The organism is Pseudomonas sp. Sample_24 (genome assembly GCF_004307605.1).
Classification (GTDB): Bacteria; Pseudomonadota; Gammaproteobacteria; order Pseudomonadales; family Pseudomonadaceae; genus Aquipseudomonas.
The window spans coordinates 1-46,611 of record NZ_RCNW01000347.1 but is presented as its reverse complement, the minus strand read 5'-3'; the positions used below and the strand labels follow the sequence as shown (position 1 = coordinate 46,611).

General features: G+C 60.0%; 47 protein-coding genes. 7 read left to right on the top strand and 40 right to left on the bottom strand.

Annotated elements, in window-relative coordinates:
• Positions 1–1,485 (bottom strand): AAA family ATPase (locus tag D8V06_RS20190; protein WP_153189262.1); only part of this gene is annotated, 1,485 nt, incomplete at its 3' end.
• A gap of 194 nt (positions 1,486–1,679) precedes the next feature.
• Here D8V06_RS20190 and D8V06_RS20185 point away from each other — a divergent pair.
• Positions 1,680–2,687 (top strand): hypothetical protein, encoded by a 1,008-nt coding sequence (locus tag D8V06_RS20185; protein WP_130905571.1) that lies wholly within the window; start codon positions 1,680–1,682, stop codon positions 2,685–2,687.
• A 230-nt stretch (positions 2,688–2,917) separates the two neighbouring features.
• The gene (locus D8V06_RS20180) at positions 2,918–9,346 is read left to right on the top strand and encodes a DUF3320 domain-containing protein (RefSeq protein WP_347238264.1); all 6,429 of its coding nucleotides are present in this window, start codon (positions 2,918–2,920) and stop codon (positions 9,344–9,346) included.
• A gap of 256 nt (positions 9,347–9,602) precedes the next feature.
• On the opposite strand, the gene mobH is transcribed toward D8V06_RS20180, so the two are convergent.
• A complete protein-coding gene (gene mobH, locus D8V06_RS20175; protein WP_130905570.1) occupies positions 9,603–11,321 on the bottom strand; it encodes a MobH family relaxase in 1,719 nt (572 codons plus the stop codon).
• 222 nt (positions 11,322–11,543) lie between these two features.
• Between mobH and D8V06_RS20170 the strand changes: the two genes are divergently transcribed.
• On the top strand, positions 11,544–11,738 hold the full coding sequence (locus D8V06_RS20170) for a hypothetical protein (protein WP_130905569.1): 195 nt from the start codon (positions 11,544–11,546) through the stop codon (positions 11,736–11,738).
• A 125-nt stretch (positions 11,739–11,863) separates the two neighbouring features.
• Positions 11,864–12,229, top strand: a complete 366-nt coding sequence (locus tag D8V06_RS20165) for a histone-like nucleoid-structuring protein, MvaT/MvaU family (RefSeq protein WP_130905568.1) — start codon at positions 11,864–11,866, stop codon at positions 12,227–12,229.
• Between the two features lie 85 nt (positions 12,230–12,314).
• Here the strand turns inward: D8V06_RS20165 and D8V06_RS20160 are convergent, their stop codons facing one another.
• From D8V06_RS20160 to D8V06_RS20150, 3 genes are all read right to left on the bottom strand, one after another.
• Positions 12,315–13,253 carry a zincin-like metallopeptidase domain-containing protein gene (locus D8V06_RS20160; RefSeq protein ID WP_130905567.1) on the bottom strand — a complete coding sequence of 313 codons (939 nt, stop codon included), beginning with the start codon at positions 13,251–13,253 and terminating at the stop codon, positions 12,315–12,317.
• Positions 13,254–13,339: 86 nt separating this feature from the next.
• Positions 13,340–13,660 (bottom strand): hypothetical protein, encoded by a 321-nt coding sequence (locus D8V06_RS20155; protein ID WP_241667853.1) that lies wholly within the window; start codon positions 13,658–13,660, stop codon positions 13,340–13,342.
• 295 nt (positions 13,661–13,955) lie between these two features.
• Complete coding sequence (locus D8V06_RS20150) at positions 13,956–14,321, bottom strand: DUF3085 domain-containing protein (protein ID WP_130905566.1); 366 nt, start codon at positions 14,319–14,321, stop codon at positions 13,956–13,958.
• 465 nt (positions 14,322–14,786) lie between these two features.
• Here D8V06_RS20150 and D8V06_RS20145 point away from each other — a divergent pair, with 465 nt between their 5' ends.
• On the top strand, positions 14,787–15,146 hold the full coding sequence (locus tag D8V06_RS20145; RefSeq protein ID WP_130905565.1) for a hypothetical protein: 360 nt from the start codon (positions 14,787–14,789) through the stop codon (positions 15,144–15,146).
• Between the two features lie 3 nt (positions 15,147–15,149).
• Here the strand turns inward: D8V06_RS20145 and D8V06_RS20140 are convergent, their stop codons facing one another.
• From D8V06_RS20140 to D8V06_RS20015, 26 genes are all read right to left on the bottom strand, one after another.
• On the bottom strand, positions 15,150–16,688 hold the full coding sequence (locus tag D8V06_RS20140; protein WP_130905564.1) for a conjugal transfer protein TraG N-terminal domain-containing protein: 1,539 nt from the start codon (positions 16,686–16,688) through the stop codon (positions 15,150–15,152).
• Between the two features lie 9 nt (positions 16,689–16,697).
• The gene (locus D8V06_RS20135; RefSeq protein ID WP_130905563.1) at positions 16,698–17,003 is read right to left on the bottom strand and encodes a hypothetical protein; all 306 of its coding nucleotides are present in this window, start codon (positions 17,001–17,003) and stop codon (positions 16,698–16,700) included.
• Complete coding sequence (locus D8V06_RS20130; RefSeq protein WP_130905562.1) at positions 17,000–18,355, bottom strand: integrating conjugative element protein; 1,356 nt, start codon at positions 18,353–18,355, stop codon at positions 17,000–17,002. The genes D8V06_RS20135 and D8V06_RS20130 overlap by 4 nt, the downstream gene beginning before the upstream one ends.
• Entirely contained in the window at positions 18,355–19,332 is a 978-nt protein-coding gene (locus D8V06_RS20125) for a TIGR03756 family integrating conjugative element protein (protein WP_130905561.1), read from the bottom strand. Before D8V06_RS20125 ends, D8V06_RS20130 begins: the two co-directional genes overlap by 1 nt.
• 223 nt (positions 19,333–19,555) lie before the next feature.
• Positions 19,556–22,297, bottom strand: coding sequence for a conjugative transfer ATPase (locus D8V06_RS20120; protein ID WP_130905560.1), 2,742 nt, complete (start codon positions 22,295–22,297; stop codon positions 19,556–19,558).
• Positions 22,297–22,716, bottom strand: coding sequence for a TIGR03751 family conjugal transfer lipoprotein (locus tag D8V06_RS20115; protein WP_130905559.1), 420 nt, complete (start codon positions 22,714–22,716; stop codon positions 22,297–22,299). Before D8V06_RS20115 ends, D8V06_RS20120 begins: the two co-directional genes overlap by 1 nt.
• A complete protein-coding gene (locus D8V06_RS20110; protein WP_130905558.1) occupies positions 22,679–24,187 on the bottom strand; it encodes a TIGR03752 family integrating conjugative element protein in 1,509 nt (502 codons plus the stop codon). Before D8V06_RS20110 ends, D8V06_RS20115 begins: the two co-directional genes overlap by 38 nt.
• The gene (locus D8V06_RS20105; RefSeq protein ID WP_130905557.1) at positions 24,177–24,983 is read right to left on the bottom strand and encodes a TIGR03749 family integrating conjugative element protein; all 807 of its coding nucleotides are present in this window, start codon (positions 24,981–24,983) and stop codon (positions 24,177–24,179) included. The genes D8V06_RS20110 and D8V06_RS20105 overlap by 11 nt, the downstream gene beginning before the upstream one ends.
• Positions 24,983–25,621: a PFL_4703 family integrating conjugative element protein gene (locus tag D8V06_RS20100; protein ID WP_130905556.1), complete on the bottom strand. Its 639-nt coding sequence runs from the start codon at positions 25,619–25,621 to the stop codon at positions 24,983–24,985. The genes D8V06_RS20105 and D8V06_RS20100 overlap by 1 nt, the downstream gene beginning before the upstream one ends.
• Positions 25,618–26,019 (bottom strand): TIGR03750 family conjugal transfer protein, encoded by a 402-nt coding sequence (locus D8V06_RS20095; protein WP_130905555.1) that lies wholly within the window; start codon positions 26,017–26,019, stop codon positions 25,618–25,620. The genes D8V06_RS20100 and D8V06_RS20095 overlap by 4 nt, the downstream gene beginning before the upstream one ends.
• Before the next feature lie 7 nt (positions 26,020–26,026).
• Positions 26,027–26,404: a TIGR03745 family integrating conjugative element membrane protein gene (locus tag D8V06_RS20090; RefSeq protein ID WP_130905554.1), complete on the bottom strand. Its 378-nt coding sequence runs from the start codon at positions 26,402–26,404 to the stop codon at positions 26,027–26,029.
• Between the two features lie 15 nt (positions 26,405–26,419).
• The gene (locus tag D8V06_RS20085; protein WP_130905553.1) at positions 26,420–26,659 is read right to left on the bottom strand and encodes a TIGR03758 family integrating conjugative element protein; all 240 of its coding nucleotides are present in this window, start codon (positions 26,657–26,659) and stop codon (positions 26,420–26,422) included.
• Positions 26,646–26,981, bottom strand: a complete 336-nt coding sequence (locus tag D8V06_RS20080) for an RAQPRD family integrative conjugative element protein (protein WP_130905552.1) — start codon at positions 26,979–26,981, stop codon at positions 26,646–26,648. The genes D8V06_RS20085 and D8V06_RS20080 overlap by 14 nt, the downstream gene beginning before the upstream one ends.
• 187 nt (positions 26,982–27,168) lie before the next feature.
• On the bottom strand, positions 27,169–27,897 hold the full coding sequence (locus D8V06_RS20075) for a TIGR03747 family integrating conjugative element membrane protein (RefSeq protein WP_130905551.1): 729 nt from the start codon (positions 27,895–27,897) through the stop codon (positions 27,169–27,171).
• Positions 27,898–27,932: 35 nt separating this feature from the next.
• Positions 27,933–30,059 (bottom strand): type IV conjugative transfer system coupling protein TraD, encoded by a 2,127-nt coding sequence (gene traD / locus D8V06_RS20070; RefSeq protein WP_130905550.1) that lies wholly within the window; start codon positions 30,057–30,059, stop codon positions 27,933–27,935.
• Between the two features lie 9 nt (positions 30,060–30,068).
• Positions 30,069–30,530, bottom strand: a complete 462-nt coding sequence (locus D8V06_RS20065) for an integrating conjugative element protein (RefSeq protein WP_130905549.1) — start codon at positions 30,528–30,530, stop codon at positions 30,069–30,071.
• A complete protein-coding gene (locus D8V06_RS20060; protein ID WP_130905548.1) occupies positions 30,527–31,081 on the bottom strand; it encodes a transglycosylase in 555 nt (184 codons plus the stop codon). The genes D8V06_RS20065 and D8V06_RS20060 overlap by 4 nt, the downstream gene beginning before the upstream one ends.
• Positions 31,063–31,782, bottom strand: coding sequence for a TIGR03759 family integrating conjugative element protein (locus tag D8V06_RS20055; protein ID WP_130905547.1), 720 nt, complete (start codon positions 31,780–31,782; stop codon positions 31,063–31,065). Before D8V06_RS20055 ends, D8V06_RS20060 begins: the two co-directional genes overlap by 19 nt.
• 10 nt (positions 31,783–31,792) lie before the next feature.
• Entirely contained in the window at positions 31,793–32,464 is a 672-nt protein-coding gene (locus tag D8V06_RS20050; RefSeq protein WP_130905546.1) for a hypothetical protein, read from the bottom strand.
• Positions 32,461–32,970, bottom strand: coding sequence for a PilL N-terminal domain-containing protein (locus D8V06_RS20045; protein ID WP_130905545.1), 510 nt, complete (start codon positions 32,968–32,970; stop codon positions 32,461–32,463). The genes D8V06_RS20050 and D8V06_RS20045 overlap by 4 nt, the downstream gene beginning before the upstream one ends.
• Before the next feature lie 130 nt (positions 32,971–33,100).
• Entirely contained in the window at positions 33,101–33,814 is a 714-nt protein-coding gene (locus tag D8V06_RS20040; protein WP_130905544.1) for a hypothetical protein, read from the bottom strand.
• A gap of 67 nt (positions 33,815–33,881) precedes the next feature.
• Positions 33,882–34,376 carry a JAB domain-containing protein gene (locus D8V06_RS20035; protein ID WP_130905543.1) on the bottom strand — a complete coding sequence of 165 codons (495 nt, stop codon included), beginning with the start codon at positions 34,374–34,376 and terminating at the stop codon, positions 33,882–33,884.
• A gap of 65 nt (positions 34,377–34,441) precedes the next feature.
• Complete coding sequence (locus D8V06_RS20030; protein WP_130905542.1) at positions 34,442–34,699, bottom strand: hypothetical protein; 258 nt, start codon at positions 34,697–34,699, stop codon at positions 34,442–34,444.
• A gap of 67 nt (positions 34,700–34,766) precedes the next feature.
• Positions 34,767–35,294, bottom strand: coding sequence for an STY4534 family ICE replication protein (locus D8V06_RS20025; RefSeq protein ID WP_130905541.1), 528 nt, complete (start codon positions 35,292–35,294; stop codon positions 34,767–34,769).
• Between the two features lie 757 nt (positions 35,295–36,051).
• Positions 36,052–38,028, bottom strand: coding sequence for a DNA topoisomerase III (locus D8V06_RS20020; RefSeq protein WP_130905540.1), 1,977 nt, complete (start codon positions 38,026–38,028; stop codon positions 36,052–36,054).
• Positions 38,029–38,132: 104 nt separating this feature from the next.
• Entirely contained in the window at positions 38,133–38,477 is a 345-nt protein-coding gene (locus tag D8V06_RS20015) for a helix-turn-helix transcriptional regulator (protein ID WP_130905539.1), read from the bottom strand.
• Between the two features lie 141 nt (positions 38,478–38,618).
• Here D8V06_RS20015 and D8V06_RS20010 point away from each other — a divergent pair, with 141 nt between their 5' ends.
• Positions 38,619–38,846, top strand: coding sequence for a hypothetical protein (locus tag D8V06_RS20010; RefSeq protein WP_130905538.1), 228 nt, complete (start codon positions 38,619–38,621; stop codon positions 38,844–38,846).
• 92 nt (positions 38,847–38,938) lie between these two features.
• On the opposite strand, the gene D8V06_RS20005 is transcribed toward D8V06_RS20010, so the two are convergent.
• The 9 genes from D8V06_RS20005 to D8V06_RS19965 all read right to left on the bottom strand — a co-directional run bounded on the left by D8V06_RS20005 (position 38,939) and on the right by D8V06_RS19965 (position 46,029).
• On the bottom strand, positions 38,939–39,367 hold the full coding sequence (locus tag D8V06_RS20005) for a single-stranded DNA-binding protein (RefSeq protein WP_130905537.1): 429 nt from the start codon (positions 39,365–39,367) through the stop codon (positions 38,939–38,941).
• Between the two features lie 5 nt (positions 39,368–39,372).
• The gene (locus D8V06_RS20000; RefSeq protein ID WP_130905536.1) at positions 39,373–39,873 is read right to left on the bottom strand and encodes a DUF3158 family protein; all 501 of its coding nucleotides are present in this window, start codon (positions 39,871–39,873) and stop codon (positions 39,373–39,375) included.
• Entirely contained in the window at positions 39,870–40,625 is a 756-nt protein-coding gene (locus D8V06_RS19995) for a PFL_4669 family integrating conjugative element protein (protein WP_130905535.1), read from the bottom strand. Before D8V06_RS19995 ends, D8V06_RS20000 begins: the two co-directional genes overlap by 4 nt.
• A 150-nt stretch (positions 40,626–40,775) precedes the next feature.
• Positions 40,776–41,981, bottom strand: coding sequence for an STY4528 family pathogenicity island replication protein (locus tag D8V06_RS19990; RefSeq protein WP_130905534.1), 1,206 nt, complete (start codon positions 41,979–41,981; stop codon positions 40,776–40,778).
• On the bottom strand, positions 41,975–42,526 hold the full coding sequence (locus D8V06_RS19985) for a DUF2857 domain-containing protein (RefSeq protein WP_130905533.1): 552 nt from the start codon (positions 42,524–42,526) through the stop codon (positions 41,975–41,977). Before D8V06_RS19985 ends, D8V06_RS19990 begins: the two co-directional genes overlap by 7 nt.
• A 16-nt stretch (positions 42,527–42,542) precedes the next feature.
• Positions 42,543–44,081, bottom strand: coding sequence for a ParB family protein (locus D8V06_RS19980; protein WP_130907297.1), 1,539 nt, complete (start codon positions 44,079–44,081; stop codon positions 42,543–42,545).
• Positions 44,059–44,973 carry a ParA family protein gene (locus tag D8V06_RS19975; protein WP_130905531.1) on the bottom strand — a complete coding sequence of 305 codons (915 nt, stop codon included), beginning with the start codon at positions 44,971–44,973 and terminating at the stop codon, positions 44,059–44,061. The genes D8V06_RS19980 and D8V06_RS19975 overlap by 23 nt, the downstream gene beginning before the upstream one ends.
• Positions 44,974–44,977: 4 nt before the next feature.
• Positions 44,978–45,181 (bottom strand): AlpA family transcriptional regulator, encoded by a 204-nt coding sequence (locus tag D8V06_RS19970; RefSeq protein WP_130905530.1) that lies wholly within the window; start codon positions 45,179–45,181, stop codon positions 44,978–44,980.
• A 113-nt stretch (positions 45,182–45,294) separates the two neighbouring features.
• Positions 45,295–46,029 (bottom strand): hypothetical protein, encoded by a 735-nt coding sequence (locus D8V06_RS19965; RefSeq protein ID WP_130931661.1) that lies wholly within the window; start codon positions 46,027–46,029, stop codon positions 45,295–45,297.
• Positions 46,030–46,319: 290 nt separating this feature from the next.
• On the opposite strand from D8V06_RS19965, the gene D8V06_RS19960 reads away from it, so the two are divergent.
• On the top strand, positions 46,320–46,611 hold a 292-nt coding region (locus D8V06_RS19960; RefSeq protein ID WP_130931660.1), incomplete at its 3' end, for a hypothetical protein.

The following is a 46,611-nucleotide window of genomic DNA, read 5'->3' as shown; positions in this document are numbered from 1 at the left end:
CAGGGTCGCGGACTTCGTTTTCACAGCCTCATTGATCTTCGACCAGTCAAAAAGTTGCTGACCATCGAGGGGTACACCCTTGGCAATTTGCTCGATCCGCGTCCTCAGTAAGCTGAACCAAGATTCAGCTTCCGCCTTTTCGAAGCCCACGGTGGATATTTGCACGAGCCAATCAGCCTGGGAGGGAAGGGCGGGGACACGACGCCTGCGTTCGTTTAAAGCTGTTTCGGCTGTCTTTGCCGCGGTCTCTAGGCCGTCGGTGACAAATTTTTCAAATCCGGCCAGTCGTGCCTTCGCTGCATCGTCTAGAGCTTGATGGCAAAGAACGCATCGTGAGTCATCTGACACGTTCGGGAATGCGGACTCAGGATACGCCGCGGCAGCGGAATAAGCGCGAGCGTGCTCCCACATCTGCTGCCACGTTGCCGAGCCGACACCCTCCAGTTCTGCTTTCCCGAATATAGCGGCCGCAGCCTCTTCACTTGCTTTACGTGACTTCACGGCTTTTTCATTCAGGCCGACTAGCTCAAGCGCGGCAGCATCATTTGAACCTAATTGCAGCGTGGACATCGATGTTTCGATGCTCTTCAGAGCTGTTTTCTCTTTGCCAATCGCCTGGATTCGACCAGAAATATTTTTCTCGGCAAGGAGTGCTTCCTTCTCGATCCTTTCACGGGCAAGCTCCTCGGTATATGAGCATTCTTTATCAATGCTTGACGACGGGGTCGTGCTTTTGAGGGCCTGCAACCATTTCGCTTCGGCCGTGACCGAAAGGGCACTTGGCAGGGTTGGGAGGGCCCCTTTGAGTTTTTCTCTTTCTCTGGTCAGCTCTGCGTTGACTGCATCGGCAGTGGCGATGAGCGCCGACACAAATTTCATGCGACTCGGTTCATAGCAAGCTTCAGTTCGCCCCATGTATTGTTGTGCGGCCTTGCTGTCGAACACCTGCGCTTGACGCAACGCTTTGTGGGGGCCGCTTGGAATGTCCCACTGGACGTCAACGGATTTCCCGTCAATTGATACTTTGAATTGAGCACGGCAATCCGTAGGGTTGGGATCGAAGACGTTGCCCCGTATTTCATCCTTGGATCGTGAGCCGCAAATCTGCTTTAGCAGCCGGGCAAAGCCGCTTTTACCAGTGCCATTCTGGCCGTAGATGACAGTCAGGTTCGAGCTACCAAACGGGAGATTGGCCCCGGCTTTGATGGCGTTGAGACCATGCACCTCCAGGATTTCATCAATCCTCACTGGCGGTCGGGTTGCGGCCTGGGAAAGTGTGCCAGGCACTACGCTTAGAAAACCTGGGTCAGGCTGGCCCTTAGCTTCCAGCTGGCAGAGTCTTGACAGCTCCTTAATTTTCCCTTCATTCAGCTGGCGCTTCGTGTCGATCATCATACGCGCAGCAGTCTGCAGCCACTTCGGACGACCATTTAGCCAAGACTCAAAATCGTCCATCACTACCGGTTCTTGCTCAAGCGTCGACATGCTTCCTATCCCACGGCTAAATCTGTGAGATTAGGCGTAAGGTGGCTTTTGGCCAGTATTTGGCTGCTGGTTTGGCGACTAAAATGTAACTTGGAAAGACTCGCGTTCAGAAATAGCTTCCTAGGGACGCTTTCGCCGTTTGCACCCGCCATATGTTAATGTGCCATCATCAGACTATTTCAAGGAAAGATCTTATGGGATGGAAAGGCACGCTCAGGTCAATGCAGGCTTCAGCATGTCGTGCGGAGCGCAATTCACATCGCCGGCAGCGCGAATTGGAGCGCCAACACAAAGAGTACGCGCGCATGGAGGCCCTTGAGCAGGCAGCCTATGAGGTGGAGGTTTACGAGAACCACGTCGAGGTCTTGCTTTCGGTGCACAAAGATTGCGGTGATGTCATTAACTGGAAGTCCCTGCTGAACAGTGTTGAGCCTAGGGAGCCATCTCTGGACGTTACCGCTGAAGCAGCAGCATCTGATGCACTAGCAACCTATGCGCCTAATTTTTTGGCCCGCCTACTCAGACTCGAAGCCCGACAGCGCAGAGCCCTGAGTCGCAAAGTGGAAGAGGGGAAAGCTGAAGATCTGCGGCGTTTTCAAACGGCACATTCCGATTGGCGCCAGGCTCATGCCAACTGGGCTGATGAACGGGAGCTGGCGCACCGCATTATTAACGGTGACAAACAAGCCAAACTGGATGCGATCGAAGCGTTCGAGCCATTCACCGAAATCGCTCATCTGGGCTCGGGTATTGAGTTGATTGTCCATGAGTCCGGCTTAGTGGAGGCCCGGCTGGCTATTCATGGCACGCACGTTATCCCGAGCGAGATTAAGTCACTCCTGAAAAGCGGAAAGCTGTCCACTAAGGCCATGCCGATCGGCCGTTTCAATGAGCTGCATCAAGACTACGTATGTAGCTGCGCGCTGCGTGTAGGTCGAGAGCTGCTGGCGATCCTGCCTGATGATTTGGTGATGGTGACGGCACTCGATAACGTGCTCAACAGCTCCACAGGCCATTTGGAAGAGCTACCGATCTTGAGCGTAGCTTTCTCCCGAAACACGCTGGATTCGCTCAACCTTGATGCCATTGATCCGTCTGAAGCAATGAAGAACTTTGTTCACAGCATGGCCTTCAAGAAGACCCAGGGTTTCTCAGCCGTCGTTGCACTGGATGCCAGGAGTTTCAATCTGCAACGCGCTTGAATGCAAGCCCGGTGCAGCTAATGTCACAGCTAGCTGCGTCGGTACCCTCAGGAGGCCTTACCTCGTTCACCCATTGCCTGGATCGGCATCTCGTAAAATGCACGGGAGACCAAAGGCTCATTACTACTCCTGCTAGAAGCGCTATCATCCCGCCACCAGCTCAAGTGGGGGCCCTCTTGATCGGGCATTCGCCTGCACCCCCTGAGCATCTGAGACAAGGAAGGTTGCGCATGGACGAGCTCGTTCAACACGTCACCCCACAAGAAGAACCAAAGCCGAAAGAGTTCAAGATCCTCGCTACCTTGGTATCAAAGCTCAACCTTGCAGACTTCCAGAATGCGATTCCGGTTATCCATGAGCTACGCCTCTCGAACGAAACGAGTGAGCGTTACCTCAACGCTACGCTGACGCTGACCTCTTCACCGGAAGTGTTCAAACCGAAAACCTGGCGTATCGAAGAGGTAGCGCCCGAGTCGTTTCGATCCATTCCTGGCCTAGACCTCATTCTGGATGGGCCTCTGCTGAGTAGGCTCACAGAAGCCGAAATGTCTACGTTCTCCTTCACATTGGAGGCGGATTGCAACGAGGCGGAAAACGGTCGCAAAGTGATTGCTCAGCTCGAGCAGGTCGTTGAGCTACTGCCCCGCAATCAGTGGGGTGGGTTAAGGCATATCCCAGATATGACAGCTGCGTTTGTTCAACCGAACGATCCGGCTGTGGAGCGGCTGCTTAAGCAGGCTGCTGAATTGATGCGCTTGAGTGAAAAGTCGCCCGCTTTGGATGGTTACAGCGGTGGGCCCAAGCGGGCTTGGCAACTGGCGTCAGCCGCATGGGGCGCAGTTGCACGCATGAAACTGGATTACTCCTTGCCGCCGGCCAGTTTTGAGCAATCCGGTCAGAAAGTGCGTAGCCCGAGCCAGATCGCAGATTCCGGCCTGGCCACTTGCATGGATCTGACCCTCTTCCTATGTGCAGCATTGGAGCAGATCGGCCTTAACCCGGTAATCGTTTTTACTCGCGGTCATGCTTTCGCGGGGGTTTGGCTGAAACCAGAAGAGTTCACCACCACCTTAATCGACGACGTTTCGACTGTGAGGAAGAGGGTGAAGCTCAAAGAGCTTGCTCTGTTTGAGACTACGTTGCTCACTCAACCATCGATCCCTCCCTTCGCCTATGCAGTTGAACGTGGAGCCAAGCAGATCGATGAGGAGGCTGAGTCCGAATTTGAAATGCTGCTTGATGTACGGCGTGCCCGCCTGCAGCGCATCAAACCGTTGGCCAGCTCCGAAGCGCAGATTGCCCGAGTCGTTACGACTGATTTGGACGATGGGCCAGGCCTTCTCATTGAAGATGGCGATGATATCCCCGATGAGATCGTCAACGTTGAAGTCGAAGACATTGCCAAGCTTAGCCCCAAAGACAGGCTAGAACGTTGGCAGCGAAAACTGCTTGATCTCTCGTTGCGTAACAATTTGCTCAACTTCAAGTACGGGAAGAAGGCGCTCAAGCTTGAGGCCCCGGATCCTGGCGCTCTCGAAGACATTCTTGCCAGCGGACAGTCGCTGAAGCTTCTGACGCGGCCTGACCTCATGGATGGAGCTGATCCACGTGAGAAAGAGCTGTATGAACAGCGTGAGCGTGAGGATGTTCGCCGGCGTCATGCAGAGGACGCCCTGAAGCGTCGAGAGGTGTTTGTAGCTCTCACCAGCCGTGAGATGGACGTGCGCTTGACCGAGCTCTATCGCGGCGCTCGTACAGCACTGCAAGAGGGTGGCGCCAACACGCTGTTCTTGGCTGTCGGTTTCCTGAAGTGGACGCGAGAAGATAAGGCCGGTCAAAAGTACACTGCGCCCCTGGTGCTGATACCAGTCAGCCTTGAGCGTAAGAGTGCGCGTTCTGGTTTTTCGATCGTGCTCCATGACGATGAGCCTTGCTTCAACCCTACGCTGATCGAGATGCTTCGACAGGACTTCGAACTGGGCCTGGGGTCGCTCGAGACCGAGCTACCTCGTGATGACTCGGGGTTGGACATCGTCGGCATCTGGAGGCGAGTAGGTCACGCTATCAAGGACATTCCTGGATGGGAGCTGTCCGAAGATGTGACCTTGGCCATGTTCTCTTTTGCCAAGTACCTTATGTGGAAGGACTTGTCAGAGAACGCCCATCACCTACGGCAGAATTCTGTCGTTCAGCACCTTCTTGATACACCTCGGGACTCGTTTGCATCGGGTACACCATTCCCGGATGCAAAATTCCTGGATCGTGATTACGGCCCTGCAGATGTGTTCTGCCCACTGCCATCTGATTCGTCCCAGCTTGCCGCGGTCATGGCTGCATCCAAAGGAAAGGACTTTGTGCTGATCGGGCCACCTGGTACCGGTAAAAGCCAGACGATTTCAAACATGATTGCTCAGTCGATCGCTCAGGGTCGGCGTGTGCTGTTTGTCTCCGAGAAGATTGCCGCTTTGGACGTCGTCTATAGGCGTCTTCGTGAAATCGGCCTCGGAGAGTTCTGCCTCGAGCTACATTCCAGTAAAGCCCGCAAGGCTGATGTATTGGCTCAGCTGCAGTCAGCCTGGGAAGCTAAAGGGGAGGTGGATGTGGATGCGTGGGAGGTCGAGGCTCAGCGGCTGGCCTCTATTCGCGACAGCTTGAACATCTATGTAGAGCGTCTCCATAACCGATACCGGAACGGTTACTCCGTATACGATGCGATCGGTACCGTTACCTCCGGTACTGACGAGCCAATAGCGAGCTTGAATTGGCTGTCGCCTGAAACTCATGACCAGAAAGCAATGCTGGACATTCGTGAGCTCGGCGACCGTCTTGAGGTTAACGCTCAAGAGGTGGGTTACGAAAATCTCGGCGGCCACGCTCTTTCCGGGATCGGTCAAACAGAGTGGTCTCCGCATTGGAGGCAAGAGTTTGTTCAAGCAGCTCGTGATGTGCTGCCTTCGGTTCTAGAGGCACAAAAAGCGATTCATCGCTTCATCGAATTGGCAGGGCTGCCGACAGTTCCCCACACACCTTCGCCTCTTGAAGGTCTGTCGACTCTTTCTTCGGTGCTGCCCACCGCAGCTGGTCATGACTGGCGCTTCGCTTTGTTGCCGAACGCTCGATCAATTGCACAGCGCTTAACGGATGGCTGTAACTGGATTGAGGAGCACCGGGATCTTACTTCCAAGCTGTCTGCTATCTGGCCTGCCAGAGTCGCGGGTGATGCCAGGCGTGCGATGGATTTGCTGAGTCAGCGCAGGTCGACTATGGGCTCCCTGGGTGCTGCTTGGGCTCCAGCCGTAGTGGAAACGCTTCAAGATGCGCTTTCAAAATTCTCAACAATCAAAGAGCTCTCTGATCAGCTCTCCGTAAGCTATAGCGAGTCGGTAGAAGGGCTCGAGGTCGAAAACCTGCACCAAGACTGGCTAAAGGCTGACGATGCCATCTGGCCTAAATCCTGGTTAGGCAAACGACGCGTTACGGCCTCACTTGCTGCTGTGCAGGCCGCTCCTGGAGAAGCGGACGTAGCGAAGGATCTTTCGACTTGGATCGAAATCCGTGCCGTCAGAAAGTCGATTGACGAACTCCAACCGGGAGCCCAGTGCGCCGATGTTTGGAGTGGGGCAAAGACCAACCCTGGCCACCTATCGCGTGCCATTGCCTTCCAGATCGCTTTGTCTAATCAGTTGAGCAATTCCGGGTGGCACGACGAGGGGTTCGAAGCCATCGAGCAAGGGCAGCTTGGCGAAGCGCTGAAGGCTCAACTATCCCGCATGCGCGCTATTGTTCGCCTCGACGGTGAGTTGGCGGAGTTCACAGAGCTTGCGAGTCAGACTGCGGAGCTTTGGAAGGGCCTCGCTACTGAGACCGAAATACTTACGGCAGGGTTGCAGTTCCAGTCTGAGCGACGCGAGATTGAAGAGCGTGGGCGTCTAACCGATGACCATCCTCTTGTGGAGGAGGGACGTTGCGGGAACGTTTTGAAGAATGACGTTGTTCTGCTCAAGAAGCGGGGCATCCTGGAGCGAGATTTGGCAGACCTTTCTGACCTGCGAGAGGTTGTTCCACTTTGGAATGATTTGAAGACAAAGGTGGACGACGCACGTCAGGCTGTGCTGTTCCAGGGCCAGATTGCGGTAGCTTTGGCCAAGCTAGCCGAGAGCCCGGAGCAAATTGCAGGGTTCAAAGGGCCACTCAATGCGTTGCTTGGCGACGGGAATGCTTTGCTCGAGCCTGAAGGCTCCATCATTCAGTCGGGGATTTCCCTTCGTGACAAGCTGAAGAATGTGGAGGCGCGGTCGGCTCACTTGACGGCCGTTGGCCAATTCACCGAGATAACGGTAGCAGCGAACTCAGAGCTTTCGCTCGAAGAGCTCAAGCAGAACTGTGAGCTGATGGTGGCTTCCGAGCCTCGCCTGAGAGCCTGGTGCGCCTGGCGCAAAGTCCGCGATGAGGCGTATGCAGTTGGCTTAGCTCCGATCGTGGAAGCTATGGAGAGCGGCGCCATCACCGCGGGCAAGGTGCGTCGTGTGCTTGAAGTGAACTACGCTCGCTGGTGGCTTAACGCGACCGTCGACAACGAGGCCGTCATCCGCACCTTTGTCAGCGCTGAGCACGAACAACGCATTCGCGATTTCCGAGCGTTGGATGATAAGTTCATCGCCTTAACTCGTGACTGGCTGCGCGCGCGTCTGTGCTCTGAGCTGCCTAGCCAGGAGAGCGTAACGCGTTCATCGGAGTGGGGGTTGTTGCGCCATGAGATGAACAAGAAGACTAGGCACATGCCACTGCGCGAGTTGATGAGCCAAGCGCCAGGTGCACTAACCAAGCTCACACCGTGTCTGCTTATGAGCCCGCTGTCGATCGCCCAGTATCTGCCATCTGATACGACACCGTTCGACTTGGTCATCTTCGATGAGGCATCCCAGATTCCTGTGTGGGATGCGATTGGGGCGATGGCTCGCGGTCGCCAAGTCGTGATGGTGGGTGACCCGAAACAGCTGCCGCCGACATCGTTCTTCGGGCGTGCTGAGTCTTCATCGGAAGACGAAGACACTGAGGCAGATCTGGAAAGCATCCTGGACGAATGCATCAGTGCAAACCTCCCGACTCGCAACCTTAACTGGCACTACCGTAGCCGTCACGAGAGCCTCATCGCATTCTCGAACCAGCGCTACTACAAGTCGGAGTTGGTTACATTCCCGTCGCCATTTACAACCGACAAAGCAGTCAAGCTGCATCCCGTTGCCGGTATCTATGACCGAGGCGGTTCGCGCACAAACCGCATCGAGGCACAGGCGCTGGTAACCCACCTTGTCGCTCGGTTGAAATCGCCAGCCTTCCGCGAGTCTGGCCACACCGTAGGTGTTGTGACCTTCAACGGCGAGCAGCAAAAGTTAATTGAGGATCTGCTCGACGAAGCCTGCCGTAAGGATCCGTCCCTGGATAGCTACTTCTCTGAGTCGCTGCTTGAGCCGGTGTTCGTGAAGAACCTCGAGAGCGTACAAGGCGATGAGCGAGACATCATTTACTTCTCGATCACCTTCGGTAAGGACGCAGCCGGGCACACCTCGATGAGCTTTGGCCCGATGAACGAGAAAGGTGGAGAACGTCGACTCAACGTAGCCATCACTCGAGCACGTCAGGAGCTTGTCGTGTTCTCGACCACTCGCCCCGAACACATGGATCTGTCTCGTACCAAGAATGAAGGTGTACGCGATCTGAAGCACTTCCTGGAGTTTGCTGAGCGAGGGCCGCAGGCCCTGGTTGAAGCTGATCGAGGAAGCGTTGGTGGCTTCGATAGCCCATTCGAGAAAGCAGTTGCGGCTGAGCTTTCCAAGAAAGGCTGGCAGGTCGTTACCCAGATCGGCGTGTCGTCATTCCGCATTGACCTCGGCATCGTGCACCCTGATTCGCCAGGTCGATTCCTTGCCGGCGTTGAGTGCGACGGTGCTACCTACCATCGCAGCGCGACCGCTCGTGATCGAGATAAGCTTCGAGAATTCGTTCTGCGTGGGCTGGGTTGGGAGATCGTGAGGATCTGGTCGACGGACTGGTGGATTGACGCTGCGGGCACTGCAGAGAAGGTTCATCATAAACTCATGGCTTTGCTGGAGTCATCGCGTGCCAAGCAGGCTGCAATCGATGCTGCCGAGGAAGCAGAGCGACTCAAAACCGACGCTGCCGTTGCCGAGGTGATTGAGGTGGTGGAGCAAGTGAGCCAAGTGATCACGGGCGAGGAGGGTATTCCTGTGGCCAATGACCCGACTGGCGCCTTCCAGGAGCTCAAATACGCGAAGGTGGCCACCGTTGAGGCCGCTGCTGAATACGTAGCCTATGTACCGGCAGACTACCCAGTCTATCGTGAGACAGATCCTACTCAGGCCGTGGATGGCGTGAGCCCTGACCATTTCTTCAATGCCGCCTACACGCCGATTCTGCAGAGCATGATCGCCCACGTTGTAAACGAAGAAGGCCCCGTACTCGACAGCGTGCTGTCCCGACGCATCGCCCGGGCACACGGATGGGTTCGTACAGGAGCGCGTATTCGTGATCGCGTTGATCAGATCGCGCGTGCTCACTTCAGGTCTCATGAGGAAGAGCAACTGGGGACCTTCTTCTGGCCAACCAACCTCGATTCAGCTATTCCGCCGTCCTGGTGACGATGACTCCGTGCGCAGCCTGGCGGAAATCTGCCTGCAGGAGTTGTCTGCGCTTGTGGGTGAGATGGAAGCAAAGGGGCATGCGGCTGAGGCCTTGATCCACGCCGTCGCCAAGGAGGCGGGTGTTATGAAGCTCGCACATGCTGGCCGCTCGCGAATCGAGAAGGCCATTCGTCATCACAGGAATGATTAGATTAAGGTGCCCATGGTTTGATTGTTCAAGCCATGGGCTACTTAAGGGAATTGCGTTGGAGGTTTACCTGACTAATGTAAGAAACGGATTGTCCGCCGGTGACTCTTGGGATATCGCTGCCTTACCGCGCAGGAGGTAGCCATTGAGTGAGCTCGTTTTGCGAGGACCTTTAACCTTGCAGGTCCAAATGTTCTGGCCATTAGGCTTTTTAAGATGGACATCCAGTTTCTCAAATTGATGTTGTAGAACACGCCAGGAATCGCTCTTAGGGGACGCTTCGGCCGAGTCTGGATGCTCAGCTACGTAGCGTTGGAAAATGCCCGGCGTTACTAGGAAAAATGTGCCGTCCACGGTATGGACCATGGCCTTGCTGTCGTTGACCACTAAGCGATGACTGTGAACTCCTTCGCGCAGCCACTCGATGAAGGCTAATCCCACGTCGTCTTGACACGGCGAAGCGGAAGACCGCAGGCTTTCCGCAGTTGGTCGAGCTTGGAGTTCGGCCGGCTCCTGCAGCATGTCCATCAGATCGTCGAGATAGGCGAAGTCCTCAGTTAGCGCCACAGCGGTGTGCTGTTGTTCTGCAGCTGCGATCTTTGGCCGAGCTATGGCTGACTCCCTCGCTTCATCGGTCGGCAGGGACGGTGCCACGGTCAACTCAATAGTGCCACTGAAAACTTCGGGTCGGAGTTCATCGGCCCAGACCAGGCTCGGCTGCAGGCAGAGGAAGGTGAAGCGATGCTGCCAGTCACCGTCCGTGACAGTGGCGTTCCAAACAGCTTTGCTTTCCGGTGTCGCTTCCACCAATCCATGTGACTGCAGCTCATCGAACAAGGCGATGTTGGAGGTGGGGATACCGTCCACAGCCTGGGCCAGTAGATGTGCGCGCAGTTTGTCGGTCGTGGTCTTGCTGACCAGCCATAGGTGGTCTTCAGTTAGCCAGCCGGCTGCGCCGGGCTGGTTGAGCTTGAACTCGTTCTTGACCAGATGGCGCAGTCCCGTGAGCAAGTGGTGCTGCAGGGAGTGCTTGGGCGCCTGCAAGGCCTTCGCGGGATTAGCACCGATGTTCTGTGCGGTGGACACCCGGTCAGCTTGCAGCACCAGTTCCCCGAGAATCCCTGCGTGCTCGTAGTGGTCGGCGAGCAGGAACAGCAATTGACTCCATAATTCGGAATAATCGCTTAGCCAGTCGAGCAGGGCGGGCGATAGGATCTGCGTATAGAGCAACCCCGCCGCGGCACCGTGCAGCTTGTATTCGCGGCCTGGGTGGTAGCGGAAACGGTAGGGCTGGCACAGCGGTCCGTGCCAGGGGTGCCAGCGCGCTGCGTTCTGGTACTCCACCTGCAAATCGACGGCGATTTTGCCGATGTCATGGAGCAGGGCACCGTAGGCAATCGCGGCGCTCCAGGCATCGGCTTGTGCCGCGTGGTCTTCTGGCGCCGCACCGCTGGGGAGGAGGTAGGATTGGCGTAGCTTCAAGCAGCAGGCCACGAGTTCCAACCCGTGATCGAGCATGCCCCCGGGATAGGCGTGATGATGGCTTTCGCTCGCCGGGAGTTGCTGTACGAAGCTGGCGTAGCGGCGGATGGGCTCTAGGTAGAGCCGATCAAACTGCGCTTCGGAGAGGGCCGTGTACTGCCAGATGCGTTCGAGCAGCTTTCTCCGGTGGTCGGCGGCGAGTAGCGATTCGGCCGACCGGGGAAGCATGAAGCCCTCGACGAAGGGAGTGGGAGTGAGTTCTGCCGCCTCACCTTTTCGAAATCTAAACCACGAGCGTTTCATCGCATGACCTGCTGTTCGTTCGGGAGGTCCTTTTGCCTTTTCGGATAAGCCTCTTACCCTTGCGCCCCCTTCCATTGCCGCCGTTACCCTTTACCGCCTTGGCCTTTTTTACGGGAGTGATAATTCGAAGCCAGGTCCATCGGAATCGGTGGCCGATCGGAATAGCGACCCCTTTGTCCAGGGCGTAGACTGGCCGGCATCATTGCTAGAGTAGGGGCGCGGATGACGTTAAGTGATGCAGTGTTGATCGTGTTACTGGCCGATCGGATTCATGGCACGGATACGGCCATCCGATCTGCAGCCAAGCGCTGTGCGAAAAAGCTGCCCCGCAGCCAGCGCGATATCGTGTTCAAGATTGGAAACAGCGCAAATCCGCGGCAACTTGTGGCGCACCTTTGTCAGCACTTGTCTGATTGAGTGACCAAGCGAGGTCGTTTTAACCGAAACCTTGCAAGAGCGCGTGCGCTTTAAGTAAACCTTCGGCTAAAACCGCAGTCTCAGTTATTATCCCTGCACTTGTCCCACGCTTAGGAAAATTATTCATGTCCAAACTTGCCGAGTTCAAAGCACTGGAAGCGCAATTGGCCGCGCAGCTGCAACAGCTGGATGCCATGAAAAACGACTCTGGTTTGAAGCAGGAAATCGAGTTTGAGCAGAAACTCAAAGCGTTGCTGGAAGAGTACAGCATGGGCCTGCGCCAGGTGATCAGCATTCTGGATCCGTCCAAGGGTCTGAGCGTACCGACCGCGAGTGCGTCCAGCAGCAGCCAGCGTAAGCCGCGCGAGGTGAAACGCTACAAGCATCCGCAGAGCGGTGAGGTTGTGGAAACCAAGGGCGGCAACCACAAGATCCTCAAACAGTGGAAGCAGGAGCACGGCTCGGACACCGTTGAGAGCTGGGTGCAGTAATCGCTGACTTATTGACAGCGGTACAAGTCACGCAGCAGACAAAATAAAGGCCCCGGATAGGGGCCTTTTTGCTGGGTGAGAGCAATCATGCGGTGAGTCGAGCGGACGTATCCGTGGCTTGATCAGACTGCAAGGCCAACAGGTACTCAGAGGCTTCCCGGGCCTGACCACTGGCGCGGAAAATGGCTCGTTTGTCTTCCTTGAGTATCTTCAACCAGGACGCCAGGTATTCCTCGTGACGCAACTCGCCCGTGGTACCGGTGAGTGCGCAGAGAAACGCGGCGCCCATTTCTGCGACCAGTTCCTCGAAGGCATACGCCGTGGAGCCGAATGCATGCCCGCCGGTGATACCTTCACGGTTCAGACGCGACCGGTGGCCCGACCAGTGTGTCAGCTCATGCAGAGCCGTTGCGTAGTAGCTGCCGACGTCTTCGAACTGCGCCTTCGTAGGTAGTTGGATCAGATCCCGAATCGGCTGATAGCACGCATCATCGCTGTAGCGATGCTCGATGCGCGCACCGCTGGCGACCAGCAGTTGCTCTGCTGGTTCATGATCGATGAAGGTCGCGGGGTCAGTGTGCTCGGTGGAGGCTGGCTCCTCGTCAGGCAAGCCTTCGGTCTGCTCAATGTTGAACAGGCAGTGTGTGCGCAGAATCGCGAACTGCACCAATTTGATGTTGCCCTGCTCATCGCGAACGACTTGGCCGTCCTCGTCATGCGCCTCCTTGCTCATCGGTTTGTACAGCACCGCGAGGGTGGATTGCTCGCCCTTGCGCACATGGCCGCCAGCCTTGCGTGCTTGATTGAAGGTCAGCCAGCGATCCTTGGTGAACCCTCGCAGGCGGGCCTCGGCCCACAAGAGTGGAACGTTGATGCCGGCGTAAGGCCGCCGGGTAATGGCGTTGATGGGGAATGGGGAGTCAGCGCTCGAACCTGCGGTAGTCCAGGGTTTGATCCAAGGGATCACGCCTTGGCTCAGGGCACTGACGATCTTGTTGGTGACGTCCAGGTAGATATCGGACATGGCGTTCTCCGGTTGTGAAGGGGGAACACCTCCCCACCGGGAAGGGTTCCCGGTGGGGTAGAGGGGCAGTGACGGTGCTGAGTGGGTCAGAGGGCAGCGATGTCTACCGCGCTCTCATCAGGCAGTCGGACGAGCAAAAAAGCTGGGCCGCTGTGTGGGGTGACGCGAGCCAGCTGAAGCTGCGGCAAATGAGCAACTACTGAAGTGCCGTTGCTCTGCAGCTCGAGCTGCAGTGCTATGGGATGGTGCAGGGCAAGCGGTGCAGACGTTAGCGCGCTATTGAGCAGTTCTGCCAAGCGCAGTGTGGACTGACCAACCGGCTCCTCGCCTGTGGCAGGTTCAATGAACTGTCGCCAGACACCTGGGCTCAGCACAATGGCAGTGGAGAGGTGGTTCATCCTGGACATGGTGGCCTCCGGTTAGCAGATTCCGCGTCACCTTTCTGAGGTTTGGTGTGGATTTGCCGGATCCGATCAACCCGCCGAGCAGAGAGCGTCCGTCCATTAAAACGCGCCTGAACGTGGGGTCAATCTCCGATCCTGACCTCCTTTGAACGGCTCTATCCAAGGCGTTCAAAGGAAGACTATCGGCCTTGAATTCCTGACCAGTGGCGATCTCCAGTCAGTCTGAACGTAGTGTGTAATGCCTCCCGAAAGGCCCGCTAGGTGCCTCTCGGGAAGCGCGAGGTGCTCGCTTTTAGGTTCAAGGTTTTCCCGCAGGATCAACCTCGGCGGCCAGGTACAGGTGGGTGGAGGTAGCCTCCACCCCCAGCGAACCTGCAGTGCCGCGAAGGCTGGCGAGAACGGGATCGTCAATGTCAAAGTACTCGGCAAAATCATCGCCACCGAATTCATCGCGGGCATGATTCCACCAGGTGTCGAAGTCGTCGACGGCAGGGTTGCAACCGGTGGCATAAGCCACGCGTTTGCGCCCACCGCCATCCGGCTTGCATTCGCCAACCTCTGACATGAGGTAGACGCCGTGGTCTTTGACCAATATGACTCTGCAACCGTTGATACCGGCCTCTGCTAATACGGCGTGAAGTTCAGTGCCTGTAAAACTCAGCATGATGAGATCCTCCAAAATGTGCGGAGGAATGCCACCCATGCGGGAGAATTCCCAGCACTGGTATGGATTGGGTTTGGGGGGCGTCAAAGACGCGGGCTCAATGAGCTATGGGGGATTGGAAGGCGTTCATCACCGGGGAACGGTGACCATGCGAGCTGCCGAACGCGAATCGCATTTGGGGATAACCATCACGTGTGTGACGTAGCCTCAAAGGTTATGGCTACCTGGGATGCTGGAAAACCAGCGATTGCACAATTGGTTTAACAAGCGAACCGACATAGCGTCAATGGTGTTTTTCGCATGGGTCGAGCGAACCAGTGCACTGAGCGCCACCGGTGATAATCGGCGACTGGCAGGTGATCAACGGTCATGAAAATCAGCAGCAGAAGAGTAAGCTAAAGCTTGGATCCAAGTTGGCGGTAACCAAATGGCCCCGAGCGAAATGACGGGAGAGGAGCCAATCAAATGTTGACTACAGCTTCTTCAACCTCCAGTCGGACAAGCATCGGCAAGCATTGCATACACGCTGCGGTTGGTGCTGGCCGGATGGTCAAGCGACTCGAAACGACGCTGCTGCATTCCAGTGCATTAGCTTCAGTGCCCTTCAAGTATCGGCAATTTGGCTTGCAGATTTTCAAGTTGCTCATCTTGCTTGCGGTTGCGTCAGTTGCACTTTTCTTAGCGCTTGGAATGCTTGCGCTTTGGACAATCGCAGCATTGCCAATAACTGCACCTGACAATGAGCCTGATATTTTCGAAGTGAGTCACCCTCGCCATCGTTTCAAGTATCCTGAGATGTATGACGATCACGGATCACTACGCTGATTTTTACTTGAGCTTTTGAATACCTTCGACAACTTGAGATGATCCTTTCCCGGCTTGAAGTTTGGCGCTTTCCGCGCCCTGAGTAAGCAAGCTTTGAACGTTGCTGCCAACGTTGTAACCAGCCCAGCTCATCGCGCCGAGGAAAAACATTGGCAGCACCACGAACATTGTGCCCATAACGTACTCGATCACCTGCGCGGTAACCGTCCCGTCCATGAATCCTGCCGTCGGTAATGACAAAAGCAGCTGGTCGGTGGCGGAGACTTGGTTGTACAGCGTTTCCAGCATGCTCGAATCGATCCAGCGCGCAAGCTCCCACCAGAACGTCAGCATGTGCAGGGTGAACAGCGCGAACGTGATCGTCATGAGCGCCTTGAGCTGGTAAGTGCTGATCAGCAGTACCAGCGGCAAACTGATGATCGTGCCCATGATCAGGAAGGCCTGAACCATCGGCAAGGCCGTTCGCAGCGCATTCATCGCCGGGAAGTTGCTGAACGAGCCCAGGGCCAGGCCGGTGTTTGTCGCCAGATTGTTGAGGCCTTGCGTCAGTGAGCCGCCCCGGGCACTGCTGCCATAGTCCTGGAACACCTGTCCGGGCGCCATACTCAATGACTGCTGCCGCGGGCTCACCAGCTCCCGTAGAGTAGCGTTTTCGATCTCGCTGGCACTCCGCCCGGTCAGCCAGCCCCGCAACTGCGAAATCAGCGACGGATCGACCTCGGCGACCAGGCGATCACGCAGCCCGACCGTGGCATCGCTCCACCACTGTTTGCAGGTGGGGTAACCCGCGTCGTTGTCGAGCCGAGGCAGGGAGGTATCCCGGGTCTCGTCGTATGGCCAGTCGACCCTAGGCGTTCGCGAGCGATCGGTGTCGTAGTAACCCGGTCTGTTGAGCAAGTAGGTCGAGCCGATCCAGGACGCATCGTAGCTCTGCGATTCGTCCAGCTCGGGACGATTGGTGAACAGCCGCGAGCGCGAAAAGCCGTAGCAGTCCCGGGTGAAGTCGGCGACCTCCTGCAGCAGCACCTGGTCGTTGATGCGCGAGCTGTCGATCTCCATGCGCATCGCGCGGATGTCAGGCGCGCACGGAATCGACGCGGTGGCAGCGGCGGTGATGCCTTTGCTCATGGCATGCACCAGGAACCACCACACCGGCACGTTTGCTGACTTCTCACCGATGGTGTTGAAGGTCGTGCCCCAGGCCGTGTCCGCGGGCTTGGCCATGGACACCCCACAGCGCTGGTTCGCCGCATCATCGAAGGTCACCGAGGACAGGTTCAGCGGGAAGAACGGCATGCAGCCAAACAGGATGACCACGTAGCTCATCCACAGCCGGTTTTCGACCCGAGGGATCGTCAGCAGGCCCTTGTTGCCTTCGTCAGCGCCCTGTTGGCGGGCCGACAGCCATTCCTGCAGGATGATCGCGCCGAAGGGCGCGGCGAACAGCCCCGTGTCGGCCAGCGTGTTCCAGATGCCGTTGTTGATGATCCAGGCCAGCAGCGACAGGTAGTACTCGAGGTAGCTGTTGGTGCTCATGTTCATGGCTACCCCTCACACGCGAGACAGTTCGACTAGGATGATCGAGCTGAAGCCGATTAATCCCAGACGCTTGACGCGTTGCTGGTCCACAAGCGCGGGCCGCAAGCGCAACGCCGCGGTCCAGTCGGCGAGGATCAGGGTGTACTGCAGGACGCGCCAACAGGCGAAGTAGGGCGTAGTCCCCCGCGCCTGCGTAAACCAATCAAGCTGGGAGCCCGGCAGTTGCAGTGCCATCAAGGCAATCACCAGAATGACCACTATGGCGCCGAGGATCAGCAGTGCATGACAGATCGTTGACCTCACCGAGAGCGGCATCATGGTGTGCTCCTCCCTTGGTCCGCCCGGTGCAGTCGATCCGGCTCAGGATCGCGCTGATCGATACTGCGCGAGGCGTCGGCGCCGCCGACATGTCGATCGAGCACCAGGCTGGCGGTGTTGGTGGCCAGCGACTGGCGTACCTGCAGCTCGGTTTGCAGCAGGCGGATCTCGCGCTCCAGCGTTTCGACATTACCGTTGAGGGCGGTGGTGGCAGGCTGCGCCGACGCGACATTGGGCTCATGGCTGCCGGCCAGCAGCGTGCGCTGCAGCAGCATCGCTTTGTAGATCACGCTCGATAACGCGGTCTCGCTGGCCAGGCGTCGGGCCAGCAGGTTCTGGTCGGGATCGTCGCGCAACCCCTCGATGACCCCGCGGGAGACCTGCAGCAAGGGGCTGGAAACTTTGCCGAGGTTTTCCGGCGTGGGCTGTTCCGAGCCCGACAACATGCGCTGCAGTCCCTCGAGGTGCTCCGTATAGGTTTCCTGGATCAGTGGTGACAAACCTGTGCCGGCGGTCACACGCAGCGTTTCGCAGTCGTCACAGGTCTCCACCTCGGTTTCACCGAGCACGCGGGTGGCCCATTCGGAGGCCTCCTCGGGGCTCGACCAAGCTTGGCAGATTGCGCCATTCTGGCACCCAGACCCGACGGCCGACGTTTCCCCAACGGCTCGGTTGTGTAGCAGGTTATAGCCCGCCTTGACCACGTCTGAGGTCAACCGGATAGGTTGCTGACCGTTGCCCCCGGCTTTCTGTCCACCGACCCAACTGACACCGTTGTTGCCGTTGTTCGATTCGGTGTCCTTCACCGCCATCACGGCATCACCGTCGGACCGCTCGAGGTTTTGCTGCATCTCCTGGTTCTGCGCCAGCGCGCCCCAGCCGGCCTGGTCGACTTTGTCGGCCATTTTCGCGGCCATTGCCTGGCAGGTGAGCTTGGAGCGGTCGAAGTCGATGCGCCCTTGCAGCACACCATTGCTCAGCAACTCGTACAGCCCGGGGTTGGCGCGCTGAATGATCATCGCCGGTAGCGACATCACCGCCTGCGTGGCGTTCTGTATGACATTGCCCATGATCTGCTGGAAGCCCTGGGTGGCACCGTTGAGCTGGTTCTGCAGGGTGTTCGAGAGGTTCATGTTTCCGCACATCATGTTCGCCCGCCAGGACATGCCGACGCCGAGGCCATTGGGGCGGTAGAGCGAGGAGGGCGCTCCCGCCGCTGATCCGCCGCCGATGGTGTACATCACTCGGTCATCCAACACTTCGGCCTGTTGGCCAAGGTGGTAGCCGCTTTCGGCGGCGTAACCCGCGGTACACACGAGGAAACACAGCAACCCGATTGAGAGGGTGTTCATCATTGGCCTCCATCAAAGTCGATGCTGAACAGGAAGGTCTGACCCATGCGCTGGCAGCAGCGGTAGGGGCGCCAAAGCGACCAGGCATAGGCGCCGTCGTTGTTCTGGACTGTCGAGCTGGGGAAGATCGCGCAGGTGTTCTGGACCGTCGGGACCAGCAACTGCCAGCGGTGGTTATTGACGTTGTTCTCCATGACCTGCTGCGGCGGCCAGTAGCCGGGAGCGGGCAGCGGCTGCAGCGGCCGGTAAACATGCGGCTGGCCAGCGCGCGTGATGAAGTCGCTGGCGCGCTGAGCCATGACGGCAGCCGCCTTGAAGTCGTCGGGCTGCACCAGAAAACCGTGGCGTGGATAGACGCTGCCCCACATGTCCCCAAGCGCTTGGCTGCCAATCTCGCGCATGCCCGGTACGAGCGCCTGCGGGTAGACGGATTCAGGGATGGTCTGGCGCCAAGCCAAGGGGTCGAGCGTGCTGAGGTAGTAGGGTGAAAAAGACACGGCCCCACTCGGGCACGCATAGCCGAAACTTTTCGCCAGGGCAGTCAGCGCCGCGCCGCCGGGATGCCCGATGCCGTCGACGTTCTTGAAGCGCGGAAGGTTATCGCGCTGCAGTGAGGGCGTGATCAGGTTGCCGCCGCCCTGCGACGCCGGCGTCGGCGCCGCCAGTGCGGACATCTCGCTCCAAGGATTACCACCGGTGTTGGAATAACTCGACACCACCAGTTCGGGAATGAAATGGCGGACCTTGGGTGAGGTCCGCACGGTGCAGCCAAAGGGCGTGCAGAGTAGCCAATAGCAGATTCCGACGACTCGGTACTCCAGGCACTGCAGCGAAGTGACGGAGGCGATGATGGCGGGAGTGGTCAGTGCCAGGCACTGCTCAGCCACGACGAGCAGAGCGGCCACAGTGAAGGTTCGGCCGCGCTCTGTCCTCCTGGCCTTTCGGTATCTGCGTTGGGTGGCGGCGGTCACATTCATGGGCAGCGCTCGGCAGGTGGCAGCGGTGGGCATCCGTGCGCCAAGTGTCAGCATCCCGGATCTAACTCAGGAGGAGGACGGGCAAACCGAGTCCGGGGTGATCGGTTTCGTCCGTCGCCGGGTTGAGGGGGCGAATGAGGCGAAACGACCGATGGAGTGAAAATGTAATCCTGTCGAATTTTGCTAAGGGAAAGGGCTTTGACTATGGCTGGCTCTGGGCTGTTCAGGACATACCGCGCAGGCGATCGATCTCTGCGGCGACCTGCAGGGCGGCCTCCAGCTCGGACTGTTGGTACTCTTCCATCAACCGCCAGCGCTGAGCTTTCTCCTCGGGCTCGGTCATGGCCAGGGCGAGGTACAGGCTCGGCGGCACCGCGCGAAACAGTGTCTCCAGGTTCTTCGACAGGACCACGCCCTCGGTGTACTTGCCCGAGGCCTTGCTCGCGGACAGCAGCAGCGCTTTCTGCGCCGGCGTGAGCTTCTTGAAGCGGGCGATCTCCTCGATTTCCGCCGGCGGCATGTTCAAGCAGATCCACCACTCGATCATGTTGAGCATGGTCTGCGCCGCGTCGGGGAAGTCGGCCAGGTTCTGCGTCGCCAGCCAGAACCATGCGCCGAGCTTGCGCCACATCTTGGTGCCCTTGACCACAAAGGGCGCCAGCAGTGGATTTTTGGTGATGATGTGGCCTTCGTCGGTGACCATGATGATCGGGCGCCCCAGGTACTGGTCGCGTTCGGCGAGGTTGTTCACCGTGTTCATCAGACTGATGTAGCTGATCGACATCTGCGCCTCATAGCCCTCACGGGCATAGGTGGCGAGGTCGACGATCGTCACATCGCTCTCCGGCCAGGGCGTGCCGGGTCGGTCGAAGAGGGCGCCCTCGAAGCCTTGGCAGAACAGGTCGATGGACTCGGCCATCTCCTGCGCTCGCTCACGGCGCTTGTCGGGCAGGTGGACATCGCCGGCGACCTGGCGCAGCGCATCACGGACGTGGCGGGTCATGACCTGCTGCTTGGTGGCTGCGCAGTGCCGGGCGGCATCGAGGATGCACTCGCGGATCAGGCTGCGGTCTGCTCGGGTCAGGCGTGCCTCTTCCTTGGCTTCGCCACCGGTGATCATCAGCCGCGCGGTGATCTCCAGCTCGCCCAGCACGTCGCGCTGCTCATCACTATCCGGTGCGACTTCATCCAAGTCTTCGGTCGACAGGCTGGCCACCTGGTCAGGGTGCTCGATCAGCCGCCGGGCATCGGCAAAGGGCGCCAGGCTCAGACCACTGCCGGGTTTGAGCTGGACCTTGTTCACGGACAGCCCGAGGGTGGCGAAGTAATCGCCCTGCAGGCCGAAGGAGTTGCCGGCTTCGACGATGAACAGCCGCGGCCGGTACACGGCCATGACCTGCATCAGGATTGAGACCAGGGTGGCCGATTTGCCGGCGCCGGTCGGGCCGAACAACAGCAGGTGGCCATTCATGGAGCGGTCGAAGCGCGACAGCGGATCGAAAGACAACGGCGCACCGCCGCGGTTGAAGAAGGTAATGCCGGGGTTGCCGGTGCCGATGCTGCGCCCCCAGAGGGGCAGCAAGTTGGCGGCATGCTGGGCAAACAGCAGTCGGGTGTACCAGTTGCGCGTGTCTCGTGCAGGGTTATAGACCATCGGCAGCCAACGCAGGTAGCTGTTGCACGCGGCCACTTCATCACCCTCGCGCACCGGTTGCAGGCCGGCCCCGAGCAGCACATTGGCGGCCTGGATTGAACGCTGGCGCAGTTGCTGTTCGTCGGCGCCACGCAGGTACAGCGCCAAGGTGCCGCGGTACAGCTTGTGCTGGCGGCCGATCAGCGCGCGGGCCTCTTCGACGTCCTGGCGGGTCTGGGTCGAGGCGAGGTTCTCGCCGATGGCTTTGCGCGCTAGGCGGTTGAGCTGCTCCTCGAGTACATCCTGGGGCGTGATCACCAAGGTCAGGCTCATGACCGCCTGCTCGGGCAACTGATCGAACAGGGCGTTCAAGGCTTCGCCCTTGCGCGTTTCACCGGTCAACTGACCGATATGCGGCGGTCTGCGCAGCTTGTCGACCACTATCACGGTGTGGGGTTGTTGATCGAAGTACCAAAGGCCCTGGTCGTTATCGGAACGCGGTTCGTGGAAGAACAGCCGCTCGGCGAAATCGTGGTCGAACGGCAGCGATAGGTCCTCGCCGTCGTCCGTCTCCGGATAGGGCACGCGTCGATAGAACGCTGCGGGGGATTCGCCGGTGAGGGCAGGAGCCGGGTTGAACCAGGGTAGCAACCAGGCGTAAAAGTCGCGCCCGGTCAACCGCCGAGGGCTGACCCCGCAGGCCTGCAACGAGGCCACCAGGCGATCGCAGGTGCGACTCAGCAGTTGAACCGGGCTTTGCCCTTCATCGTCAGCCTGGTCCCCGAGCCGGCGATAGACCACCAGCCGAATTCGCCGGTTGCTGCCACGCCAGGGCAGGTGAGACACGACATGGTCGTCAAACAGCCCGCCCGGTTTGGCGATGGCGTGGAGGTGACACTGCATCGACGCGAGGAAGGCTCCGGTAAACGGCGTGCCTTGTGCCCGAAGGGCGATGTAGCGCTCCAGGCGTTCGAGGTACGGGTAAAAGTCACTGTCGTCCTGGCAGAAGAACTGCACCACCCAAGGCGCCTGGTCGAGTTCGTCGAAGCTGTCCTGCAGCGCATCTTCCAGGGCGTCGCGCGCCGCCATCAGCCACTCGGGTTCACGGCCTTCGGTCCCGATCGGCTGCAGCTCGAACACGGCGCCTACGGAGCGATTGTCGTCGAGCAGAAAGCACTGTTCCTCCTCGAGGTATTCGACCCAGGGCAAGTGGTCGGCGAAGCTGGGATTGTGCGCGTACTGCGCCGCTTCATCGGCGCAGGTTGCCCGCCGACGCTGCGCCGCACGCCAAGGCTTCCAGCGCGGCGGGTCGCGATTCGCGTCATCGGCCATCACAGATCATCCAGGCGTTCGCCCGGCAGCGCGTACTGGACCTTCTCGTACAACGGAAACACCGTCGAGTAGCCTGGCACCGGTGTCTGCTGGGTACCGGTCAGGTGCGGGTAGATGTACATGACCAGGTCGGGATTGGGCAGGCGCGGAAACTGAGCGCGGATCTCGTTGGCGGCGGTGCGGGTGTAGGCGTTCTGGTCGTTGATCAGGTGCTCGGGATCCAGCACCGGACGGCGTAGTTCGCTGCGGGCCTCCTGCAGCTGTTGCTGGGCGCCGACCGAGCCGCTGCCGTTCCAGATATCCAGCATGGTTTGCTCGCCGTGGGGCAGCATTTCATCCTTGCTGGTGGAACAGCCAGCCAGATGCAGGCCAAGCAGCAGGCTAATCCAGATCCAGTACCGAAACGGATGGGCTTTCATGATTCACTCTCCGACCTTTGGGTTCGTAGTCGATGCTGATTTCGTGATCCAGGTGCAGAGCCACCTTGGCCCCAGGCGGGACATAGATGGCGGCGAAGGCTTCGCCGTAGAGCTTGTTGATCCAGTCACGGATGTCGCCGATGCCACCGCTGATGACCGAGTTCAGAGCGCTGGTGCCGCTGTTCTGGCTCAAAGCCAGGCTGCCGCTGGCCGAGTTGATGAACGAGGTGTTGGTCTGCTCGCTGCCCAGCGCCGCGGCAAAGCCGGCGCCAGCCGCGGTGATCAGGCTCTGGCTGCCCAGGTACTGCTGGGCGTTGGAGCGGCGCTCGCCGGAGATGCAGGGAATACCGTAGGGATCGGAGATATAGCCCAAGCCGCCGCGGATGTTCTCGGTGTCCGAGGTCTGGGTGCTGCTGCGATTGCGGCTCACGACTTTTTGCGGTTGCGGCACCGTGCGGACGGTGCCGTCGCTGAAGACAAAGGTGATCGACTCGACCTGGCCGCGCACACAGGACAAGGTCCAGTCGCCTGAGGCGGTGCCGCTCATGACCGCGCCGACCACGTCCGGCAGGTCGATGCCGTTGGCGGTGAGGTTGTCGGGTCCCACCAGTACCTTGAAGGGGTAGGGATCGTTCACCGTGCCGTCCACCGGTACGCGGCCAATCAGGGCTGTCATGGCGATCGAGCCCATCAGCGTCGAGTTCTCGGGAATGGTGTAGATGGGCTTGGCCCCTTCAGTGCGATCCTTGGCGTTTTCCAGGTCGCGCTCGCCTTTGGCGACGGCGCGCAAGTGGTCCTGGCTGCGGTCGATGGCGCTGTTGTCCAGGCCGTGCAGGTCCTTGAATTTCGACGTCAGTGTCGACAGTGGACCGTCGGTTTTGGTGGCGTCCTCCTGGCCGGTGCGCGCATTCGACGGTTCGACCCACTGCACCGCATCAATTGATGTCTGTGCGTTTGAAAACTGTTGCTCGTCACCTGGCTCAAGACCAAAGCCCGCAGGTACATCCGACTTCTCACCCGGCTTGCCGGTGAGCTGGTCCTTGAGCCTGGACAGCAGCCCCTGGGTCTCGCGGTGCTGCTGCTCGGCCTTCTGCCGAGCATCATTGGCCTGCTGGCGCTGTTCGGTGACCTGCTGGGTGACGCTGCTCAACGTGCTCTGGATGCGGCTGTCAATGTTGCCTTCGCGCGTGCGCAGTCGGTTGTTCTCGGTCTGCAGCGTATCGTTACCTTTCTTCAGTGACAACATCTCGCTGCGCATCGCCTTGACCTGACCGATCAGGGTGGCCACCGTGTCGCGTGGCGTGTCGCCAGCGATGCCCAAAGCTTTTGCCTGTTCCGCAGTGAGCGCTGTCTTATCTGGATCATGGGCCGGCTGGCCGTCTGGAGCGACCACCCAGGATTTGCCGATGATCAGCACAATGCCCAGCAGCACGCCGGGTACCAGCCACTTCAGCAGGCTGTTAGCTTTCATGATCGGCAGCCTCCGGCGTTGGCGGGGGCAACAGCAGGGCATGCTTCAGGTCGCCGCCGCGGGTGACTAGGTACGCCACAGTGGTGTCCTCCGGCGTGCGGGCATGACCGAGGTACGCGTGCTGAAACGTTGCGGCGTACAGCGTGGCTTGCAGATGACGCGGGTCCAGCGAGACCTTGCCTGGTCCGCGGTTCACGATCTTCACTGCAGTCACCCAGTAGTCACCCAACCGCCAGGCCGCGAGTGCCTTGATCGAAACCCGTTCGGTAGGCAGCAGCGTACTGAGCCCAACAGAATCGCCCAGCGGTACCCTACGAACACCGGGCAGCGGCGCCACCGTGCGCAGAGGCGCATACAGGTTCTGCGCCGCAAAACGGGTGAGCACGACCGGCACCGGAGTCGCTGCCGGTGCTGACCCCTGTGTTGTTTCCAAGTCCGGTTCCTGAGCCTGGGCGACGATCTTGATCGGCTCAAGCGACTCGCTGCCCTCGAGCGCTTCGATGTCGATCAGGATGATATCCCCCGACTTCACCGACTGCAGCTGCAGACGGGTCGGGGGAATAGCTTCCGCTGCACGCAGGTACACCGTTCCCCCAACGGACTGCACCCGCAGCTTGTTGGCGATCGCACTCGGCAGTCCGATACGGACATCTTCATCCAGCATCAGGATGCGCTCCTGGCCCACCGTGAGCGGGATGGCCAACGGCAGGCGATCCCAGTATTTGACCTCGACGGCGCCAGCGGTTGAACACCAGCCGGCGACCGACACCAGGATCAGGATCAAGACACGCATCATTACGCACCTCCAGGCAGCGTCAGCTTCTGCGGTGTGCCTTCGTAGCAGTCCAGGGCCAGGCCCCACTTGTTGTGCTCAGGGTCGACGTCGAAGCGCACCACGCGCAACGGATAGCGCACGACCACGCGCTTCACCGGCTCGGCGGCGTAGTACTCGTCGGCGTTGAGGTCGAGCTTGACCAGCCAGCTGTGCTTATCCAGCTGTTTCACGCGCAGGTCGGGGTCGTCGCTGTAGCCGCGGCCCAGCACCTCGTATACCCCACGCACCCGGCCGCGGAGCTCGCCGGCGGCCTTGCGGTATTCAAAGTCGCCATCGAAGAAGGTCTTGCACGCCGGGGTGAGGTAGGGCTGCAGGGCGAAGATGGCGCGGTGATAATCGGTCTCGCCGTCAGTGGGCCAGCGGTTGAGCTGGCCAAAGATGTACAGGGCAAAGGCGTAGATGTTCTCGGGGGGCACGTCCCACCATTTGCGCGTACTGCCGGAACGCAGGTCGGGTGGCACGTGAATGGTCAGCTCAGAAGGCGCGGATTGCCAGCCGTACCAAGTCCCGGTGCATAGCAGCGCGAGGATCGCCACGGCTATGCGCAGGCTAAAGATATGCGCTTGCTGCGCATCGACCTTGTTGCGAAAGCGGCTCATGCGGCGGTCCTCACATGCCGGTGTGTACGGCGGACGGTCCAGGGACCGGAATGCAGGATCAACTGGTGAATGCCGATGCCCCAGTGCACCGCCAGATGCCACTGCAGGCGCCGGTACAGCCAGGTTTCGGGGCGGGCACGCTTGGCCCGACGCAGCAGCTTGCCGCCACCGAGCAACACCAGTGCCATGCACAGGAACATGCAGGTAGGCAGGGTGGCGATGGAGGCGCTGGACACCGCCAGCGGCGCGCCGAGGATCACACCCAGCACGGCACCGACCATCAGCGCGACCCACATCTCGTCGTTGGTGAGACCACGCAGGACGGCCGGGTCGCGGTTGAGGCGCTCCGGGAGGAAGGTCAACGTGCCGTCAGGCAGGGTGGCAGGGGCGTCGGACATGGTGACCTCACAGAATCGTGGCGGCTTTGGTCAGGAACCACAGGATCACCACCACCAGCAGCGCGCCGACCCCGACCACCGCGCCGAGGTCCTTCCAGGTCTTGCGCTGGTTCTGTACGTCGGCGTAGACGGTGAGCGAATGCCAGGCCACGCCCAGGAAGGCAAGGGTGGCGATCAACAGGCCGAGCAGGATGCCGCCGTCATAGGCGTAGTTTTTGATGGTGTCAATCAACCCCGAACCTTCGCCGCGAGAGGGCGCTTCCATGGTCGGCAGGTCGGCCCAGGCGAGTGTCGAGCTCAGCAGTATTAGACCGCCGAGCAGGGCTTTCGAACAGCTATCCTGCAGCAGAGTGAGCGGGTGGTGGCAACGACGGGAAAGGTTCATGGCAAGCTCTCCTGGTTACGACAGCATGAAAAACATCAGCACGATCAGGGTAAGGGCAAGGCGCAGTGTGCTGCCGCCGAGCGTGCCGAAATTGATGTTGCCGGCCGCCCAGCCGCGGTAGCCGGTCCACAGGGCCCAGGCACACCAGAGCAACGCGAGTACCAACACCGATGAGCGCCACAGGACCGAGCTGAGCTGCGGGGTAAACCCCGCCACTGCGGAAAACGCGGTGAGTTGGGCGTCAGTCATGCTCATCGGACGGACTCGAGTGAGGCACCTCAGCGCGATAATCACCGGTCAACTCGGCCAGGTCGGCAGGCTGCGCTCGGGTGGGCGAAAGGTACTTGTAGATGCCTTGGCGCACGCGCTGCAGATCCGCTGCGAAACGTGGGTAGTCGAATTGATACCGAGCCGTATCGACACCGATCTGGCTACTGCGCGCTCTATCAGCCAACTGTTCGATGGCAATGATCTGCCGCTGCACTAGGCCCAGGTCCGAGCGTTCGCGAACGTCTTGAGCTGTGGCCGTGAGTGCAACCATGCAGGCAAACAATAAGGGGTAGGGAGAAAGCATCATGGCGAAATCCAGCCGGGAATCTGACCTTCACCTTGATCATTCAGGCTGGTATCGGCATGAGCTAAAGGGAATTTCGAGGGCTCGGTTTTAAGAGGAGAAGTGACGAACAAAAGTCGGTTGCTTGGATGACTCCAAACCGGAGTTTCAGCACTGGGTCACGAATGTTGTAAAAACAGTCGTGACACACTCAAAGATACTTTTTGAATGTAGCCATCGTGATGGCAACCATGCATCCCAGCAGAGCCGCACATGGGAGCAGCACCCAAGTGGGATTGAGTGACCAAGGCAAGGAGAGGTAGATCACCCAGGGGCTGACCATCAGCGGCAGTAATGTCCGCTTTGCTCGGTGGTAAACAAAGCTGCTCTCGTGGTCCGCCCCAAATTTGCGCAGGTCACGGCGCATCAAACCATCGACAGCGCCGGTGATCACGGCGAGCAGGAACAGGGGCATGGCCAGGGTGAGGACGGCCAGGCGAACGACAAAAGTGAAGACCGTGAACAGCGCTGCCATCAGGTAGTCCTGTATCACGACGTAGACCTGGGCAAACTGACCCTGGAGCGACGCCTCGCGACTAAGCAACTTCAACTGTGCGTCGGATTGTGCCCATCCGGAGTGGACCACAACCCATTCATACAGGTATTCAAGTATTTTGGCGGTCGCTTGCGCCGGTTCTTGTACTAGCAGTGAACTCTTGAAATGGCCGCTGAGCCAGCCCAGCTCACTCAGCCACATGGCATGGCTGTGGTGCCAGCCCTGGTCTGGCCAGAACCACAACATGCCCACGAACTCCAGTACGATGGAGAACAGCAGCGAAGCGAACAGCAGGCCGAGCAGCCGTAGGCACAATTCGACCGTGCCGAATACGAGCCCCGGACGTCGCGGTGCAGAAGGCGGACTGGCTGGGATGATGGGCATACAGGTTCCACAGGATTCGGTTGCTTGCGAGGTATTTACGAGGCGCGTCTACGCCCAGGCGGTGGCATCTCTGGATCGAAGTCGACGGTCGGTGCTCCTCCCGCGCTGGACCACCAGTTACCCGCATTGGCGTTGTATGAGTCGCGCATGCGTGCGGCCAGGGTCTGCAGATCCGCCGGCATCGCATCGTCGCTGGCCGGCATCGGCAGTGGCATACGCACTTTCCACAGCTGCCCGCCTTCTTGGAACGAGAACATCTGGCCTTTCGGCAGGGCGATGATGTGCGCCGGTTCGATCAGCGGCACGGCGGTGGTGGTGACGCGGTCCTGGGAGGAGGAGGTGAAGTCCGTACGGGCATCGGGATCCGCGGTGTCCGTCGCCCCTGAGACCAGAGTGCGGGTCTGCACGTTGACCTTGGGCAATTGATTGGTCAGCAGTTCCGCCGTCGCGGTTTCCCGAACACGGAGCATCTGCAGGGTGTTGAAGTTGCCGATGACCTGGCCGGCTTTGGCCCGGCTGCCAATGCGCGCCTCGATGTCACTCAAAGTCTGGGTGTAGGCAGTCACCTGGATACCCGCACCGCCGCCCTTGTTGATCAGTGGGATGAACTCATCGCCCATCAGTTCGTTGAACTCGTCGGCGTGCAGGTTGACCGGCACCTTGTCCACCGCGCTGGAGGAGCCCGGCAGGCCATGGTCGATGCCGTGCTTGTAGATATGCCCGGCGACGGAGACCAAGTCGGCAAACATCGAGTTACCGACGGCGGCGGCGACTTCGGCATCGGACAGGGCATCTAGGCCGACGTAGACGATGCCGCGCTTGCGGATGATTTGTAGCCAGTCGAAGATCGGCCGGGGATCGTCCAGGTCAGTATAGTTGGGGGCCAACAGTTGGGCCGTCTTGCCGCTGGTGAGCTTTTCCAGCAATGGCAGCAGCGAGGCCACGATTTTATCGAAATAGGTGCGGTCATAGCGCACGGCCGAACGCAGGCCGTCCATCACCGGGTCGAAGATGCGTTTGGCCGCCAGGTACTGCTCGATGGCGACCACTCGCTTTTCACGGCCGATCATGTGTCGTGGCACATTCTTCTCATTGAGACGGCCCTCGATCTGCACGATCGCTTCCCAAGCCTGCGCGTCGTGGTGGGCGAAAAAGTGTTGGGCGTACTCGATGAACAGCGCATCAATGTTCACTACGTGCCGCTGGATCTGCAGGTAGTCCGGGCGTCGGCCCAGTTCGATCAGCGCCCGGGCAATGATGTTCACGAAGCGCCAGGCGAACTCACGAAACGCCGCGGAGTTGCCTTCGCCGCTCAGTTGCCCGGCGATCCGGGTGGCGACTTCGGAGATGCGGCCGAACCGGCCAATTGCGTTGTAGCGTGCGGAGATCTCCGGCCAACCCAGGTGAAAAACGTAGAATTCGTGCTCGCGACCGGCACGCCGTGCCTCCACGTACATGCGCTTGAGCAGGTCGGCGTCGCCCTTGGGGTCGAAGACAATCACCACTTCCTGAGTTGGACGGTGGATGTCCTGGGTGATGTAGACCTCGGCCAGGCGCGTTTTGCCGACGCGCGTAGTGCCCAGCACCAGGGTGTGCCCTACGCGTTCGCCCAGCGGCAAGGTGGCTTCCTGCTCACTCGGCTCGACGCCGTGCAGCAGCGGTGATCCCCCCATCGGAGGTAGCGGGCGTACCGGGTTGAGCGGACTGTTCCAAGCGGTCAGGCGGGGCAACAGCGAAAACGCAGATGGGGCCTTCTCCAGCCGATGCTCCATCCTGCGCGCCCATTGGTAGGCGGCCGATTGGTTGACATAGCGGGCCAGCGCCGGGTCCTGAGCCTCGAGCAGACGTTGGGTATGCAGGCGGGTCCAGCGAAAGCCACGGCCCATGAACAGGTGCTTTCGGCTTACCGGAATCTGGCGGCTGGTCAGCGTGTAGCGCGGCAGGCGACGAATGTTGCGCCGATAGCGCAGGACAATCCGGGCCTCGTTGAGCCGCTTGATGCCGAATGCGATGTAGGCCAGGGCCATGCCCGTACCGACCTCAGGCGACAGTGCCACCGCCCAGGGTGAGTGCAAGCACAGGGCACCAGCACCCGCGCAGAGGCCCACGGTGTACAGTTCCACCGCGGGGCGTAGCAGTGACTCCATCGTATGGTCGCCCATGATGATCCCTCACTGTTCCAGGCCGGTGGGCGTGATGAGCACCGGGTAGTGCTCCAGCTCCAGGCGTTCGGCGATGTCGTCGCCACTTACCGGCCAGATGTTCAACTTGGGGGCTGCCGCCTGGATGCGACGCAAGGCCTGGGCGTTTACGACCTCGACCGCCAGACCGCTGGCGTTTAGAGCCTTCAGGGCTTGCGCATGCTTGGACAACCACTCCAGGGAAACGGAGTCCTGCCCGATCAGGAACAGCGGGAGCAGGCCTGGCAGGTTCAACGCTCTACGCACCACGGTGCCTGGAGTGAGGCGCGCGCTGTGCACCGGCAGCACCCAGTTCAGTGCGTGTGGGTCTGGGGCCTGATCGAGGGCGGGCGACTCGAAGGCTGCATGGGGCTGGGGATTGGCGGGGGCATCGAACGCGGCGACGGACAGCCACTGACAGATGGCCAGCGCCGCTAGGCGCGAAAGACTCATGGCTGTGCCCCTCGACGAAGGGGCGTGATCGCTTGGATGCGTTGCCAGTGTCGACTGAATTGTATGCGGTAGCGCGCCGCGTGCGCGCCGCCGGCCGGCCGGTGGTAACGGCCGGCCGCCACGATCCAGTCACCTGTGTCGGCATAATGTTCGCGCAGCAGTTCGGCGGTGACGGCCAGATTCGCCCGCGGATCAAGGGCATCGCACGCGCTGGGGTAGCGGTCAGGGTGATATCCAAGATTGGTCTGTCCTAGCCCGACATCGATGCGTTTGGGATCTTGACGGGTGAGCTCTAGCTGGAGCGCGGCACAGGCCTCCTTGCGACTGGCAAAACGGCGCGATGTGCCAGCTACATTCAAGGTCCAGGGCCAGGGTATGAGGTGGCCGCGTAGCGGGATGCCGCTCTCCTGTAAGGCGATAGCGAAGAGCACCGAGACGGGGATGTCGGCCCGCGCGGCGGCCAATTGGTACGCGGGCGGAGGCAGAGATTCCGCCTGGACGATGGTCACGCCGGTCAAGGCCAGCGCAAGGATCAGTCGATGCGCTGCCATTTTCCGTCCACCTGCTGAAAGCGCGCCGGCAAGGGGCGGGTGGCACCCAAGGCAAACCACCGGCCGCGGTCGTGGTTGAGGGTGACCTGGCCGCTGCTGACCTGGGCTGGGGTAATGCCGGCGCCACGCGCCCAGTGCCGCAGACTCGCATCGTCACCCTGGCTGCCCACCAAATACACGTCCAGGCGGACGCCGGCAAGGAGCCACTGCTGGGTACTGGTTATGCAGGCCGGACAGGGTTCTTCCACGAACAGGGTATAGCGGGTGGTGGTTGGCGTTGCTGACTCGTCGGTGAGACCCTGCACTGGCAGCATCCCCGGAAACAGTCGTGCCCAAGCGGCGGTGTAGGCTTTCTGGTAAGCCAGCTCGCGCTCTGCACGTTTGGCTTCGAGGCGAACCTGCAGTTCGGCATAGCGCTGTCGCTCGTGTTCAGATTCGGCCTCGACGCCCAGGGTGGTGAGGGGGTCGAGCTGCGGCGACCAGTAGTGGCGGGGTCCGGTCTGCAGGCGTTCGAATGTGGCCCATTCGCCATCGGTTAGCCCCCAAACTTTTGCCGGGGTCGCGCCCGAAGGCTGCCGATCTAGCGGTGCCTGCTCGCTGTACTGCTGGTCTGAGCCAACCATGTTTGGTGCGATCCATCTCGGACCTGCCAGCAGGCAGGTGGGGACTAGTAACAGAGAGAGGGCGGAGAGCCGAACCATAAACACCTCTTTACGGCAGGGGCAATGTGCGATCACCATGGCCAGGGATATGGAACACGACCTGATCCTTGCGGATCGCACGCAGCTGCCAACCATTGAGGCTGTCGCCGGGCTGCAGCAGGTGCACGGTCGACAACGAGTGGCTACCGGCGGGCAGGGCTGCAACGAATCTGGCCTCTCCTCGGGTCTGGATGCCCAGTAGGGTCAACGGCGGTGCCGGGGCGTTGGCCTGGGCTTTCTGGTCGGTGGAGGCCGCCGGCTGCGCGTTGCCAGCCGCTGGCAACGCGGGTCGGGACGAGAGCTTCTCGACCGCAGCCTCTGCCTTGCCCAACCGTTGCTCCAGTGCGGTGAAGTCGGCGCGGTTCGGACCACTCGGTGCCGCTTGAACGGCCTGGAGCGACACCGCCATCGCATCTAACTGCTGGCTGAGCGTCGTCTGCGCCGACGCGTGCTGACGTTGCGCGTCGCCCAGCGCCGCCACCTGCGGTTGCAGTGTCGCGAGGGTGTTGCCGAGCGCATCGACGTCTCGCCGCAAGGCGGGCGCCGGGTCGGCGGGGGCATTGCGGGCTGCGGCTTGGAGTTCGGCCAAATGCTGGTGTTGGTTGTACGTTTCGGCAGCAAGCACGGCGATGCCCAGGCATAGGCCGCCGATCACTAGGGCCTGAAAGCGGTGGACCTTCATGGCGCGATCTCCAGTGTCGAGAGTGGCGGTTTGGGCCGTGGCGAGCGGAGGGTGTAGCAGACGGTCCGGTCGACCGGATCAATGTTGAGCCTCCAGGCCGGGCCGCCGATGATGGTCAAAGCGTCCAGCAGCCAAATCGGTCCGAGTTGTTGGTGCACGGCGGGCAGGGGGCGGCTGAACAACCGATCCACCGCTGCACTGTTGGGGCAGAGTGAGTAGCCCGAGCGTTGCAGCACGTGACGCAGTGCTTCACCCACATTCGCGTGCAGAGCCGGGGCAATCTGCACGTTGATCAGTTGATACAGCGGCTGGCGCTGGTCCAGGGGGGGCTGAATACTGGTCAGGGTGTAGCGATCCTGACGGACCCAGGCGGGTAGCGTGGGTTTCTGCTTCTGCACTGAAGCCGGCGCTGCTGCGGGAACTGCCGTTGTCGGCACCGGTGGCGGCGTGCTGCAGCCGGCCAGCGTGATCATCAGTCCGAGGGTGGAGAGTGTGGGAGCGTGCATGACCGGGTCTCGACAGAAGTTGCCGACACCTTGGCGAAAATGCGGGACGCGCCCTACTGAAAAAACGAATCTGGTCGCCCGGATTACCGCGAAGCATCCATGATAAAGGCGCCCAGTGGGGCGCCTTGGGTCAGTCTTCAGTGAATAGAGACAGCTCCGGGAGTGGCGCTGCGTCGGGGTCAAAGATCAGCAAACGGGTGTCGGCGAAACCTGCCAGCAGCAACAGCTGCAACAACACGGGTGGGACATGGTCGTCGCGCATGCATGCACTGACTTCGCCGGCGCTACAGCTGCTGCATCCTTCGGTCTCCATGCGCCAGGGTGTCGAATACAGCTTACATCCCACAGCATGGCTGTTGCGCAGTTCGAAGCACTCGAAGAAGCCCGCCGGTGACTGCTGCCAAGCGCGCTTTTGCAGGTACTCGAATTCTGTCGTTGGCAGGTGGGCAGAGCTGATCTCCCAGCTGCGGCTGTCGTGCCCCGTGGAAAAGGACAACAACTCGATCAGGGTGCGGGCTGCCTCCTCGCTGGGGAGGTCGCCGAGGTGCAGCGGGCTTCCACGGTGATGGCCGATGATCTGGTAGACCACACTGCACACCAGGCCGTCGGCCGGGCAGCGCATCCGGACAAAATTGGGCACGCTTTGGCCGTCGGTGATGAGCGCGTAATTGTCATCGAACAGGCATGGCCGGAAATTGATGGCCTCAATGGGCAGTTGGAGTTGCGCCGGGTGCAGAGGGCGGTAGCAGGGTGGACTATCACCGGCATTATTGATCTGGACAACGTGTTCATAGCTCAGATCGTGGAAGCCGCGAAGGAAAGGGTTGCGAAATGAAGAGTGCATGATCGTTCTCCAGAGGCGCAGAGGCCACCTCAAACTGACGGTGGCCTTTTGGACAGGGAAGGGACTGTTAGATCCAGCCATGTTCGGCGAGCGAAAGCGGGGTGCCTTCGCCGACGATGATGTGGTCCAGGACGCGTACCTCAACCAGTGCCAGGGCCTCGGTCAGGCGCCGGGTGAGCACCCGGTCGGCGGAGCTCGGTTCCGGGCAACCGGAAGGGTGGTTGTGACTGAAGATCACGGCGGCAGCGTTGTGCTCCAGCGCCTTGATGACGACCTCGCGTGGATACACGGAGGCGCCGTCGATGCTGCCGGTGAACAGTTCGTCAAAGCTCAACACGCGATGGCGTGAGTCCAGGCAAAGCAGTGCGAACACCTCATGTTGGTAAGGGGCGAGCCGCAGTTTCAGGTAGGCAGCGGCGTCGGAGGGAGTCAACAGCACTTCGCCGCGCTGGAAGTAGCGTTGATCCAGCAACTGCAGAGCTTGGGTGATCAGCGCATCCTCATGGGCGCGTTGGGTCAATGCCGGCTCGAGCGTGCCGACCAGGTTCAGGGCAGTGTTCATGGGCAATTCCTCGTGGGAGATGGAGCGCCCCCTGGGGAGTGCCCCAGGCAGGTGAAGTGTTGGATTCACAGACGTGTGAAGCGATGACGCGCACCGTGTAGCGGGCTGTGGCAGCTCTCGCACGCTCGGGTGGAAAAGGACTCAATACCGGCGCCGGTCTGCGGATCGAAATCGGCGCTCAGTGGCATCAGGGCCTGCAGTTCAGTGCGCAGGTGTGCGATGCGTTGCTCGACTTCAGCCTCGTTGTAATACAGTGACAGCGCGCTGAAATCGTCGTACGCAACAGCCTGCAGGCAGTCCTCGCAGAGCCAGAAGCTTTCCATGACGGCCTCCGACGTGAGTGGACAACAGGCGCTCGTGAGAGCGCCTGTTGATGGCGGGCAATTTGCCTCAGGCAGATTGACGTGCGGCGGTGGATTTACGCGAGGGGGCAGGGTCGGGTAGGCGCTGTTCGGCGACAGTGTCTGCGTCGTCCGATTCCGCTGCAGAGTCGGTAGCAGCGCTGGAGTCGGTACGAACGGGTGCTCTGTAGCTGAACTGGCCGTCGACCTTGATCCACTCGATGAAGATCAACCGGCCTTTCAGGCTGGCACCGGGTTGGCCCTGGCGCTCGCCTTTTTCGTACAGGAAGGGGTCGACCCAAAGGTCGCCAATGCGAAACGCGATGAGGACCTTGCGTTCAGCACGGACGTCATCCAAGTGTTCACGGATCAGCCGTTCGGCTTCACCGCCGGCGACCTTGCAATCAAAGCGGGTGTACTCGACGTCGTCCGAGGCACCGTGCAAGGCGGCAATATCACAGGCCATGAATGGTTGCCCGCGACGTACAGGGACTTCGCGAACGCGGTTCAGGTAACCAATGCCTTGGGTGTGCAGGTTGAAGTAGGTGGTGGGAGCATTGTTGCTTGCAGTCGTCATGGTGGATCTCCTTTTCAGCAGAAACGCGGACATCCACCGGCCCTGGCGGCTGGTGAGTTCCGCAAGGGGAGGTGCAAAGAAAGCGTGATCGGTAGAAGGGCGCTCATCACCGACAGGTCGGTGACCGTGCGAGCTGCCGAGCGCTGATCGCACTGGGGGAGAACCACCCGAAACGGGCGTAGCCTTAAAGGTTCCGGCTACCTGGGTGCTGTCAGCGACAGCGGTGTGCAGGTCATCTATAAAACGGCGCCAACGGCCCGTCAACAGTGGATTGGGGATGGTTTGGGCAGGTGGAAGTGGGTGGCACTCAGTGGATTTAGGGTGACGAAAAAATAGCCCGACGGTCATCAGGCTAGGAAAAACTAGACCACCCTCGACCCGGTAACGTGACACCGAAGTCCATCGCAAAACCTCCGCTGTCGATCCACCTGGATCAACCGACCCTTGTCGTGGCCTGGGTCGGAATCAACTGGCACGCATCCGCGCACAAAAGGTGCCCAGTGTTACGCCGGCGGGCACCGGTGCTGAGCATCGTCGCCGAAGCGGATGACCCCTGAGACCTGACACAAGCCGCACGGGTCATCCACCTTGGGGACCAGGAACGCTGGGGAGAAATCCGAAGAAGAAGTGAAATGCGGCTCCGAACTCTACGAGTCTGACCGAGCTGCCCGGAGCGAATCGGTCTGGGGTCGCCACACGGCGAGAGCCAGCTCACTACACCAGCGCGGTGGCGCGCCGTCAAGTCACGTATGCCCGCTCACGAAGGACCTGGCGGCTTGGTGCGCTTGGGTTTGGCGACCGGCTTGGTGCCCTTGCACTCCGGGTAGCGAGTGCACGACCAGAAGCTGCCGGTGCGGCCTTTGCGCTGGCGCATGGCGCTGCGGCACACGGGGCACAGCGGGCCTTTGGTCGTTGGTGGTTGAAAGGTGAGCGAGACGTGGCCACGCACCAGCCAGATCAGCCATTGCGCCTGTTTGGCGAGAAAGGTTTCGACGCTCAGCTGACCCGTCTCTATACGCTCCAGCGCCTGCTCCCAGAGTGCGGTCAGCACCGGGTCGGCGACCTCTGGGGGCACGGCCTCGATCAAGGTGTGCGCTGCCGCTGAGGCGACCAGGCTGCGTTTTTTCTTGGTCAGGTACCCGTGATCGATCAGGCCCTGGATGATCGCCGCTCGCGTGGCCTCGGTCCCGAGACCGCAGCGGTCCTTGAGATTCTGTTTGAGTCGTGAGTCATCCACCTGGTTGGCGATGTTTTTCATGGCTTTGACCAGTGTGCCTTCCGTGTAGGGCTTGGGGGGCTGCGTGCGCTGCGCATTGACCGTGGTGTCGGTCAATGCCACCGCAGCCGACTCGCACAGTGTGGGCAAACGTTGGGTTGGCTCGATGGGTTCGGTACCGTCGGCCTCGTCGATCACCGCTTTCCAGCCGCGGGTTAGGATTTGCTTGCCGCGCGCCAGCAACTGATCGTCGTAACTGTGCAATACCGCCAGGGTTTTCAGGTACTCATGGTCGGGTAGAAATTGGGCGAGATAACGGGCGCGAATCAGCGCGTAGACTGCTCGCTCGCGCTCAGAGAGCTGCGCTAGGTCAAACGTCACAGCGGTGGGGATGATGCCGTGGTGGGCGGTGATCTTGCTGTTGTTCCAGGCTCGGGAGCGTCGGCGGGGGTCAGCCACTTTCAGCCATTGTCCGAGTGAAGGAGCGGCCGCTGCCAAGGCGTGAAGTACACGCGGTACCTCATCCAGCATGCTTTCCGGCAGGTAGCCGCAGTCGGTGCGTGGGTAGGTCGTTGCCTTGTGGGTCTCATACAGAGCTTGGGCCACCGCCAAGGTCTCCTGGGCACCAAGGCCAAGCTTAGCAGAGCCGATCTCCTGCAGCGTGCCCAGGTCCAACGGCAGCGGCGGACCTTCGCACACCCGCTCGACCTCGATGCTGCGGATCTGGGCAGTCCCGTGCTGGCTCAAGCGCCGCGCTGCGCTCTGTGCGATTGCTTCGTGAACGCAGCGACCGGCTTCGTCGCATGCGGCGGTCGGTGGCTGCCAGCGCGCCTGAAAGACTACTCCATCGGCCTCCAACTGAGCATCGACGGTCCAGAACGGTTGCGGCACAAAACTCGCTATCGCCCGATCACGCTGGACCACCAGACGCAGTGTCGGCGTCTGCACGCGCCCCACCGGCAGCAGGCCGTCGAAGCCGGCGCGGCGCCCGAGCAGAGTAAACAGCCGGCTCAGGTTGATGCCCACCAGCCAGTCCGCACGTGAGCGGGCCAGCGCGCAATGGTACAGCGGCAAGGTCTGCTCACCTGGACGCAGCGTGGCCAATGCCCGGCGAATCGAGGCATCGTCGAGCGCGGAGAGCCATAGGCGCAGGATTGGTCCTTGGTACTGACAGCGCTCAAGGATCTCTCGGGCGATCATCTCGCCTTCACGGTCGGCGTCCGTGGCGATGACCACCTCGGAGCAGGAGCGCAGCAGCTGCTCGATCACCTTCAGTTGGCTGGCGACCTTGGGTTTGACCACCGACTGCCAGCGGGTGGGGATGATCGGCAGGTCCTCCAGCGACCATCGTTTGTAATTACCATAAGCCTCCGGGGGCGCTGTTTCCAGCAGATGGCCCACGCACCAGGTGACGGTGACCACCGGGCCCTGCAAGTAGCCGTCGCCTCGCCGGTTGGCCTGCAGCACGCGGGCGATGTCGCGGGCTTGAGATGGTTTTTCGCAAATAAACAGGCGCATATGTGGGCCCTCTCGGTGGGGTACCGACAGGGTGGGGGTGTGGCGTGAGAGCACCAGCGAAAACCCGAATACGCCGAGATCATTTCGGTCGTGGCGGTGGAAAGTTATTTCCTTTGCGCGAGGTGAGTGGCCAGCATTTGCAGAAACTCCAAAGCAAACTTTTTATCAGCTTCGCCCAGTTCCTTGATCAGCGATGCAATCCGCTGACCCTGGTCCTGGGGGCGAGGACTGATGGCGAGCAGCAGCTCATCGGCGGGGCAACCGTACATGTCGGCCAGTTGCAGCAGCTTGTTGACGGTCAGTTCGACCACGCCACGTTCGAAGCGCGATACTGCTTCGGCGCCGATCTCCAGGCGCTCACCAACTTGCTCCTGGGTCAAACCACGGGCGCGGCGATACTTCGCCAACTGGCGACCAATGTGTTGTGGGCTAGGCTCTTTAACTGGCAACGGGGGCGCTCTCCAATTCGACCCATATGGTTGACCAGCAACCCAAATATATGAACGCCCCATAAGGTTGACTAGCAACCCTATGGGGCGTATCACCTAAACTGAGTGCAATAACCCGCCCGTCAATACGGAGGTTACGACTTGGACGGATCTAACGAGCGTGAGGCAGACGCGTTAGCGATCAAGGCCTACGAGTTGTTCATTGCAACTCACCTGGAGCCGGACAATTTGAAGGCGCGCGCCAGGTTGATCGCATGGGTTCAGGAGAGCCAGGCGCACTGGCGGGCATTCCTTGCACTGGACCAGTACCTGTCTGAGGTCACGCAGCTGCTGGATGCTGATCAGCCGGGAGAGACTTGGCGGAATTGAACGACCTGCAGTATCCAGCGTTGCGCGCCGAACGGGCAGCGAGTCCTAAGGGGTATCGCGCTGCAGGCCGTGATTTCTCTGAGACCACCCGCTCAGTTGGTCTTGCGTGGGTTCTTCTTGCTAGCCCCCTTGCGCACGGAGCCGTTGCTTTCATTGGCCTTTTCGCGCATGGACACCGAGGCCAACCGGTGGGGCAAGATGCCGATGCGCCGCGCCTCCACCTTGAACGTCACTCGCGCGTTGTCCTCGCTGTCCTCCCATTCATCCTTGACCGTCCGGCCCTCGACCAGGATGCGCATGCCTTTCTGGTACAGGGTGCTCCAGTGCTCGGCGTCGCGGTGCCAGAGCTCGACAGGGGCCCAGTAGCCGCCGCGGTCCTCATAGCCGCCTTCGCGCGGTACCGGATTGTCGAAATAGACATTCAGCCGCAACAGGCGCCGCGGTTCATCCGGGGGGCTGTTGAACTCCTGAAACTCCGGGGTGCTGCCGATGTTGCCTTCGCCAACAAAGAACGTGCTCATGCTTGCTACTCCTCGGTGGGGGAACGGGAAAGATCGAAGAGGGTCTCGGCGGCCTGCAGCTTGGCGACGCCGGTTTCGGCCTGGCGATACAGCGACTGCAGGCTACTCATCTGCAGGTTTAGAATGACGCGGTTGATCTCTAACTGGTACAGCGCCTCCCGTAGCGAAGGGGCCAGATGCGGAAGTGCCATCGCGTGTTGCCACACCTGTACCCCCATGCGCTGGAAGTCCGGACTGCGCCAGCGCAGGAAGTCAGTTCCGGAGGCGCTGCGCTGGACGACCAGTCGCAGGTCCAGCAACGAGAAGGGAGGTTGCGCCATGATGGTCAGCATCCCCCCCATCAGTCCCGCGACCCGAGTTCGCAGGCGCAGGTTCGTCTCGGCGAACTGCTGCAGTTCCCCCTTACCCTTAAAAGGCTTTAAAAGGCCTTTTAGGGAGGCACCTTGTTCGAACTCGCGATAGGCATCCGCTGACAAACGCCGGGCGATCGCTTCGGCCAAGGTCATGCTACACCGCCTTCGGACGGAACGTTCTGCGCGGGCTGAACCTCTGCCTCTACCTGATCCGGTTCCTCGCGAATCGACGCCGTGGATCCGCGCGTGATCGGTGGAGCGAACTGGGAGCGGTGGCTGCCCTCGAGAATGTTTTGCGGCGGCGTGCCGAACTTGTCGATGGCTTCGCGGGCGCGGGCGTTGTTGGCGGCCATGTCATCCCGGCTGACCCCGGCCAGGCGGTATCGCTGCGCCAGACCGAACAGGCTGCGCAGCAGATGCGCGCCACGATCGATCCAGATCTCCATGTCGCTGCGGCCGATCAAGGCGGTGTGATGGGCGAGCAGTACGCGGCGCACCAAGGTGTCGTAGTCGGTCAGCAGGTAGACCGCGAGAAAGCCGAGCTGGCTGCCGATGAACAGCGGCAAAGTTACGGGATGGATGTTGAGGTTGTCGCCGACATCGACCTGGGTGGGCAGGTCGCGCTCCACCCGGCTCAGCTGGCTGGTCAATGTGAGCATTTCCGCCTTGGCCTGCAGCAGCTTGTCTTCCAGCTGGAGCATGAACCAGTCGGCGTATGGGTCGTCCTGGCTACTCGCATGCTTGAGCAAGTTGGTGACGCTGATGTAGCCGGCCATGCCCATGATGGGATGCACCCCTTCGCGGGCCATGCGGCCCTGCCACAGCCGCGCGGCATGATGGGTATGCAAGGTGAGGGTGATGCTGCTGCGCAGAGAGCCCAGGTTGAGCTGGTAGTGATCGACCATCGCAGGTACCTCGCCGTCGGAATGACGCAGACGATGGGCTGTTCTGTGAGGTCCGGCGCGGATCAACGCGAAGGTGGAGTGCTCGCATTTTCAGGTAGTGGAACACCCTGGATTTGATGGCACCGGCATTGATTCCACTGGCGACCAAACCTAAGACGCGGCGCCTATGCCGCGACAGCGTTGCTTCAACTCTTCCAGGCACGCCAAGGTCAGTGGCGAGGCTTTGCGCTCGCCGTTGCGCCGCGGTCGCTCGCAGGGCGATTCCGCCTTTGGCTCGCGTGGGGATGTGGTCACAGGCGTCGTTGTCTCGGACCGAGCCGCCCACAAGATAAATTCGCCTTGGCGTGCACGCTTGATCAAACCCATCAGGTAGGCGACCGGTTTGCGGATCTCGCCGCGAGCGCAGCGCACCGCCGCTTCGTTGATCACGGCTTGTTGCTGTTCGGGTTCGAGCGGGCGCATCGCCTGGGTGGCCATACGCCGCTCGGTTGGGCTCAGCGGTAGGTCCTCTGGCCATTGAGCGCGGCCGAACGCCACCTGCGGCAGTACCGTACTTTTTTTGCTTTGGTCTTTCCGTACTGTACGGCCGGCGTCGGCATTCCGAATCACAGTCGAAATCGGTGTGTTGTCGCAGGATTCGGAATCAGCTGCCGAGGAAACTATGTTCCGAACGTGGTGGCTTTTTCCGCGTTCGGAATTATCCGCAGCCTCGCTGGTTAGGGGTAGCGATTGCTGTTGAGCCGGCAAAGCAGGTGAGGTGAGTTTTTCCTTATCGACCGTCGCCACGTGCGGGTCTGCGTGAATTTCCCCAATCACATGCTGCGCCACATCGCGCACACCTTTGGCGGCGTGGGTGAGGTTCTGCTGGAGCAGCGCCGCGTAACCGTCATCGAGTTCCAGCTGTTCGGCGGGTGTCAACGGGTCGCCGTGCAGCACGTATACGCAACCGCGCAAACAGCCCTGGGCATCGCGGGAGCGATCTACCAGGCTGAGCCAGCGTGTGGTCCGGAGTACATTAAGCGCACGGGCAATGGTCTCACGTGATGCCTGCGTGCCGCAGGGGCTGGTGGCCAAGTAGGGTTGTAGGTCCTGGTAGCGAGGTGTTTTTACCTGGCGTTCGGTGATCAGCCAGCGCAACACCTGCCAAGTATTGCGCTCCAGCGGCGTCAGCCGGCGATCCAGCAGCAACGCTTGGGGCAAGGGATCATTGTCGCCATAGTAGATGGTCCGTAGCGGCGCTTCCGCTGCGGGGGCCTCTATCTGGGCCTGTGTCGCCTGCCACTCCATACGACGCCGGAGCGCGTCGTAACACTGGCGCACCACATCCTGCCAGTCGACCTGATAGAAGTTCAGCATGGCGTACCTCCGTACAGTTCGATCTGTTGCCAGATCAGGGTCAGGCTGATGTGTTGCTCCTCCGCCAGCATCATCATCGCGTCCAACGGATCGTTGTCGGGATCGTCTTTGCGCAGTTGGCTCCAGCGGTTCCACACGGCGTGCTCTTGCGCTTCGCTGAGCTGAACCGGGCGACCGCGATGGGTCTCGATTTTCAGCACGCGACGACGCAGCGCGGTTTCCGAATGGTCCAGGCCAAAGCAGCGGTACATGATGCTCGAGCTTGCACCCAACTTGAGTGCCCGATTGATCAGCCGCGCGTTTTGTTCGTCCCGTTCGGCTTGGGTGATGAGACGTCGCAGTACAGCCGTATCGACCTTGACCTCCACCCAGGCGATGGACGAGTGCGCCAGGTGGGACAAGGTGGTCGGTGGCAGCGACTGCAGGACCTCGATGTCTTCATCGGCCAGCCCCAAGGCTTTGCACCGCTGCAGGCGCCCGTGGCGCAGCTCATGCAACACCTGGTTCAACATGGCATGGTTCAACAGATTGAAAGTGGTGGCCATGAGGCAGTTCCTCACGTTAAAAAGTGGGTGACAGCGTCATATCGATCAGCTGCCGGGCGTGGCGGATCAGCTCGAACAGTTGCTCCAGTTGGGCGTCGGGGAGTCGCTCAAGGCCCACGGTCAGAGAGGGGCGTTCGGCAAATGGCAGGTCATAAGTTCCGATCAGCAGCTGACCAAACAGCGCGGCCGGCAACTGCTGACGTTGTTCCCAGGCCACGTCATCTTGCAAACGCAGCAGGGCCGAGAGCAAAAGCTGAATGCCGGTGTATCGCGGGCTGAGCAGCTCGTCGTACTCCAATGACAGCGTAAAGCCGAGGCCGTCAGCTTGGGGCCTGACCATTGCACTAGCGTCGGCATATTGGGCCAGATCGGCCGCCAGCGCGGCGCAAACCTCTCGCAAACCCTCGATGTCATGCCGTGACGTGATGCGTGGAGTAAGCGGGTTCAATGGTGACTGAACGCCATCGATTCCAACCTGCTGCTTCACAGCAGTCTGGTCGTCATTCAGCGACTGGCGAATGTGGGAGAGGCGGGGCTCATTCGCCGTCGAAGCGGCGCCGCCAGTTCGCGGTTGCTCGGAATTAGCCGACCTGATGGGCGTTTTGGGTGTGGATACGATTTCCGGCGACGGAGGTGGAGGATCGTCCTGCAAGCGTTGAGGCAGAGAGTGAGCGTTACTTGATTGAGCAGGCGACACACGCTGCTCCTGGTGCATTTCCAAAGCCAGTAGGCGGGGCGTCTGCTTCAGGATCACCGCCATTTTGGCGATCAGTTCGTCCTGCAGCTCAGTCGAATCCAGTTCGGGTTTTTCCCCTTCGAATGTCGACAACACTTCTAGCCACAGCAGTGTGAATTGCTGGGCATCACCGAAATACTGATTCCAGGTCGACTCCGCTCGGCGCCGCAGGGTGATGAGCCGCTCAATGACGGGCTTGCCGAGACCTGCATAAAGGACCTGCGGGATGGCCGGGAGCAGATGTTCGAGCGCATCGAACATGCGACTGATGTGCGATTGCGAGACAGGGTAGCCACTTTGGCTCAAGCGCGCGGAGAGCTCGCGTTGGCTCAGGGGTACACCAGGCTCCTGAAACATGTCCTTGAGTTTCACCACTGCGAGGGCTCGCTCGATGAACGTTAGCTGGCCATGCAAATCGCTTTCGGCCAGGTGCCCGAGCAAGGCATGTGACTCGGATTGCCAGGGACGGAACAGGCAATGGATACGAAAGAAATGCTCTTCGCGGGTTTCCTGCCAGAGTTCACTGAGGATACTCAATCGAGTATTGCCGCCATTGCGGATGATGAAGTGCTGCTCATTCGGACGACGCGTGATGGAGGGGGGCTGGTCCAAACCGCGCTCGCGGATCGAGGCCTTGAGTTCGTCATACAGCGGGTTGCGGATGACGCGTGGATTGAACTCGTAGGGGCGCAGTTGCTCGAGAGTGACAAGCATCGGCGTATCGCCTGCGGGATCCGCCATCAGTTCGCGCCCCTGCTTCTGCGGGAAATGGGTTTGCTGCAATTTACGTGTGATTTCATCGGAGGTCGGCGGCTTCATCACATCCTCCGATCAGTCGCGATTGGATAAGCCGACTGCCGGCAGCTGACGTTGGGTTAGGCACGCTCCCTATCGGGGCGCTCAGTTGATCGGTCCACTCCGGAAACAACTCGAGAGCCAGCGCACGCATGACCTCCGCTGCGCAACGGCTATGGCTGCCGGGTGGTGGGGTGAAGTCGACGCGATGTACGGGCAGCCCCAGTGAGGCCGCATTGAGATAGGCCACTCGATCGGGAATTACTGTGGCGCAGAGGCTGACATGAGGATCGGCCTTGAACGAATCTTGTAGACTCTCGATGATAAAGCGGGTGTCGCGGCGATTGGCGTTGACCTGATTGAGCAATAGTTTCACCGACGGCAACGCCACCCCCAGGTATCGGTACGGCTCCAGTTCCTCAAACAGTCCGAGCGTGCCGCGACGCAACTCGCGCGCGGCAAGCATTTCCGGCGGGACTGGGCACAGAGCGCAATCAGAGGCGAGGAAAGCCATCTCCACCACCACGCTACGTGCGCCTTGGGTATCAACGATGAGCACATCGTAACGACCCTGGAAGGCCGGCAGCAGATTGCGCAGTCGCAAGCGGCCATCAGCCGCTTGCATCAGGAGGGTGCTTATATGCCCGGCGCGGTCGTTGGACACGATCAATTCAAGGTGTTGAATTACGGTGGCGGTGATCACCTGTTCGGGAGCAGTGAGCCCTTGCGAAATGAGTTCGTAGCTGCCGGCGTCTCGGGGTTCGCACAAGGCATAGTAACTGGACAGCGTCGGTTGACTGTCCAGGTCCAGCAGCAGCACGCGCAAGCCTGAGTCGGCGAGTAACCCACCGAGATTGGCGGCGATGGTGGTCTTGCCCGCGCCGCCCTTGGTCGAGATCAACGAAAGGACTTTCATGACGCTAGGCTCCCGTCGACAGGCGATCCTGAACCCACTGCTCTATCTCCAGTGAGTCCCAACCGACGGCACGCGTGCCGATACGCCGGCATTGCGGGAACAGTCCGGCCTTCATCAGGTTGTAGATATGCGAGCGTTTGAATCCGGTTTTTTGTTCGACCTCATCACGACGCATGATGTGGCGATCGGCTGGGCTGATAGGTTGCACGGTGTCACTCCTTAGCGCCGGCTGGCACGTGATGGGATGTGACAGTTAGTGAAGGCCGGCAGAGGAGAGAAATCATTGCCAGGCAATGGCATCCATTGCCTGGCAATTCAACCTTAGGACTGTAGGGATTGGGCCAAATGACGGCGAGCTTGTGCAAATTTCCGATCAAGGGTGCGTTTGCTCAGGCCAGGAGTACCGGGGAACTGCTCAGTAATGGCGTCGACAACGGCCGCCTGGTTTTTGTAAATCGATCGCAGCTGGCCGCTTCTGGATTTGCCCAGCATGACCGTCAACAAGGCACCAATGATCATGTAGTGCACCAAAGCGGACGCTTCAGAGGGCACCTCAAATGCACCGCGCTGGACGGACAATTCTTTCTGGTTGAAGGCGGGGGCCGCCGCTTCGGCGACTGCCGAGTACGTTTGGCGTAGTTTATTTATCTCGCGAAGGTCGGCATCACGCTCCGCTTGTAGGGCCAGGTGTGCAGTCAGACTGACGCATTCGGAGTGGTCGACATCTTGTGAAAATAGGAACGCTGGCTTTTCTTCCGGATAGTTGCGCGCAAACCAAACTCGCAGATCAGAATGGCGGATGGACCAATAGATACGTTCAGCCTTGTCGTTCGAGGTAATTGGACGTCCAAGGTAGGTTGCGGGTAACTCGCGACAGACGATGGCATCGTATATACGTTCGGCGTAGGCGTGGAGAAAGGGCCATTGCGGGAAATGCTTGAGGAGACTACCGGGGTGAGAGAGATCTACCTGCAAAATTTCGCCTTGGTGGTCGGTAAGGTCGCTCCAAAGAATCGCGGCATCGATAGGGTGGTAAGAGCTTCTGATCGAGACCATGACAAACAGCCTCCTGCTGAATTTGTCGTAAAATCGCTGGCGGGGGCTTCATTCTAGGCCACTGTCTAGCGAACCAGAGTCCAAAATAATTTTTGGATCCAAAGAAGGTGACAGTGTCATCTGCAAATAGTTCGAAGCAGATTCCGATAAATAGGAGCTCTCTGCATTGATGTGCGTGGCGTTGATACAACAAAAAACTGTATTGTAATGGGCATTTTCCTAGGCGCTGTAGGAATATTAGGCTATACCCTATATTTCACCGCACCATTTTTCTAGCATTGGAGGCGTCCATGAGGCTCGGTACTACATGTGCAATATTTATTTTTGCTGTAACGCTACTTGGATGTACAGGTATATCAAAACAATCAGTAACTGTTAATTTGATGGCGACCCAGAAAAACCCCGGCCAAATTGGTACAACCACGTTGACTGGCATGGGAAATCAAACTGACTTTGATTTTTACATCAGTGGAGTGCCTGCTGGCACGACGCTGCCCTTGCGAATTTACTCTTTTATAAATCATGGAAGCTGTCGGCAGCCCGGTAATGTTGCATTCGCCATGAATGATAAGGTCAATACTC

Coding starts and splice junctions, on each gene's coding strand:
- D8V06_RS20185 (WP_130905571.1), top strand. CDS start 1,680: ATGGGATGGAAAGGCACGCTCAGGTCAATGCAGGCTTCAGCATGTCGT.
- D8V06_RS20180 (WP_347238264.1), top strand. CDS start 2,918: ATGGACGAGCTCGTTCAACACGTCACCCCACAAGAAGAACCAAAGCCG.
- mobH (WP_130905570.1), bottom strand. CDS start 11,321: ATGAAACGCTCGTGGTTTAGATTTCGAAAAGGTGAGGCGGCAGAACTC.
- D8V06_RS20170 (WP_130905569.1), top strand. CDS start 11,544: ATGACGTTAAGTGATGCAGTGTTGATCGTGTTACTGGCCGATCGGATT.
- D8V06_RS20165 (WP_130905568.1), top strand. CDS start 11,864: ATGTCCAAACTTGCCGAGTTCAAAGCACTGGAAGCGCAATTGGCCGCG.
- D8V06_RS20160 (WP_130905567.1), bottom strand. CDS start 13,253: ATGTCCGATATCTACCTGGACGTCACCAACAAGATCGTCAGTGCCCTG.
- D8V06_RS20155 (WP_241667853.1), bottom strand. CDS start 13,660: ATGTCCAGGATGAACCACCTCTCCACTGCCATTGTGCTGAGCCCAGGT.
- D8V06_RS20150 (WP_130905566.1), bottom strand. CDS start 14,321: ATGCTGAGTTTTACAGGCACTGAACTTCACGCCGTATTAGCAGAGGCC.
- D8V06_RS20145 (WP_130905565.1), top strand. CDS start 14,787: ATGTTGACTACAGCTTCTTCAACCTCCAGTCGGACAAGCATCGGCAAG.
- D8V06_RS20140 (WP_130905564.1), bottom strand. CDS start 16,688: ATGAACATGAGCACCAACAGCTACCTCGAGTACTACCTGTCGCTGCTG.
- D8V06_RS20135 (WP_130905563.1), bottom strand. CDS start 17,003: ATGATGCCGCTCTCGGTGAGGTCAACGATCTGTCATGCACTGCTGATC.
- D8V06_RS20130 (WP_130905562.1), bottom strand. CDS start 18,355: ATGAACACCCTCTCAATCGGGTTGCTGTGTTTCCTCGTGTGTACCGCG.
- D8V06_RS20125 (WP_130905561.1), bottom strand. CDS start 19,332: ATGAATGTGACCGCCGCCACCCAACGCAGATACCGAAAGGCCAGGAGG.
- D8V06_RS20120 (WP_130905560.1), bottom strand. CDS start 22,297: ATGGCCGATGACGCGAATCGCGACCCGCCGCGCTGGAAGCCTTGGCGT.
- D8V06_RS20115 (WP_130905559.1), bottom strand. CDS start 22,716: ATGAAAGCCCATCCGTTTCGGTACTGGATCTGGATTAGCCTGCTGCTT.
- D8V06_RS20110 (WP_130905558.1), bottom strand. CDS start 24,187: ATGAAAGCTAACAGCCTGCTGAAGTGGCTGGTACCCGGCGTGCTGCTG.
- D8V06_RS20105 (WP_130905557.1), bottom strand. CDS start 24,983: ATGATGCGTGTCTTGATCCTGATCCTGGTGTCGGTCGCCGGCTGGTGT.
- D8V06_RS20100 (WP_130905556.1), bottom strand. CDS start 25,621: ATGAGCCGCTTTCGCAACAAGGTCGATGCGCAGCAAGCGCATATCTTT.
- D8V06_RS20095 (WP_130905555.1), bottom strand. CDS start 26,019: ATGTCCGACGCCCCTGCCACCCTGCCTGACGGCACGTTGACCTTCCTC.
- D8V06_RS20090 (WP_130905554.1), bottom strand. CDS start 26,404: ATGAACCTTTCCCGTCGTTGCCACCACCCGCTCACTCTGCTGCAGGAT.
- D8V06_RS20085 (WP_130905553.1), bottom strand. CDS start 26,659: ATGAGCATGACTGACGCCCAACTCACCGCGTTTTCCGCAGTGGCGGGG.
- D8V06_RS20080 (WP_130905552.1), bottom strand. CDS start 26,981: ATGATGCTTTCTCCCTACCCCTTATTGTTTGCCTGCATGGTTGCACTC.
- D8V06_RS20075 (WP_130905551.1), bottom strand. CDS start 27,897: ATGCCCATCATCCCAGCCAGTCCGCCTTCTGCACCGCGACGTCCGGGG.
- traD (WP_130905550.1), bottom strand. CDS start 30,059: ATGGGCGACCATACGATGGAGTCACTGCTACGCCCCGCGGTGGAACTG.
- D8V06_RS20065 (WP_130905549.1), bottom strand. CDS start 30,530: ATGAGTCTTTCGCGCCTAGCGGCGCTGGCCATCTGTCAGTGGCTGTCC.
- D8V06_RS20060 (WP_130905548.1), bottom strand. CDS start 31,081: ATGGCAGCGCATCGACTGATCCTTGCGCTGGCCTTGACCGGCGTGACC.
- D8V06_RS20055 (WP_130905547.1), bottom strand. CDS start 31,782: ATGGTTCGGCTCTCCGCCCTCTCTCTGTTACTAGTCCCCACCTGCCTG.
- D8V06_RS20050 (WP_130905546.1), bottom strand. CDS start 32,464: ATGAAGGTCCACCGCTTTCAGGCCCTAGTGATCGGCGGCCTATGCCTG.
- D8V06_RS20045 (WP_130905545.1), bottom strand. CDS start 32,970: ATGCACGCTCCCACACTCTCCACCCTCGGACTGATGATCACGCTGGCC.
- D8V06_RS20040 (WP_130905544.1), bottom strand. CDS start 33,814: ATGCACTCTTCATTTCGCAACCCTTTCCTTCGCGGCTTCCACGATCTG.
- D8V06_RS20035 (WP_130905543.1), bottom strand. CDS start 34,376: ATGAACACTGCCCTGAACCTGGTCGGCACGCTCGAGCCGGCATTGACC.
- D8V06_RS20030 (WP_130905542.1), bottom strand. CDS start 34,699: ATGGAAAGCTTCTGGCTCTGCGAGGACTGCCTGCAGGCTGTTGCGTAC.
- D8V06_RS20025 (WP_130905541.1), bottom strand. CDS start 35,294: ATGACGACTGCAAGCAACAATGCTCCCACCACCTACTTCAACCTGCAC.
- D8V06_RS20020 (WP_130905540.1), bottom strand. CDS start 38,028: ATGCGCCTGTTTATTTGCGAAAAACCATCTCAAGCCCGCGACATCGCC.
- D8V06_RS20005 (WP_130905537.1), bottom strand. CDS start 39,367: ATGAGCACGTTCTTTGTTGGCGAAGGCAACATCGGCAGCACCCCGGAG.
- D8V06_RS20000 (WP_130905536.1), bottom strand. CDS start 39,873: ATGACCTTGGCCGAAGCGATCGCCCGGCGTTTGTCAGCGGATGCCTAT.
- D8V06_RS19995 (WP_130905535.1), bottom strand. CDS start 40,625: ATGGTCGATCACTACCAGCTCAACCTGGGCTCTCTGCGCAGCAGCATC.
- D8V06_RS19990 (WP_130905534.1), bottom strand. CDS start 41,981: ATGCTGAACTTCTATCAGGTCGACTGGCAGGATGTGGTGCGCCAGTGT.
- D8V06_RS19985 (WP_130905533.1), bottom strand. CDS start 42,526: ATGGCCACCACTTTCAATCTGTTGAACCATGCCATGTTGAACCAGGTG.
- D8V06_RS19980 (WP_130907297.1), bottom strand. CDS start 44,081: ATGAAGCCGCCGACCTCCGATGAAATCACACGTAAATTGCAGCAAACC.
- D8V06_RS19975 (WP_130905531.1), bottom strand. CDS start 44,973: ATGAAAGTCCTTTCGTTGATCTCGACCAAGGGCGGCGCGGGCAAGACC.
- D8V06_RS19965 (WP_130931661.1), bottom strand. CDS start 46,029: ATGGTCTCGATCAGAAGCTCTTACCACCCTATCGATGCCGCGATTCTT.